At 41.7% G+C, this 57,671-nt stretch carries 53 protein-coding genes, 2 pseudogenes, 1 CRISPR repeat array and 1 riboswitch (1 of these 57 running past the window's edge); of the genes and pseudogenes, 48 read left to right on the plus strand and 7 right to left on the minus strand.

The annotated features are described in order from the left end of the window. From ACWPVL_RS09870 to ACWPVL_RS09910, 9 genes are all read left to right on the plus strand, one after another. A partial coding sequence (locus ACWPVL_RS09870) for a hypothetical protein (protein WP_454388628.1) occupies positions 1 to 278 on the plus strand: 278 nt, incomplete at its 5' end. Positions 279 to 514: 236 nt separating this feature from the next. Then, positions 515 to 1,564, plus strand: a complete 1,050-nt coding sequence (locus ACWPVL_RS09875; protein ID WP_454388630.1) for an FtsK/SpoIIIE domain-containing protein — start codon at positions 515 to 517, stop codon at positions 1,562 to 1,564. Between the two features lie 136 nt (positions 1,565 to 1,700). Continuing rightward, entirely contained in the window at positions 1,701 to 2,552 is an 852-nt protein-coding gene (locus ACWPVL_RS09880) for a rolling circle replication-associated protein (RefSeq protein ID WP_125381688.1), read from the plus strand. A gap of 53 nt (positions 2,553 to 2,605) precedes the next feature. Next, a complete protein-coding gene (locus ACWPVL_RS09885) occupies positions 2,606 to 2,842 on the plus strand; it encodes a DUF3173 family protein (protein ID WP_125382010.1) in 237 nt (78 codons plus the stop codon). A gap of 13 nt (positions 2,843 to 2,855) precedes the next feature. After that, positions 2,856 to 4,037 (plus strand): tyrosine-type recombinase/integrase, encoded by a 1,182-nt coding sequence (locus ACWPVL_RS09890; RefSeq protein WP_125381691.1) that lies wholly within the window; start codon positions 2,856 to 2,858, stop codon positions 4,035 to 4,037. A 385-nt stretch (positions 4,038 to 4,422) separates the two neighbouring features. Next, positions 4,423 to 5,151 carry a CRISPR-associated endoribonuclease Cas6 gene (gene cas6 / locus ACWPVL_RS09895; protein ID WP_454388633.1) on the plus strand — a complete coding sequence of 243 codons (729 nt, stop codon included), beginning with the start codon at positions 4,423 to 4,425 and terminating at the stop codon, positions 5,149 to 5,151. A gap of 338 nt (positions 5,152 to 5,489) precedes the next feature. Next, positions 5,490 to 5,993: a CRISPR-associated endonuclease Cas1 gene (gene cas1 / locus ACWPVL_RS09900; protein ID WP_454389014.1), complete on the plus strand. Its 504-nt coding sequence runs from the start codon at positions 5,490 to 5,492 to the stop codon at positions 5,991 to 5,993. 164 nt (positions 5,994 to 6,157) lie between these two features. Then, positions 6,158 to 7,302: a CRISPR direct-repeat array (repeat unit 29 nt; unit sequence GTTATACCTTACCTATAAGGAATTGAGAC). A gap of 472 nt (positions 7,303 to 7,774) precedes the next feature. Next, positions 7,775 to 9,511, plus strand: a complete 1,737-nt coding sequence (locus tag ACWPVL_RS09905; RefSeq protein ID WP_125388461.1) for an ABC transporter ATP-binding protein — start codon at positions 7,775 to 7,777, stop codon at positions 9,509 to 9,511. Between the two features lie 9 nt (positions 9,512 to 9,520). Continuing rightward, positions 9,521 to 11,293: an ABC transporter ATP-binding protein gene (locus ACWPVL_RS09910; RefSeq protein WP_454388635.1), complete on the plus strand. Its 1,773-nt coding sequence runs from the start codon at positions 9,521 to 9,523 to the stop codon at positions 11,291 to 11,293. 91 nt (positions 11,294 to 11,384) lie between these two features. Here the strand turns inward: ACWPVL_RS09910 and ACWPVL_RS09915 are convergent, their stop codons facing one another. Together ACWPVL_RS09915 and ACWPVL_RS09920 are read right to left on the minus strand one after the other, a co-directional pair. Continuing rightward, positions 11,385 to 12,068, minus strand: coding sequence for a B3/B4 domain-containing protein (locus ACWPVL_RS09915; RefSeq protein ID WP_454388637.1), 684 nt, complete (start codon positions 12,066 to 12,068; stop codon positions 11,385 to 11,387). Positions 12,069 to 12,123: 55 nt separating this feature from the next. Further along, complete coding sequence (locus ACWPVL_RS09920; protein ID WP_454388639.1) at positions 12,124 to 13,137, minus strand: YdcF family protein; 1,014 nt, start codon at positions 13,135 to 13,137, stop codon at positions 12,124 to 12,126. Between the two features lie 230 nt (positions 13,138 to 13,367). Here ACWPVL_RS09920 and brnQ point away from each other — a divergent pair, with 230 nt between their 5' ends. The 13 genes from brnQ to ACWPVL_RS09985 all read left to right on the plus strand — a co-directional run bounded on the left by brnQ (position 13,368) and on the right by ACWPVL_RS09985 (position 27,493). Beyond that, complete coding sequence (brnQ, locus tag ACWPVL_RS09925) at positions 13,368 to 14,699, plus strand: branched-chain amino acid transport system II carrier protein (RefSeq protein WP_454388641.1); 1,332 nt, start codon at positions 13,368 to 13,370, stop codon at positions 14,697 to 14,699. 235 nt (positions 14,700 to 14,934) lie between these two features. Next, positions 14,935 to 17,550, plus strand: coding sequence for an SSURE domain-containing protein (locus ACWPVL_RS09930; protein ID WP_454388643.1), 2,616 nt, complete (start codon positions 14,935 to 14,937; stop codon positions 17,548 to 17,550). Between the two features lie 80 nt (positions 17,551 to 17,630). Continuing rightward, positions 17,631 to 18,329, plus strand: a complete 699-nt coding sequence (locus ACWPVL_RS09935) for a response regulator transcription factor (RefSeq protein WP_125371751.1) — start codon at positions 17,631 to 17,633, stop codon at positions 18,327 to 18,329. Then, on the plus strand, positions 18,326 to 19,360 hold the full coding sequence (locus ACWPVL_RS09940) for a sensor histidine kinase (RefSeq protein ID WP_454388645.1): 1,035 nt from the start codon (positions 18,326 to 18,328) through the stop codon (positions 19,358 to 19,360). Before ACWPVL_RS09935 ends, ACWPVL_RS09940 begins: the two co-directional genes overlap by 4 nt. Before the next feature lie 143 nt (positions 19,361 to 19,503). After that, positions 19,504 to 20,214 carry a thiol-disulfide oxidoreductase-associated membrane protein CcdA2 gene (gene ccdA2 / locus ACWPVL_RS09945; RefSeq protein ID WP_454388647.1) on the plus strand — a complete coding sequence of 237 codons (711 nt, stop codon included), beginning with the start codon at positions 19,504 to 19,506 and terminating at the stop codon, positions 20,212 to 20,214. Positions 20,215 to 20,241: 27 nt separating this feature from the next. Continuing rightward, positions 20,242 to 20,565 (plus strand): hypothetical protein, encoded by a 324-nt coding sequence (locus ACWPVL_RS09950; RefSeq protein ID WP_454388649.1) that lies wholly within the window; start codon positions 20,242 to 20,244, stop codon positions 20,563 to 20,565. Between the two features lie 68 nt (positions 20,566 to 20,633). Further along, the gene (locus ACWPVL_RS09955; protein WP_125379769.1) at positions 20,634 to 21,197 is read left to right on the plus strand and encodes a TlpA family protein disulfide reductase; all 564 of its coding nucleotides are present in this window, start codon (positions 20,634 to 20,636) and stop codon (positions 21,195 to 21,197) included. A gap of 15 nt (positions 21,198 to 21,212) precedes the next feature. Then, positions 21,213 to 22,331, plus strand: a complete 1,119-nt coding sequence (msrB, locus tag ACWPVL_RS09960) for a peptide-methionine (R)-S-oxide reductase MsrB (RefSeq protein ID WP_454388652.1) — start codon at positions 21,213 to 21,215, stop codon at positions 22,329 to 22,331. Between the two features lie 59 nt (positions 22,332 to 22,390). Next, on the plus strand, positions 22,391 to 23,125 hold the full coding sequence (locus ACWPVL_RS09965; RefSeq protein ID WP_454388654.1) for a response regulator transcription factor: 735 nt from the start codon (positions 22,391 to 22,393) through the stop codon (positions 23,123 to 23,125). Beyond that, positions 23,122 to 24,825: a cache domain-containing sensor histidine kinase gene (locus ACWPVL_RS09970; RefSeq protein ID WP_454388656.1), complete on the plus strand. Its 1,704-nt coding sequence runs from the start codon at positions 23,122 to 23,124 to the stop codon at positions 24,823 to 24,825. Before ACWPVL_RS09965 ends, ACWPVL_RS09970 begins: the two co-directional genes overlap by 4 nt. Before the next feature lie 187 nt (positions 24,826 to 25,012). Beyond that, the gene (gene ccdA2, locus ACWPVL_RS09975) at positions 25,013 to 25,720 is read left to right on the plus strand and encodes a thiol-disulfide oxidoreductase-associated membrane protein CcdA2 (RefSeq protein ID WP_454388658.1); all 708 of its coding nucleotides are present in this window, start codon (positions 25,013 to 25,015) and stop codon (positions 25,718 to 25,720) included. A 12-nt stretch (positions 25,721 to 25,732) separates the two neighbouring features. Next, positions 25,733 to 26,284 (plus strand): thiol-disulfide oxidoreductase-associated lipoprotein SdbB, encoded by a 552-nt coding sequence (gene sdbB, locus ACWPVL_RS09980; protein WP_061910285.1) that lies wholly within the window; start codon positions 25,733 to 25,735, stop codon positions 26,282 to 26,284. A 180-nt stretch (positions 26,285 to 26,464) separates the two neighbouring features. Then, positions 26,465 to 27,493, plus strand: coding sequence for a DUF2971 domain-containing protein (locus ACWPVL_RS09985; RefSeq protein WP_454388660.1), 1,029 nt, complete (start codon positions 26,465 to 26,467; stop codon positions 27,491 to 27,493). 119 nt (positions 27,494 to 27,612) lie between these two features. Here the strand turns inward: ACWPVL_RS09985 and ACWPVL_RS09990 are convergent. From ACWPVL_RS09990 to ACWPVL_RS10005, 4 genes and pseudogenes are all read right to left on the minus strand, one after another. Then, positions 27,613 to 28,556, minus strand: a pseudogene (locus ACWPVL_RS09990) (IS30 family transposase). A 266-nt stretch (positions 28,557 to 28,822) separates the two neighbouring features. After that, positions 28,823 to 30,046 carry an NAD(P)H-dependent oxidoreductase gene (locus ACWPVL_RS09995; protein ID WP_454388662.1) on the minus strand — a complete coding sequence of 408 codons (1,224 nt, stop codon included), beginning with the start codon at positions 30,044 to 30,046 and terminating at the stop codon, positions 28,823 to 28,825. A 22-nt stretch (positions 30,047 to 30,068) separates the two neighbouring features. After that, positions 30,069 to 30,677 (minus strand): NADPH-dependent FMN reductase, encoded by a 609-nt coding sequence (locus tag ACWPVL_RS10000; protein WP_015604723.1) that lies wholly within the window; start codon positions 30,675 to 30,677, stop codon positions 30,069 to 30,071. A gap of 19 nt (positions 30,678 to 30,696) precedes the next feature. Continuing rightward, the gene (locus ACWPVL_RS10005) at positions 30,697 to 31,626 is read right to left on the minus strand and encodes an FAD:protein FMN transferase (RefSeq protein WP_454389016.1); all 930 of its coding nucleotides are present in this window, start codon (positions 31,624 to 31,626) and stop codon (positions 30,697 to 30,699) included. Positions 31,627 to 31,868: 242 nt separating this feature from the next. Here ACWPVL_RS10005 and nox point away from each other — a divergent pair, with 242 nt between their 5' ends. The 12 genes from nox to ACWPVL_RS10065 all read left to right on the plus strand — a co-directional run bounded on the left by nox (position 31,869) and on the right by ACWPVL_RS10065 (position 45,585). Continuing rightward, on the plus strand, positions 31,869 to 33,248 hold the full coding sequence (gene nox, locus ACWPVL_RS10010; protein ID WP_045496881.1) for a H2O-forming NADH oxidase: 1,380 nt from the start codon (positions 31,869 to 31,871) through the stop codon (positions 33,246 to 33,248). A gap of 234 nt (positions 33,249 to 33,482) precedes the next feature. Continuing rightward, entirely contained in the window at positions 33,483 to 34,301 is an 819-nt protein-coding gene (locus ACWPVL_RS10015; protein ID WP_454388665.1) for a PrsW family intramembrane metalloprotease, read from the plus strand. A 183-nt stretch (positions 34,302 to 34,484) separates the two neighbouring features. Beyond that, positions 34,485 to 36,038 carry a chloride channel protein gene (locus ACWPVL_RS10020; protein ID WP_454389018.1) on the plus strand — a complete coding sequence of 518 codons (1,554 nt, stop codon included), beginning with the start codon at positions 34,485 to 34,487 and terminating at the stop codon, positions 36,036 to 36,038. Positions 36,039 to 36,164: 126 nt separating this feature from the next. Then, positions 36,165 to 37,037 (plus strand): iron uptake system protein EfeO, encoded by an 873-nt coding sequence (efeO, locus tag ACWPVL_RS10025; RefSeq protein ID WP_454388667.1) that lies wholly within the window; start codon positions 36,165 to 36,167, stop codon positions 37,035 to 37,037. A gap of 4 nt (positions 37,038 to 37,041) precedes the next feature. Further along, complete coding sequence (gene efeB, locus ACWPVL_RS10030) at positions 37,042 to 38,250, plus strand: iron uptake transporter deferrochelatase/peroxidase subunit (RefSeq protein ID WP_454388669.1); 1,209 nt, start codon at positions 37,042 to 37,044, stop codon at positions 38,248 to 38,250. Next, on the plus strand, positions 38,228 to 39,925 hold the full coding sequence (locus tag ACWPVL_RS10035; protein ID WP_454388671.1) for an FTR1 family iron permease: 1,698 nt from the start codon (positions 38,228 to 38,230) through the stop codon (positions 39,923 to 39,925). The genes efeB and ACWPVL_RS10035 overlap by 23 nt, the downstream gene beginning before the upstream one ends. Next, positions 39,918 to 40,625, plus strand: coding sequence for a twin-arginine translocase subunit TatC (tatC, locus tag ACWPVL_RS10040; protein WP_454388673.1), 708 nt, complete (start codon positions 39,918 to 39,920; stop codon positions 40,623 to 40,625). The genes ACWPVL_RS10035 and tatC overlap by 8 nt, the downstream gene beginning before the upstream one ends. Then, on the plus strand, positions 40,625 to 40,810 hold the full coding sequence (locus ACWPVL_RS10045) for a twin-arginine translocase TatA/TatE family subunit (RefSeq protein ID WP_045496898.1): 186 nt from the start codon (positions 40,625 to 40,627) through the stop codon (positions 40,808 to 40,810). The genes tatC and ACWPVL_RS10045 overlap by 1 nt, the downstream gene beginning before the upstream one ends. A gap of 170 nt (positions 40,811 to 40,980) precedes the next feature. Next, positions 40,981 to 41,964, plus strand: coding sequence for a GMP reductase (gene guaC / locus ACWPVL_RS10050; protein WP_037586165.1), 984 nt, complete (start codon positions 40,981 to 40,983; stop codon positions 41,962 to 41,964). Further along, positions 41,959 to 42,056, plus strand: a riboswitch (purine riboswitch). Its footprint overlaps the gene before it by 6 nt. A gap of 101 nt (positions 42,057 to 42,157) precedes the next feature. Continuing rightward, the gene (locus tag ACWPVL_RS10055; protein WP_454389020.1) at positions 42,158 to 42,739 is read left to right on the plus strand and encodes a xanthine phosphoribosyltransferase; all 582 of its coding nucleotides are present in this window, start codon (positions 42,158 to 42,160) and stop codon (positions 42,737 to 42,739) included. Position 42,740: 1 nt separating this feature from the next. Further along, on the plus strand, positions 42,741 to 44,006 hold the full coding sequence (locus ACWPVL_RS10060; RefSeq protein ID WP_454388676.1) for a nucleobase:cation symporter-2 family protein: 1,266 nt from the start codon (positions 42,741 to 42,743) through the stop codon (positions 44,004 to 44,006). A 238-nt stretch (positions 44,007 to 44,244) separates the two neighbouring features. Then, positions 44,245 to 45,585, plus strand: coding sequence for an MATE family efflux transporter (locus tag ACWPVL_RS10065; protein WP_045496913.1), 1,341 nt, complete (start codon positions 44,245 to 44,247; stop codon positions 45,583 to 45,585). Positions 45,586 to 45,638: 53 nt separating this feature from the next. Here ACWPVL_RS10065 and ACWPVL_RS10070 read toward each other — a convergent pair. After that, positions 45,639 to 45,827: pseudogene (locus ACWPVL_RS10070) on the minus strand (4-oxalocrotonate tautomerase); the annotation flags it as partial. Between the two features lie 161 nt (positions 45,828 to 45,988). On the opposite strand from ACWPVL_RS10070, the gene ACWPVL_RS10075 reads away from it, so the two are divergent. The 14 genes from ACWPVL_RS10075 to ACWPVL_RS10140 form a co-directional block, all read left to right on the plus strand. Beyond that, positions 45,989 to 46,561, plus strand: a complete 573-nt coding sequence (locus tag ACWPVL_RS10075; protein ID WP_062123192.1) for a thymidine kinase — start codon at positions 45,989 to 45,991, stop codon at positions 46,559 to 46,561. A gap of 35 nt (positions 46,562 to 46,596) precedes the next feature. Continuing rightward, positions 46,597 to 47,676 carry a peptide chain release factor 1 gene (gene prfA, locus ACWPVL_RS10080; protein ID WP_454388678.1) on the plus strand — a complete coding sequence of 360 codons (1,080 nt, stop codon included), beginning with the start codon at positions 46,597 to 46,599 and terminating at the stop codon, positions 47,674 to 47,676. Continuing rightward, on the plus strand, positions 47,676 to 48,506 hold the full coding sequence (gene prmC, locus ACWPVL_RS10085; protein WP_454388680.1) for a peptide chain release factor N(5)-glutamine methyltransferase: 831 nt from the start codon (positions 47,676 to 47,678) through the stop codon (positions 48,504 to 48,506). The genes prfA and prmC overlap by 1 nt, the downstream gene beginning before the upstream one ends. Beyond that, the gene (locus ACWPVL_RS10090; RefSeq protein ID WP_454388682.1) at positions 48,499 to 49,089 is read left to right on the plus strand and encodes an L-threonylcarbamoyladenylate synthase; all 591 of its coding nucleotides are present in this window, start codon (positions 48,499 to 48,501) and stop codon (positions 49,087 to 49,089) included. Before prmC ends, ACWPVL_RS10090 begins: the two co-directional genes overlap by 8 nt. A 46-nt stretch (positions 49,090 to 49,135) precedes the next feature. Beyond that, positions 49,136 to 50,398: a serine hydroxymethyltransferase gene (gene glyA, locus ACWPVL_RS10095; RefSeq protein WP_454388684.1), complete on the plus strand. Its 1,263-nt coding sequence runs from the start codon at positions 49,136 to 49,138 to the stop codon at positions 50,396 to 50,398. Between the two features lies 1 nt (position 50,399). Beyond that, positions 50,400 to 51,374, plus strand: coding sequence for a nucleoid-associated protein (locus ACWPVL_RS10100; RefSeq protein WP_454388686.1), 975 nt, complete (start codon positions 50,400 to 50,402; stop codon positions 51,372 to 51,374). Beyond that, the gene (locus ACWPVL_RS10105; protein WP_125371729.1) at positions 51,374 to 51,976 is read left to right on the plus strand and encodes a lysozyme family protein; all 603 of its coding nucleotides are present in this window, start codon (positions 51,374 to 51,376) and stop codon (positions 51,974 to 51,976) included. The genes ACWPVL_RS10100 and ACWPVL_RS10105 overlap by 1 nt, the downstream gene beginning before the upstream one ends. A gap of 221 nt (positions 51,977 to 52,197) precedes the next feature. Then, positions 52,198 to 52,695, plus strand: a complete 498-nt coding sequence (locus ACWPVL_RS10110) for a GAF domain-containing protein (RefSeq protein WP_454388689.1) — start codon at positions 52,198 to 52,200, stop codon at positions 52,693 to 52,695. Next, positions 52,695 to 54,359 carry a DNA polymerase III subunit gamma/tau gene (gene dnaX, locus ACWPVL_RS10115; protein WP_454388691.1) on the plus strand — a complete coding sequence of 555 codons (1,665 nt, stop codon included), beginning with the start codon at positions 52,695 to 52,697 and terminating at the stop codon, positions 54,357 to 54,359. The genes ACWPVL_RS10110 and dnaX overlap by 1 nt, the downstream gene beginning before the upstream one ends. Positions 54,360 to 54,397: 38 nt before the next feature. After that, positions 54,398 to 54,589: a DUF3272 family protein gene (locus ACWPVL_RS10120; protein WP_015604746.1), complete on the plus strand. Its 192-nt coding sequence runs from the start codon at positions 54,398 to 54,400 to the stop codon at positions 54,587 to 54,589. Positions 54,590 to 54,799: 210 nt separating this feature from the next. Continuing rightward, positions 54,800 to 56,083: a 3-phosphoshikimate 1-carboxyvinyltransferase gene (gene aroA, locus ACWPVL_RS10125; protein ID WP_454388693.1), complete on the plus strand. Its 1,284-nt coding sequence runs from the start codon at positions 54,800 to 54,802 to the stop codon at positions 56,081 to 56,083. Continuing rightward, positions 56,076 to 56,552, plus strand: a complete 477-nt coding sequence (locus tag ACWPVL_RS10130) for a shikimate kinase (RefSeq protein WP_454388695.1) — start codon at positions 56,076 to 56,078, stop codon at positions 56,550 to 56,552. The genes aroA and ACWPVL_RS10130 overlap by 8 nt, the downstream gene beginning before the upstream one ends. Continuing rightward, a complete protein-coding gene (gene pheA / locus ACWPVL_RS10135; RefSeq protein ID WP_454388697.1) occupies positions 56,549 to 57,397 on the plus strand; it encodes a prephenate dehydratase in 849 nt (282 codons plus the stop codon). Before ACWPVL_RS10130 ends, pheA begins: the two co-directional genes overlap by 4 nt. Next, positions 57,394 to 57,671, plus strand: partial view of an LCP family protein gene (locus ACWPVL_RS10140; protein WP_454388699.1) — the start only. The gene runs 1,060 nt beyond the window's last position; only the first 278 of its 1,338 coding nucleotides appear in the window; the start codon lies at positions 57,394 to 57,396; the stop codon falls past the right edge of the window. Before pheA ends, ACWPVL_RS10140 begins: the two co-directional genes overlap by 4 nt.

Consider the following 57,671-nt stretch of genomic DNA (forward strand, 5'->3'; position numbering starts at 1 on the left):
TCTTAAATGCAAAAGAAATTGAAGGTGGAGCTGTAAAAGTAACACTGTTAATTTTAGAAGATAAAACAGATTATAAAAATTCTAATAATAATCTAGGAGAGCAAATTGTTATAACTGTAGCAAACAAATCTATAGCCTATTTTGAAAATTTTGAATCGTTGCGTACTGAATGTAAGATAGTACATGTTGTCAAAGCGACAGTTTTTGGAGAATATCAAAATCAACTATCAATTCACGCTGATGTAATAGCTGCAAATGCTGAAGGAGGTAAGAAATGAGAAGGGTAAGCGCAAGCTGGAACTACCCCTTTTGGGCAAGTTTTTCATTTATGATTTGTTCATCTATCATATTATTTCTAATTTATAAGTATATTAACCCTATTTTAATTACGTTTTTCGGAAATACTTATAATCTCTATTTCTACAGTATCGTAGTAATCTTGAGCTTACTTCACATTTTCGGTTTATATAGACATAAAGTCTATATAAACCGAAAAAAGTTAAAGGAATTCATTTTGAAAAATCATTTATATGAAACAGAAAAAACATTCAATGGTAAAGAAGTGATAACAGATTCTCTAGAACTAGATTGGATAGATAAAAAAGACTGCATAGTAATAAGAGCTTATAAAAATGGTGATTCAATAGACAGTTTAGTCACTGAAATCGGCGAGAGTCTTCAAGCATTTTTTAAATTGAAACTAATTAGAACAAAGGACGAAGCTTTTCAGACTGATTATGTCTTTGAACTTAGCTCTGATAACCGTCTAATTTTTTCAAACTCACAGAGACAGGAATACATTAATGATACGGTAGTCCAATTGACAGAAAAAATCAGGTATGATATTTCAAAAGTAAGTCATGGATTGACTGTTGGTTCAACTGGTTCTGGTAAGACTATGTTTATTAATTCAAAAATCTTAGCTTATGCTAAGATGAAAGCTGACATATTTATTTGTGACCCTAAAAATGCTGATTTAAGTTTGATTCAATATGTTGAAGGGTTTCCCAATTCTCATATTGGTATATCACATGCTCAAATTTGTAAAATATTGCGATTAGTGAATGAACAAATGGAGCAGAGATATGAACAATATTTTTCAGATAAAACTGCCTTTGGAAAAAAATTTGTTGATTTTGATTTACCCCCAATTGTCATATTTTTTGATGAAGTAACAGCATTTATGAAAACCGCTGATAAAAAGGTACTTACAGAAGCTAAGGAATATCTATACGCTCTCATTATGAAAGGACGTCAAGCAGGTTGTTTTATTGAGTTAAGTATGCAAAGGGCAGATGCTGAAATTTTAGATGGGGCAATCCGAGACCAATTAGGGTGCCGTGTAGCGCTTGGGAAGATGTCAAAAGATGGCTATAGAATGATTTTTGATACTGCTGATTTTAATTACTATGATTCAGTCAGTGTTGGTAGTGGCTACATTTCAATTACAGGTCAAACAACTGAGCCTATCTATTTTGAAACACCTTTTTTTGATGATGATTTTGATTTTATAGCCGAGCTAGAAGACTATTATACGGGTAACATCTTTGAAAGCGAAGAATAGAGATGCTTGGCTCGGAGAGCTAAAGCAAACGGAGTGTTCGTCTTTCTTCGCTTGATAAGATGTGCGCAAGCAGAAGCTTGCTTCTGCTTGCTATTAACTTGATAAGCGTCAAACATTAGAGAAAGATAAGGATTGTATGACTGAAATAAGCAATGCAAAAATTGTAAAATCTTATATCTATGGAGATACAGTTGAAATTACTACCGCAAATGGTCAACAAAAACAAAAAATAAAAGTTATCAGTGGCCGGCGCTATGTAAATCTTGAAACTGGAGAGATTCATGACATGCAGACTTCAAATAGTACACGGTCTGATAATTTGAAATCTGTTCAACAAACGATGAAGAAATTAAGAAGACTGGTGGCTCATAATTTTAAAGGAGGTATGAACCAACTTTGGGTGACACTGACTTATGGAAAGCATGTTACTGAAGCAGAAAAGGTTTATAAAGACTTTAAAGCTTTCATTAGGCGAGTTCGTAAAAAGTATGGTCGCATTGATTATATTGCAGTAATTGAACCACAAGCAAGTGGGCGATGGCATTTACATGTATTGATGAAGAATGATTCAATTTTGATGATTCCGAATGCTATTCTTGCAGACTTGTGGGGAAGAGGTTTTACTAATACGAAGAGATTGAAAAGTGCGGATAAGATTGGAAATTATCTAATATCATACTTATCAAATCTTCAACTGGGAAATGATGATTCAAATAGCAAGGCAATTGTTAAAGGTGCAAGATTATACATGTATCCTAAAGGGATTAGAATCTATCGAACTAGTAGAGGAATAGAGAAACCCTTAGAAATAACAGCAACCAAAGGAGAATTGCTGAAAGCTTTTAAAATTTATAGGCCACCCAATTTTTCTAAGACAACAACACATGAAACACCCTATGGAATAAAAGAATATACTACAGAGTTTTACGACAAAGTAAAAAGCTTGTCAGATACTTTTAGCGGAGCAACCGACAAGCCAAATGAATAACAAAAGATATGGAATACCTTTTGGTAATTCCATTATATCATAGAAAGGTTAAGATTATGAAGACAGTTAATCATAAGGATATTATGGAACTTGGTTTTCCAAAACACACAGCAAGGGATATTATAAGAAAGGCTAAGGCGATAGCAGTAGCAAAATTTGAAAATGCTAGAAATTCTTCAGATAATTTGGTAGAATTAAGAAAATCGCCCTTTGATAATTCAAGACTTGACCTTGCTCCGACTTATATCGTAGAAGATTTGCTAGGTTTTCAGTTACCTTTTGATAAATAGAAAGGAACTGAAAATGGCAAGTAAAAAATATCGTGGTGTATCTCGTGATAAACAAGGAAGAATTTACTATCAAACAGAGTTTAAAGCTAACGACTTAACTGGCAAGCGACAACGCAAGAAAAGCTATAAAGACCAGTTTGGAAATCCGTTTAAGAGTGAAAAGCAAGCTTATGATGAATTGTGTCGAGTAAGAGCAGAATTTCAAATGTCTCAAAATAGAAACGGAGATTATATGACCTTTGCTGATTATATGGAAGAAATTTATCTTCCTTATTACAGGCAAACAGTCCAATCGGTGACTTACAAAACGGCTCTAACTCATCATAAAATGTTTATTGAAGTTTTCGGACAAAAGAGGTTATCAGCTATAACCGTTAGGGATTGTGAGCAATTCAGAGTACATTTGATTGATACATACTCCCCCAATTATGCTAAAGGTGTGTGGATTCGCTTTAAGCAATGTTTGGGTTATGCTGAACGCCTGCAAATCATTGAAGAATTTCCGTGTAAGATGTTAGATAATCCTAAAGGTTCAAGACCAGATACAAAATTTTGGACATTGGACGACTTTAGAAAAGTTATTGCAACCTTTGACTTAACAGATTACGAAGAACTGCATAGATTTACAGCGATTTGGCTTTACTTCTTCACGGGTCTTCGAGTATCTGAGGGGCTAAGTTTGATATGGTCTGATATTGATTTTGATAGAAAATTGCTCCATGTTCAGAGTACACTAGAGTATGAAGGTGAAGGTGTTTATACTCGTAAAAATCAAACGAAGACAGAAGCGGGTTTCAGGTGGATTGAGCTTGATGATGAAACAGTTGAAGTGTTACAACGGTGGAGAAAGGTGCAAGTAGAAAATGGTGATAACAGTTATATTCTTGCACGATTTGGCAAGCCGTTAAGCAAATGCACACTAAGTCGTATTCTAAAAAGACAAGCGAAAAAGGCAGGAGTTGAAGTAATTACTGGAAAAGGATTGCGACACTCCCACGATAGTTTTTTGATAAATGTATTAGGGAAAGATGTTCTTTATGTGTCGCAACGCTCTGGACGAGTTGATAAGGCGACAACACTTAACACCTATTCCCATTTGTATGATAGTCAAAAAGCGACTGGTGGAAGAGAGATAACTCAAGCCCTTTATAAATTTGGGGTATCGTCAAATCCCACCAAGACCCCACTAAACTAACTAAGGATAAGAAAAAACTGATTATATCAGCGTTTATAGGCATTGTGTAACTGTTACTCTTAAATAATCAATACCAGATTGTTTAAGGCTGAAAGCCTAGTATTAAAGCCTTTTCGTTGAGTTAAGGTGATTCAAAAAATGGGATGTTTCTTTTGAAACTTCCCCAAAGACACCCCCACAAAATATTGTGGGGGTGTTTTGTATTTTTAGGGATAAAGTTTTTACATCAAGATTGAAGAGACTTTATTGAATTAGGGGACTTGGAAGGAATGTTCTATTTTACTAAAGCTGATAAACTTTAATGTTACGATTTGACAGCGTTTACAAATTGATGTAATATCAATACTATAGGACAAACATATATTAATTTAAGGAGAAAACTAGGATGCAATTATTGATTGAACTGCAAAAAATAGATCAGTTTATCTTGCCGGTGAACTATAATTACCTCCTTCAATCGATGATTTATAGTTTATTGAAAAATAAGGAAGACTTGTCTGCGCAACTTCATGAGAGGGGCTATCAGTTAGAGGATAAATATTTTAAACTTTTTACATTTTCATTGTTGCAAGGTCAATATAAAATGCAAGGAAAACGAATAGAGTTTATTGATAAGGTGCGTTTTGAAATTAGAACGATTGATCAATCCATTTTATTCACTATTGCAGAGTCCTTGTCAAATCTAGATGAATTGCGAATTGGTCGAAACCTTGTAAAAATTTTAAATGTGAAAATTGGAGAGAAGAAATTGACGGGTACTTCTTATAAGATTCGGATGATTTCTCCCTTGGTGGTTCGTTCTACAGATGCTGACACTAAAAAAACATTGTATTACAATCCGTTTGATACGGAGTTTCATAGCAAAATCATGGAGAATTTTGCGAGGAAATATCAAGCTTATTATCATAAAGTACCGACAGGTAGATTTGATATAGAGCCGATAAATTTTTCTTTAAAAAATAAAGTTGTTACCAAATACAAAGACTATCTCATAACGGGTTGGAAAGGAGAATTTGAGATAAGAGGAGATGCGGAGGTGTTGGATTTTCTCTATCAAGTTGGGCTTGGTGAGAAGAATTCGATGGGATTCGGAATGTTTGTGATTGAAGAATAGGAGGATAAAATGGATATGGAATTTAGGAATTGTAAGTTAGAGCTTGGATTAAAATGTCATGCACCAATTATTCATTTTTAACTTGAAGAACGAATCTTGCTTGCTCGTTCAGTGAAAGCAAGGTTTATTGGGTATTGGATGAAGAGAATTTCAAGTCTGAAAAACGTTTGAAAACTTACACAATGGACTTTATCGCCCAGAATCCTCGCCTTGTTTCTAAGACTAATGAGCCCTAGAAAAATATGATAGACGGATCATTTAGATAGAAGATAATTGTTACTTGTATTTTGCTGAAGAGGGGAAAGTAGAGTAGCCACAATCCCGACAAGGCTTACCCTATCTTCAATGAGATTCTGAATCAAAGTGGTTTTTCTTTTGTTAAGCGAACCAAGCGGCCACCTCGAGATCCACTAAATGCTTTGATTAGCTTTTGCAATACGATTTTGTATAGTCGTGTTCTGCGCCTGATCTGGCAGGCTAGACTGGATCCTAAAATCGGAGTGCTCCATGCTTCAAATAATCGTCCTTACAGTTTGCATCTGGATTTTGCGGATTATATGAAGCCGGTTATCGTGGATCGAGTGATTTTGAGTTTGATCAATAAACATCAAATCAATGCCACAGATCATTTTGAAGAAAGGGAAGATGGCTCGATTTATCTGAATCGGGAAGGGAAATATATCGTCTTGCGAAGTTTTGAGGACAAGCTACAGACGAGGCTAGTCATGGGAGGCTCGACCTATACCTATGCCCAGCTCATCCAGCACGACATCCGGCAGTTTAAGAGAATCTTGCAGCAGGATGGGAACTTAAAACGCTTTAAACCCTACAAATACTATTAAAAAGTCGGTCGATCTTTTCGATTTTTTGCCTCCTTTTTAAAAGCTGTCAACCAAGCGGTTTATAAGCGTTAGGACAAAAAAGATCGACCGACTTTTTTCATTGAAATCTTGAAAAAAGCCCTATTTTTTGATACAATCAATCTAGAAACAGCGAAAATGCTGTTGTTATACCTTACCTATAAGGAATTGAGACAAAGTTTTTCTTCTGAATTGAGAATAATATAGTTAGATAATTTATTTATAGTTATACCTTACCTATAAGGAATTGAGACGTTTGGATCTTCACTATAAAGATTCAAGCCGCGTTTAAGTGTAAACACGTTATACCTTACCTATAAGGAATTGAGACTTATCGATAGCGGTGACCATTTTGAGATCGCATTTGAGGGGTACGATTTGTTATACCTTACCTATAAGGAATTGAGACCTGCATGCGGTTAAGCATGTAGTAGATATTATCAGAAAGATAGCTGCAAGTTATACCTTACCTATAAGGAATTGAGACTTTTAGGGTTTTATTTTAAGAGGGTATCTGTTTCCAATTATGGTTATACCTTACCTATAAGGAATTGAGACGAATAGTAGTAGAAACCAAAACGATCCCAAATTTAGCAATTGGTTATACCTTACCTATAAGGAATTGAGACTCTTCGGCGGATTCGCCGCGCAAGGCTTTTGCGAGTCTTGCTTCGTTATACCTTACCTATAAGGAATTGAGACATTTATGAAAAAAAGTTGTCAAAAACTGCTCCATCTGGCTCATATCATTATCAGTTATACCTTACCTATAAGGAATTGAGACCATTTTTGCCTGCTAGAATAGTTCGATTATCTTCTTGTTATACCTTACCTATAAGGAATTGAGACCTTTTTTTGAGACACCTTCTCTGTTTTAGTGTCGGTTGCTTTTGCGTTATACCTTACCTATAAGGAATTGAGACCTTTCTCCAATAATCATAGTAATTAAATGGAATTGTTTGCCGGTTATACCTTACCTATAAGGAATTGAGACTCATTCGAAATGAGCAATTCTTTCTTTGCTGGATTAAAATCAATGGGTTATACCTTACCTATAAGGAATTGAGACGAGCTTCGGCTTGCGCCTGGGCCTCAGCTGCAGCTTTTGCTACAGCGTTATACCTTACCTATAAGGAATTGAGACTTATCACGTTCGATGTGTCTCATCGTCGTGGACCTGCTACATAAAACGTTATACCTTACCTATAAGGAATTGAGACCAACATAGTAACGAGTCCGTTTGAAACCTGCAAATGGTTCAGTTATACCTTACCTATAAGGAATTGAGACTTACAACGACGTACACGGAATGTAATGTTGTGTCCGAGAAGAGTTCCATTTTCATCTTTCACTTCAGACACTTGTTATACCTTACCTATAAGGAATTGAGACATATTTACTTTTCAGGGTTGCTATTTGGCTAAACTCTAGTTATACCTTATCTATAAGGAATTGAGACTCTTCAGGAATACCAACTTCGATACCATATCGAGTATAGGTTTCGTTAGTTATACCTTACCTATAAGGAATTGCTTATGTGCCTTTGTCTGTCTCTAAGGCGCCAAAAAAGCGAGCAAATTCTTGTCTGCTGGGAAGCATGAGAATTTGTTCGCCTTTTGTTTGGTAGGATTATTTGAAATTTTCGTCATGATTTGCTATACTGGTAGCAGTTAAAGATTGTAGCGGAGCTCTTGCCCGCTGCATGGATAATCAAGAAAAGTACTCTTCAGTGCTTTTTTATTGTTATAGAAAATGGAGGGATTATGCTTTACATTTGGTCTTATTTGAAACGCTACCCCAAGTGGTTGGTGCTGGATTTTGTGTCGGCCATCTTTTTTGTAGTGGTCAATCTAGGGCTGCCAACGGTTTTGGCGCGCATGATTGACGAAGGGATTAACCAAGGCGATCAGGAACGCCTGTATTTCTGGGGCTTTATCATGCTGCTGGTTATTATCCTTGGGATTTTGGGGCGGATCGTCCTTTCCTATGCCGCTGGGAAACTAACGACCAGCATGGTGCGGGATATGCGGAATGATCTCTATGACAAGCTGCAGGAGTATTCCCATCATGAGTACGAGCAGATTGGCGTTTCTTCGCTAGTGACGCGGATTACCAGTGATGCCTTTGTCCTTATGCAGTTTGCGGAGCAAACGCTCAAGATGGGAGCTATCACGCCTATCATGATGCTGTCGTCCATCCTCATGATTTTCCTGACCAGTCCGTCCATGGCTTGGATTGTGGCGATTTCAGTGCCTTTTTTGGCAATCGTAGTCTGGTATGTGGCGGTCAAGACGCGTCCCCTGTCTGAAAAGCAGCAGAAGACGCTGGACAAGATCAACCAGTATGCTCGGGAAAATCTGACCGGTCTGCGGGTCATTCGAGCCTTTGCCCGTGAGGAATTTCAGGAAGAGCGCTTCGCTAATGAAAATGAAATCTATGCGGAGAATTCCAACCGTCTCTTTAAGCTGACAGGTTTGACGGAGCCCCTTTTTGTGCAGATTATCATTGCCATGATTGTGGCTATTGTCTGGTTTGCTCTTAAGCCACTGGGCAGCGGCGAGCTGAAAATCGGAGATTTGGTTGCCTTTATCGAGTACAGTTTCCATGCCCTTCTGTCCTTCCTGCTCCTGTCCAGTCTCTTTACCATGTATCCACGGACGGCGGTTTCTAGCGAGCGGCTGAAGGAAGTCATGGATATGCCTATTTCCATCGATCCAAATGAGAATGGGATCACGGAAACTGCGACTCGTGGCTATCTGGAATTTGACAATGTAACCTTTGCCTATCCAGGTGAGACGGAAAATCCTGTCCTGCATAATATTTCCTTCAAGGCCAAGCCGGGGGAAACGATCGCCTTTATCGGCTCAACAGGCTCTGGGAAGTCTTCCTTGGTTCAGTTGATTCCGCGTTTCTATGATGTGACCTTGGGCAAGATTTTGGTGGATGGTGTGGATGTCCGCGCCTATAACCTCAAGGCCCTCCGTCAGAAGATTGGCTTTATCCCGCAGAAAGCTCTGCTATTTACCGGGACGATCGCTGAAAATATCCGCTATGGTAAGGAAGATGCTAGCTCTGAAGAGCTCAATCAAGCAGCAGATGTGGCTCAAGCTCGCGATTTTATCGAGAGCAGAGAAGAGCGCTTCGAGACGCATTTGGCTGAAGGCGGCAGCAATCTATCCGGTGGTCAAAAGCAGCGTCTATCCATTGCGCGTGCGGTTGTTAAGGAGCCAGATATTTATATCTTTGATGATTCCTTCTCAGCTCTGGACTACAAGACAGATGCGACTTTGCGCCGCCGACTCAAGGAAGTGACGCAGGATGCAACGGTTCTCATTGTGGCTCAGCGGGTTGGAACCATTATGGATGCGGATCAAATCATTGTCTTAGACAAGGGTGAGATCGTGGGTCGAGGCCGACATGAGGAGCTGATGGAAAATAATGCCATCTATCGCGAAATTGCCAATTCCCAGCTCAATAGCCAATCACTAACAGAAGAATAGGAGGAAGAGATGAAAGAAAATAGTTTTGTCCGTTTATGGAGCTATCTAAAAGTCTATAAAGCCGCCGTGCTTCTTGCAGTCTTCCTCAAGATTGTCAGTGTGGTCATGAGTGTCCTAGAGCCTTTTGTCCTAGGGCTTGCCATCACAGAGCTGACACAAAATCTGCTGGATATGGCCAAGGGAGTACCCGGTGCAGCCATCAATAGCAGCTACGTGGCTTGGATTATGCTGCTTTACTTTATTCGTGCCCTCATTTATGAGATTGGCGCTTATTTCTCTAACTATTTCATGACCAGTGCTGTGCAGAGTACCGTTCGAGATATGCGTAATGAACTCAGTCGTAAAATCAATCGAATTCCTGTTTCCTACTTTGACAAGCACCAGTTCGGTGATTTGATTGGTCGCTTCACCAGTGATGTGGAGACCGTCTCAAATGCACTTCAACAAAGTTTTTTGCAGGTGGTCAATGCCGTCATGACCCTTATTTTGGTCATTGGGATGGTTCTTTATCTGAATATCCAGCTGGCCTTGATCGTTATCGTCAGCATTCCTCTGACTTATTTTGGAGCTAGATTCATCCTCAAAAAATCCCAGCCCTACTTTAAGCAGCAGGCGGATGTTTTGGGTGCTATGAATGGCTTCATACAGGAAAATCTGTCTGGTTTCAATGTTCTCAAGCTTTATGGTCGGGAAGAGACTTCGGCTGAGGATTTTCGAGCTATTACTCAAAATTTGCAGGAAGTCGGATTTAAAGCCAGCTTTATTTCGGGGCTCATGATGCCTGTTCTTAATGGGATTTCGGATTTAACCTATCTTATCGTGGCTCTGGTGGGCGGTTTGCAGGTTATTGCTGGTCAGCTGACCATCGGGAATATGCAGGCCTTTGTCCAGTACGTCTGGCAGGTCAATCAGCCTATCCAAAATCTTACCCAGTTGGCGGGTCAACTCCAGAGTGCCAAGTCTTCGCTGGATCGGATTTTTCAGATTTTGGATGAGCCAGATGAAGTCATGGATAATACTGTCCAGCTAGACAAGGACTTGACTGGCCAAGTCAGCTTCAAAGATGTAGACTTCCAATATGTGGCAGACAAGCCGCTGATTCGCAACTTTAATCTGGAAGTCCAGCCGGGTGAAATGGTGGCTATTGTCGGGCCGACTGGAGCTGGTAAGACGACCCTGATCAACCTGCTCATGCGTTTCTACGATGTGACCAAGGGCTCTATCAGCGTGGATGGCCACGATATTCGCCAGCTATCCCGCCAAGAATATCGTAAGCAATTTGGTATGGTTCTGCAGGACGCTTGGCTTTATGAAGGGACTATCAAGGAAAATCTTCGCTTTGGTAACCTTGATGCTACCGATGAGGAGATTGTGGAAGCAGCCAAATCAGCCAACGTGGACCACTTTATCCGTACCTTGCCGGGTGGCTATAATATGGAAATGAATCAGGAATCTAGCAATATTTCGCTGGGTCAAAAACAACTTCTGACGATCGCACGGGCGCTCTTGGCCGATCCTAAGATTCTAATTTTGGACGAGGCGACATCCTCAGTGGACACTCGTTTGGAGCTGTTGATTCAGAAGGCCATGAAAACTCTTATGCAGGGGCGGACGAGCTTTGTCATTGCGCATCGTTTGTCTACTATCCAAGAAGCAGACAAGATTTTGGTGCTCAAGGATGGACAAATTATCGAGCAGGGCAATCATGAGTCGCTGTTGGCCGACAAGGGCTTCTATCATGACTTATATATGAGTCAATTTTCAGATAAGAAAGAAGACTAGACATATAAAAAGAGGAAACTCAGCTGAGTTTCCTTTTTGATTTATAATTTGATGGAGTTTTACTTCAAAAACTTGTCGGGTGAAAAGGTGCTTAAAGATCGTCTACTTGAATGACATGGGTTTCGAATTCGAGATTTGGCATGGCTGCTGTTAAATCCTGTTGAATGCGTTCAAGGGCTTCTAGTCGCATTTGAACGGACGTATGGGCATTTCCTTGGATAATGAAAATGGCATTTTGGGTGCTATCATCAAATTTATAAAGGTCACTGTCACGAACATCAAGCCAAGCAAGGATGCCTTTTTCATCTCGATAGACATAGTCGGTCGGAGCCACGTGCTTTTCCTTGGATAAGATAGGGAGGAAAATATCATCCTTCTGACTGACAGTAAATTCAATCTCATCACTGATTTTATCGAGGTCATGCCCACCGATAGCCAGAAGAGAATGCAAGGATTCCACATTATAAATATCAATAACGCTGTTAATCCTTGGAATGGAGCCGCGGTGTTGGATATTGCGGATCAGAGCTGGTACTGTTGGCGGGTTCTTTTTAACACTGCGCCCAACTTTCTGCAGCAGATCACAGTAGCCTTGGATAGTCGGATGGTCAGTGATTTCTGCTAGATTGCAATTCAAGGCCCAGTTTTCTGCTTCTTTCTGTTTCTGGAGAAAGTCTTCTGATAAAGGTGCTTGGGGATAGACGTTTCTAGCAATGGCAAGGACGACGCTTGTGATGCCCAGTTCTGCTAAACTTTTATCAATGGTAAATTTCATCTTAGACGGACCTCCATTTTGTTCTTACCATCATTATACCTTTTTCTAGGGCTTTTTACAATGAAAAATATGTGTGGAATAAGGAGAAAAAGAAGGGAAGCAGTAGAATTCCGATGATAAACGCATGCCATTTCCAGTAGATACGGATCAAACCAGCAGTTTCTCGGATCCATGCAGAAGGAAGAAAATAGAAGGCCGTGCGAGAACCAATACTGCGGCCTTTGAGACCAACTTGTTTCATATAGATGCCAGCACGTAGCGCATGGAAAGAATTTGTGACTAGGAGAACTCGATCTTGCTCCAGTCCTTGTGCGAGCATGAGCTCTTTACTGAATATGAGATTTTCAAGCGTCGTGCGAGATTTATTTTCGAGGAAAATACTGTCAGCTGGGACTCCTTTTTCCATCAAATAACCTGCCATAGCCTCTGCTTCGGAAATCCACTCGTCGTCTCCCTGACCGCCAGAGACAATGATGACTGGCTTCCGATTAAATTTCTCATAGATGGCTATCCCTTTATCCAAGCGCTGAGCCAGCAGGGGAGGCACTTTGTCTCCAAACAATCCTGCACCGAGGATAATAATAGTCTGAGGCTCTTTCTTGACTGGAAAAATATTTAAAAAGAATGCGTAGATGATATAGGAAAGATAGAGAAAGGTTCCGTAAAAGAGCAGTAAATCAGCGAGGGAAATCAAAATTGCAAGAAATGATCGAGGAGCGAGAAAATGCAGTAAAGCAAGTCCTACGATAGCTAGGCCGTAGAGAAGGGATAGGAGATTGGCTAATCTAAGCCCCTCTAGCTGCAACATTTGTCGACCATTAAAAATCAAATAGGCAGTAGAAGCGAAAATACTAATAGGAATTGCTAAAAGTAGGATATAAAAGCTAATCATAGCTGGTGTATAACCAATAAATCGCTCAAGACTAACAATCGTAAGCCCAGCTAAAACAATTCCCATCATCATAAGAGTGAAGGTCAGGAGATAAGCATTGAATAAACTTCTAGGTTCCCGATAGACTAAAAGAGTAAAGATAGCAGCAGGGATGAGCCAGACTAGATGAAGTAACATATTAAAACCTCGCAATTGAACTTATAACTAGTATAGCATAAGTCTATCTAATAAAGAAGGAATTGCATATATGATATAAATCGAAAACAAACAAAGATAATTCGTAATAAATCGTATTGTGTTTCGTGAATTTCTTAAGGTTGAGAAAAGGCGGTTTTTATTTCAAAATCCTTGCAATGAGTGGTGTTTATCGGTATAATGGAAAAATCTTAAAAAGACTGGAGATGACGATGATAAAAAAAGGATCCTTGACCGGTTTGCTTTTATTTGGAATGTTTTTCGGAGCCGGTAACCTGATTTTTCCACCTCAATTGGGTTTGGAATCTGGTCAAAATTTCTGGCCAGCTATTGGAGGCTTTGTCCTATCGGGCGTCGGTATTGCTATTCTAACCTTGATTATAGGTACTTTAAATCCCAAGGGTTATATTGATGAAATCTCGAAAAAGATTGCCCCTTGGTTTGCGGTAGTTTACTTGGTAGCCCTTTATCTTGCAATTGGTCCCTTTTTTGCCATTCCTCGGACGGCGACCACTGCATTTTCTGTCGGGATTGAGCCCATGTTGCCTGCAGGTTCTCATGCCATTTGGCTTTTTGGGTTTACGCTGGTTTATTTTGCCTTTGCCTATCTGATTGCACTTAATCCATCGAAAATCCTTGATAGTATTGGTCGCTATTTAACGCCAATCTTTGCCTTATTGATTGTAGTTTTAGTTGTATTAGGCGCTGCCAAATATGGTTCCACTGCCCCTCAAGGAGCAACAGCGGAATATGCTGCTTCAGCTTTCGGCGCAGGCTTCCTTCAAGGCTACAATACTCTGGATGCCTTGGCTTCAGTTGCTTTTAGTGTGGTTGCCGTGACAACCCTCAATCAGCTCGGTTTCAAGAATAAAAAGGAATATATTTCTACTATTTGGGTCGTGGGTATTCTTGTGGCACTTGGCTTTAGCGTTCTTTATATTGGCCTTGCCTTTCTTGGAAATCACTTCCCACTTAATCTAGCGAATTTGCCGAAAGGTGCAAACGTAGGGGCTTCTGTTTTGTCTTCTTCAACTCAAGCCATCTTTGGTCCGATGGCTCAGATTTTCCTAGCGATTATGGTAACGGTGACTTGTTTTACAACTACAGCTGGACTTATCGTCTCAACTGGCGAATTTTTCCACAATACCTTCCCGAAAGTATCTTATAAGGTTTATGCGACTATTTTTACGCTAGTTGGTTTTGCTATTGCAAATCTTGGTTTGAATGCTATTATTCAGTATTCAGTTCCAGCTCTGGAAATTCTTTATCCTATTACCATTACGATTGTGATGATTGTCATGGTCAATCGCTTTTTACCACTTTCTAAACCAGGGATGCAGTTGACCATCGCAGTGGTGACGCTGATTGCTTTTGCTAGCATTTTGGGACGACAATTCAAGCTAACTGCCATTCTCAATCTGGTTAATGCTCTAGCATTTGCTCAAGCTTCTCTGCCTTGGTTGCTGCCGGCTCTGGTTGGCATCTTGCTTTCTCTCCTTTTGCCAAACAAGCAAAAAAGTGAAGCATTTGAATTTGAAGCATAAGAAGAAAATTCACCACAGTGTGGTGGATTTTTTTGACTCATTGTCAATTGTAGTAGGTGATTTAAGTTTAAGACTGGAAATGTTTGGTGAAGAAACTCAAGTTGTTTCTTATGAATAATAAGACAATATAAGGATTTTATAAGATAGATTTAAGAGAAATTTTAACTATTTCTTATCTCCATTTAATCTTAGGAGATTATACTAGATTCATCAAAAAAATCTAAAGGAGAATCTTATGAAATTCAACCTAAATCAAAAGTATGCTCGCTGGTCAATCCGTCGTTTAAGCGTAGGTGTGGCTTCCGTCGTAGTTGCCAGTGGTTTCTTTTTGCTAGTTGGTCAACCAAACACTGTACACGCAGATGTTCTCACTTCAACCCCTGCTCAAGTTCTTCAAACAGATTCATCATCACTAGAAAAGAATGGGTTGCCAGAGACAGTTCTGAAAGAAGCTGTAGATTTAGCTCTTCCTGCAAATCAGGCGACTCCAACTCCAAAGGAAGTGGTCGATGAGACTAATTCTACAGACAAGTCTAGCCTAGCTCCTAAGGAAGAAGTTGCAAAACCAAAAGAAGAAGAGGCTATGTCGGAAGTTAACGAACCAAAAGAAGAAAAGGTTATGTCGGAAGTTAACAAACCAAAAGAAGAAGAAGCTAAGCCAGTAGCAACTCCTGATGTAGTTTCAAACCAAGCTCGTGAAGCGGCTATTTCTCAATCAGTAACGACTCCAGATGAAGTTAAAAAAGGAGTTGAAGAAAATACTAAGGACTCAGTAGACGTTCCAGCCAGCTATTTAGAAAAAGCGAATGTTCCCGGTCCATTCTTGGCTGGTGTTAATCAAGTCATTCCGTATGAAGCTTTCGGTGGAGACGGTATGTTGACGCGTCTCTTACTCAAATCTTCTGACCAGGCTCCTTGGTCAGACAATGGAACAGCTAACAATCCAGCCCTCTTGCCACTTGAAGGCTTAGCGAAAGGTCAATACTTCTACGAAGTGGATTTGAACGGCAATACTACAGGTAAAGACGGCCAAGCCCTTCTTGACCAACTTCGTGCTAACGGAACTTACACTTACCAAGCTACTGTCAAGGTCTATGGTGCCAAAGATGGCAAAGCAGATTTAACCAATCTCGCAGCTACAAAAAATGTAACTGTTAGTTTAAATGGCCTTGTTTCAAAAGAAGCAGTCAAAGATTCAGTCACTAAAAATATTAAAGACCATATTGATGTCCCAGCTAGCTACTTAGAAAAAGCGAACGTTCCTGGTCCATTCTTGGCCGGTGTTAATCAAGTTATTCCGTATGAAGCTTTCGGTGGAGATGGTATGTTGACGCGTCTCTTACTCAAATCTTCTGACCAGGCTCCTTGGTCAGACAATGGAACAGCTAACAATCCAGCCCTCTTGCCACTTGAAGGCTTAGCGAAAGGTCAATACTTCTACGAAGTGGATTTGAACGGCAACACGACAAGTAAAGACGGCCAAGCCCTTCTCGACCAACTTCGAGCTAATGGCACTCGCAGTTACCAAGCTACTGTCAAGGTCTATGGTGCCAAAGATGGCAAAGCAGATTTAAGCAATCTTGTTGCGACAAAAAATGTGACGGTTGACATGAATGGCCTTATTTCAAAAGAAGCAGTCAAAGACTCAGTCACTAAAAATATCAAAGACCATATTGATGTCCCAGCTAGCTACTTAGAAAAGGCAAACGTTCCTGGTCCATTCTTGGCGGGTGTCAACCAAGTCATTCCGTATGAAGCTTTCGGTGGAGATGGTATGTTGACGCGTCTCTTGCTCAAATCTTCTGACAAGGCACCTTGGTCAGACAATGGAACAGCTAAAAATCCAGCCCTCTTGCCACTTGAAGGCTTGGCGAAAGGTCAATACTTCTACGAAGTGGATTTGAACGGCAATACTACAGGTAAAGATGGACAATCCCTTCTCGACCAACTTCGTGCTAATGGAACTCACAGTTACCAAGCTACTGTCAAGGTCTATGGTGCCAAAGATGGCAAAGCAGATTTAAGCAATCTTGTTGCGACAAAAAATGTGACGGTTGACATGAATGGTCTTATTTCAAAAGAAGCAGTCAAAGATTCAGTCACTAAAAATATTAAAGACCATATCGACGTTCCAGCCAGCTACCTAGAAAAAGCAAATGTTCCTGGTCCATTCTTGGCTGGTGTCAATCAAGTCATTCCGTATGAAGCTTTCGGTGGAGATGGTATGTTGACGCGTTTCTTGCTCAAATCTTCTGACAAGGCACCTTGGTCAGACAATGGAACAGCTAAAAATCCAGCTCTCTTGCCACTTGAAGGCTTAGCGAAGGGTCAATACTTCTACGAAGTGGATTTGAACGGCAATACTACAGGTAAAGACGGCCAAGCCCTTCTTGACCAGCTTCGTGCTAATGGAACATATGCTTACCAAGCTACTGTCAAAGTCTATGGTGCTAAAGATGGAAAAGCAGATTTAACCAATCTTATCGCGACTCGTCAAGTAACGATTCAGCTTCGTGGAAAAGAAATGGCTACAATACCATCTCAAGAAGGTCAAATGAATATGAAACCTTCTAAAACACCATCTCAAGAAGGTCAGATGAATAAGAAGCCTTCTGCAACAGATTCTATGAGTACAGCTGAGGGTACGAAGGAAGTAGATCATCGCATGACTGATGTGAAGGGGGAACACCCAACTTCTAAGCCGATGGCAGATACGATGAAAAAAAATGATAAGCCTACGTTACCAAAAACTGGTGAGGCTCAAACAGCTACAGCTACCATTGGTTTCTTAGGACTAGCTTTGGCAGGAATTCTTAGCCTTCTAGGTTTGAAAGAAAAACAAAAAGATTAAGGTTCAAATCATTTAAAAATTACTAAAAATAGTGTTATACTAAAGCCAGTATAACACTGTTTTTATCAGGAGATTGGCAAATGGGAAAGACAATTTTACTCGTTGATGATGAGATGGATATTCTAGATATTCAAAAGCGCTATCTTATGCAGGAAGGCTACCATGTTTTAGTGGCTCGAGATGGCGTGGAGGGGTTAGATCTTTTCAGAAAGAAATCTGTTGACCTGATCATCACGGACATCATGATGCCGAATATGGACGGTTATGACTTTATCAGTGAGGTTCAGTATATAGCACCTGATCAGCCTTTTCTTTTTACAACGGCTAAGACTAGCGATCAAGACAAAATTTACGGTTTGAGCTTAGGAGCAGATGATTTTATAGCCAAACCTTTTAGTCCGCGTGAGCTAGTTCTAAGGGTCAATAATATCTTGCGCCGACTGCATCGTGGAGGCGAGATCGAACAAATTGAGCTCGGTGATTTGGTGATGAATCATGCGGTTCATGAGGCTCGCATCGGAGAGCATTTTTTGGAATTAACAGTGAAATCCTTTGAACTGCTCTGGATTTTAGCTAGTAATCCTGAGAGAGTTTTTTCAAAGACGGAGCTTTACGAAAAGGTGTGGCAGGAAGACTTCGTAGATGATACCAATACCCTTAATGTTCATATACATGCTCTGAGACAGGAATTGACCAAGTATGCCAGTTCAGACACTCCTGCCGTCAAAACTGTCTGGGGTCTGGGGTATAAAATGGAAGGAGCACGAGGTATAAAATGAAATTAAAAAGTTACATTCTGGTGGGGTATCTGATTTCTAGCCTATTAACGATTTTGCTTGTTTTCTGGGCAGTCCAGCGAATGTTGATTGTAAAAAGCGAGATTGATTTCCTAGTTGGAATGACCTTGATTGCTAGTTTCATAGGAGCGGCAGTCAGTCTCTTTCTTTTATCGCCAGTATTTTCTTCCCTTCAGCATCTGAAAAAACAGGCTCAGAATATAGCTGACAAGGATTTTAGTACAGAGATTGACGCCAAGGGCCCTATTGAATTTCAAGAGTTGGGTCAGGCTTTTAACGATATGTCGCATAATTTGCAAGAAACGTTTGAGTCGCTTGATGAAAGTGAACGAGAAAAAGGAATGATGATTGCCCAGCTTTCTCACGATATTAAAACTCCCATTACCTCTATTCAGGCGACTGTGGAGGGGATTTTAGATGGAGTGATCGAAGAAGAGGAGCAGATTCATTACTTGACCACGATTAGCCGTCAGACAGAGCGTTTGAATAAACTGGTGGAAGAGTTGGATGTTTTGACTCTTAATGCCCAGCCTCGAATAGAATCAGATGGAGAAGCTGAAATAGTCTTTCTAGACCAGCTATTGATTGAGGTCATGAGTGAATTTCAACTATTGATTGAGCAAGAGGAGCGAGACATCTACATTCAAGTGTCTCCTGAGTCAGCGAAAATTAAGAGCCATTACGATAAACTTTCTCGTATCTTGGTCAACTTGCTAAATAATGCCTTTAAGTATTCAGACCCTGGAACTAAAATTGAGGTCGTGGCTCAATTAACTGAGCAGATCTTGACAATAAGTGTGAAGGATGAAGGACAGGGTATTGCTCCTGAGGATTTGGATAAGATTTTCAAACGCCTTTATCGTGTAGAAACATCTCGTAATATGAAGACAGGTGGGCATGGTCTGGGCCTTGCTATTGCTCGTGAGTTGGCTCATCAGCTGGGTGGAGAAATAATGGTTGAAAGCCAGTGTGGCCTAGGAAGCACTTTTACATTTACTCTCAACTTAACATAAATCCACAATAAGTGATAAATATTTTTAACTCTTGATTTAGCAAAGATAAAACCAAATTCAAGTTTTTTCAAATCGATCTCCCTATTTTTAGGGGGATTTTTATTTTATACTAGAGTCAGAAAAATGATCGAGAGGTTTTTGAAATGGCAACAAGTTTTTTGTTCTTTATTTCTGTTTTTCTGGCGGGGATTCTTTCCTTTTTCTCCCCTTGTATCTTACCGCTGATGCCGGTTTATGTAGGAATCTTGTTAGATGAAGACCAGCCGAGGACGTTCAAGATTCTAGGACGAGAGCTTTCTTGGTATGGTTTGGCTAAGACTCTCTGCTTTATAGCAGGTTTATCTACTGTATTTTTGGTTTTGGGCTACGGAGCTGGCGCTCTAGGGCAAGTCCTCTATGCCCCCTGGTTTCGCTATGTTCTGGGCGGGATTGTCATTCTACTGGGAATCCACCAGATGGGAATCATTAATATCCAGCAGCTACAAAAGCAAAAGAGCATCCAACTTAAAAAGAATAGTAAAAGAAGTGATTTTCTTAACGCATTTCTCTTGGGTATCACCTTTAGCTTTGGTTGGACGCCTTGTGTGGGACCTGTTCTGAGCTCTGTTTTAGCAATTGCAGCTTCTGGAGGCAACGGCGCTCTTCAGGGAGGCTTACTTATGTTGGTTTACACACTAGGATTAGCACTTCCGTTTCTAGCCATGGCTTTGGCTTCTGGCTGGGTATTACAGCGCTTTGCCAAACTCAAACCTTATATGGGAACGCTTAAGAAAATCGGCGGTGCACTCATCATTCTCATGGGAATTTTGCTGATGCTAGGAAATCTAAACGCTTTAGCATCGCTATTTGGATAAATATTATATAATTAAAGGAGAAATATCATGAAAAAAATCGCTACCCTTACAATGGCTACTCTTAGTATCTTTGCCTTGGCCGCATGCTCTAGTCAAAAGTCAAATTCAGACATGAAAAAGATGGATGACAGCAGTATGATGAAGAAAGAGGATATGAAAAAAGACGACATGAAGAAGGAGGATATGAAAGACTCCAGCATGTCTGATGATAAAATGAAAAAGGATGATATGAAGGACTCTTCTATGATGTCCGACAATAAATCCGAAATGAAAAAAGATGACATGAAATCCAGTGATTCAAGTATGAAGGATGAGATGAAAGATTCATCTGAAATGTCATCTGAAAAATAAAGTTATCAATAAGGGTGGAAGTCGTCAGTTTTGTCGGCTTTCTCCTCATTTTGAAAGGAAAGAAAACGATGAAGAAACTATCGATTTTGACTGCCAGTCTGCTTTGTGTCGGCTTATTGGGAGCTTGCTCAAATCAGCAAATGAATTCGGAAGCTTCTAAAAATGATAAAAGTTCCATGACTAGTAAGGCAAATTCTAATCAAGCTACAAAGATGGCCAAGGACTTTAGTCTGCAAGGAGTGGACGGCAAGACCTACAAGCTGTCTGATTTCAAAGGCAAGAAAGTCTATCTAAAGTTTTGGGCTTCTTGGTGCTCTATCTGTCTATCCACTCTTGGAGATACCAATGATTTGGCTAAGGAGCAGTCTGGAAAAGATTATGTTGTCCTGTCGGTAGTGTCTCCGACTTTTAATGGAGAAAAGTCTGCTGATGATTTCAAGGAATGGTACAAGTCTTTGGATTATAAAGACTTCCCAGTTCTCATGGATACCAAGGGAGAATTACTGAAAGAATACGGTATTCGCTCGTATCCATCTGCTCTCTTTATCAATAGTGATGGCTCACTTGCTAAAACTCATGTGGGCTACATGAGTAAGGAAGATATTGAGAAAACACTAAAGGAAATCAAGTAGAAAGGAGCAATGAACATGGAAGGCAAATGGAAGATTCTTCTGGTTTTGTTTGGCTTGCTTGCCTGTTTTGGTCTATTTTTCTTAATCAAGGGCTCCATGTCTATTAACCCATCTCAGGCCAATATTGAGCAAATCAAGAAAGCCTCTATGAGCAAGACAGAAGTGACTAAACAGAAGAAAGAAGATGTCAAGGAAGAGGACAAGCGGGAGATTTATCTGGCTGGCGGCTGTTTTTGGGGAGTAGAAGAGTACTTTTCTCGCGTGCCAGGTGTAATAGATGCAGTATCAGGCTATGCAAATGGTAAGGGCGACACGACCAAGTATGAATTGGTCTCCCAAACTGGCCATGCCGAGACTGTTCACATCACTTACAATGCCAAGAAAATTTCGCTAAAAGAAATTCTGCTGCATTATTTCCGCATTATTGATCCAACTTCTAAAAACAAGCAGGGAAATGATCAGGGTACCCAGTACCGGACAGGTGTTTATTATAAGGACGAAGCAGATTTGAATACCATCAATCAAGTTTTTGATGAAGTTGCTAAGAAATATGATAAGCCTTTGGCTGTTGAAAAAGAGTCTCTGAAAAACTTTATCAAGGCAGAAGATTATCATCAGGATTACTTAAAAAAGAATCCTAATGGATATTGCCATATCGATGTCAATCAAGCTGCTTACCCTGTTATCGAAGCTAATCGCTATCCTAAGCCTAGCGATGAAGAGATTAAGGCCAAGCTCTCGCCAGAAGAATACGCAGTTACACAAAAGAATGACACAGAGCGGGCTTTTTCTAACCGCTATTGGGATAAGTTTGATGCTGGTATCTACGTGGATGTGGTGACAGGCGAGCCTCTCTTTTCATCAAAGGATAAGTTTGATTCAGGCTGCGGTTGGCCGAGTTTCACACGTCCTATCAGTCCGGATGTTGCAACTTACAAAGAAGACAAGAGCTTCAATATGACTCGAACAGAAGTTCGTAGTCGGGTTGGAAATTCCCATCTGGGCCATGTTTTCACAGACGGTCCTAAGGACAAGGGCGGCTTGCGCTATTGTATCAATAGTTTGTCAATCAAGTTCATTCCAAAAGCTGAGATGGAGGAGAAGGGCTACGGTTATCTGTTGGATTATGTTTAAGAGCATTTTGATTAAAAATTTGCTATAATAAATCCAGTAAAAATAAGGAGTTGAATCTTGTGTATTCAATTATGATTGTAGAGGATGAGTATCTGGTAAGACAGGGAATTGCGTCCTTGGTAGACTATGAACAGTTTGGCATGCAAGTCATTGCCCAGGCCGAAAATGGAAGAGAAGCTTGGCAGAAATTTCAGGAAAATCCTGCTGACATCCTGCTAACCGATATCAATATGCCACAGATGAACGGCCTCGAACTGGCCAAGCTAGTCAGAGAGCAGGCTCCTAAGTGTCATATCGTTTTTCTGACGGGCTATGATGATTTTGACTATGCTCGGACGGCCATTAAGCTAGGTGCAGATGACTATCTTCTCAAGCCGTTTTCCAAGGATGATGTTGAGGAGATGTTGGCCAAGGTGCAGACTAAACTTGATCAGGAACGTAAAAAAGCCCAGATTCAAAACTTGGTCGATCAAGGCCAACATTCTGAGTTGGAAGAGGCTATTCACGCGCGTCTAGCTGATTCAGAATTAAGCTTGAAAAGTTTGGCTTTCCAATTGGGATTTAGTCCGTCCTACCTAAGTGTTCTTATCAAAAAAGAATTAGGCTTGCCCTTTCAAGATTATCTGATCCAAGAGCGGATGAAAAAAGCAAAGCTCTTACTCCTGACCACAGATTTGAAGATTTATGAAATAGCAGAGCAGGTTGGTTTTGACGATATGAACTATTTTTCTCAGCGCTTCAAGCAGGTGGTTGGGCTGACACCTCGGCAGTTTAAAAAAGGAGAGGAGAAATGAAACGATATCCGCTTCTTATCCAATTGATTGTCTATATTTTTCTGCTGGTCCTTTTACTCTTGGGGTTTGTTGGAAGCCTCTACTATCAGACTAGCTCGGGGACTATTCGGCAGCTGACAGAGCGGACGACGCGCAATAGTATGGAGCAAAGCGGGCAGTTCATTGCTTCTTATTTGCAAAAATTAAAACAAACCACCTCTACACTGAGCAAGGAAGAAACGATTCGTAAGTTTGCTCAGAATCAAGAAAGCAGCGAAACGTCAGTGCAAGCTTTGATGAAAACCATCATTGAGACTGATCCAGATTTGGTGTCGGCAGTATTGGTTACCAAGGACGGGCGCGTGGTCTCGACAGATTCTCGAATCAGCATGCAGACATCTTCTGATATGATGAATGAAAAATGGTATCAGGAAGCTATCCATACCCGGGCCATGCCTGTCTTGACTCCTGCTCGCAAGGAGTCTCTGTCATCAGAGAAGGAGAAGTGGGTTGTTTCCGTCACTCAGGAAGTAGTGGATGAAGCAGGGCAGAATCTCGGTGTGTTACGTCTGGATATCGGCTATAAGAGTCTCAAAGCCTATCTGGATCGGCTTCAGCTAGGGAAGAAAGGCTTTAGTTTTATTGTCAATAGCCAGCATGAATTTGTTTATCATCCCAAGAAAAGTGTTTATTCATCCAGCCAGGAAATGAAAGCTATGCAGCCCTATATCTCGGTCAAGGATGGTTACGCAGACCAGAAACAGGCTTTTGTCTATCAAATTGATATCGCAGACAGCGACTGGGCTTTAATTGGCGTTGCTTCATTAGAGCAATTGCAGATGCTTCAGTCACAGATGCTTTATTCTTTTATGGGACTGGGCGTTTTAGCACTCCTGATATGCTTGACTGGTATTTGGTTTGTCCTGCGTTTGTGGATTAAGCCTCTGCAGAATTTACAAGCAGTTATTCTAAAGATTGGCGCAGGCGAATCAAACCTTCGGGCGGAAGCAAAGGGGTCTCCAGAGTTGGTTGACTTGGCTCAGCAGCTCAATAAAATGCTGGATCAAATCGAACGACTAATGGAAGCTGTCAAGACAGAAGAACAAAATGTCCGCCGCTATGAGCTCCGAGCTCTCTCTGCTCAAATCAATCCCCATTTCCTTTATAATACCTTGGATACGATTGTCTGGATGGCTGAGTTTAATGACAGCAAGAGTGTTGTTGAGGTAACAAAGTCACTCGCCCAATATTTTCGCTTGGCACTTAATCAAGGACACGAACAGATTTCTCTTAGAGATGAGATTGATCACGTTCGCCAGTATCTCTTTATCCAGAAGCAGCGCTATGGTGACAAGCTCCAATATGAGATTGAAGAGGATGAATCTATAGCTGATTATAAACTGCCCAAGCTGGTACTTCAGCCTTTGGTTGAAAATGCCATCTACCATGGCATCAAAGAAATTGACCGACAGGGCATGATTCGGGTGACGTCGAAAGCAGAAGAGGGGCAACTGATATTGTCTATCTATGATAACGGCCGCGGCTTTGATCTCCAAAATTCAGTGGACAAGACTCTCCCTCGCTTAGGTGGTGTCGGTCTAAAAAATGTCGATCAACGTTTGAGGTTGCAGTTCGGAGACGACTATCATATGGAAATCCAGTCCGAACCAGATACATTCACCCAGATTAGTCTTTATTTGCCACTAGATTCAGATGCTTAAGTTCGCTATCCTTCAATATTCAAGCCGGAAACTTTCCGGCTTTTTTGCTGTTTAGGAACGAAATAGGCCTTTTACATATGGCTTCTCCGATAAATTATACAAGAATGAGGATAGTGTAGCAAAATGTGGAAAATTTTAAATCGTTTGTTATAATAATATTGACAAACACATCTTAAAGGAGGTTGGGATGGAGTCTGGTTTATTTTTTGTTTCGGTCTTTTTGGCTGGAGTTCTCTCGTTTTTCTCACCCTGTATCTTTCCCTTGTTGCCAGTCTACATAGGGATATTGCTGGATGAAGAAGAGCCTAGAGAAGTCAAGTTTTTAGGCAGAAAGATCGCTTGGACTGGTCTGATCAAGACCCTTTGTTTCATTGCTGGAATTTCCTTGGTTTTCTTTCTATTAGGCTTCGGTGCAGGATTCCTAGGTGGAGTGATTTACGATGAGAAATTCCGTTATCTGATGGGGATCATCATCATTTTGCTAGGAATTCACCAAATGGAGCTGATTAATATCAGGCAGTTACAATTCCAGAAAAATGTGGAATTTAAGAAAGACAGTCGTCGGAATGATTTTCTGTCAGCCTTTTTGCTTGGCGTTAGTTTCAGCTTTGGTTGGACACCTTGTATCGGACCTGTTCTTAGTTCGGTTCTGGCTCTAGCTGCCTCTGGAGGAAATGGAGCAGTTCAAGGAGCGCTTCTAACACTGGTGTATACGTTGGGAATGGCCTTGCCGTTTCTCATCTTAGCTCTAGCTTCTGGCTTCGTTATGCGCTACTTTGCGAAAATCAAACCCTATATGGGACTGATGAAAAAAATCGGAGGAGCCTTAATCATTTTTATGGGAATCCTTCTCATGCTCGGGCAGTTAAATGCTTTATCAGGAATTTTTGGATAAAAGGAGAAAAAGATGAAAAAAATTCTTTCGCTAGTTGTTGCTTCGATAGCTTTTCTGATACTATCAGCTTGTTCATCTGATGAAAAGGGGATGGATAGTCAAAGCCAGTCCAGTACAAGTGTCCAATCGCTGGTTGCAGTTGGCCAGGAGGCACCGGACTTCACTCTTCAGTCAATGGATGGAAAAACTGTCAAGCTTTCTGATTACCGTGGAAAAAAAGTCTATCTGAAGTTCTGGGCTTCTTGGTGCGGACCTTGTAAGCGAAGCATGCCAGAATTGGTTGAGTTAGCTGGTAAAAAAGACCGTGATTTTGAAATATTGTCTATTGTAGCACCGGGTCTCCAAGGAGAGAAGTCTGTTGAGGACTTCCCAAAATGGTATCAAGAACAAGGATATAAGGATGTGCCCGTTCTATTTGACACGTCTGGTGCAATCTTCCAAGCCTATCAGGTTCGCAGTATTCCAACAGAAATCCTCATTGATAGCCAAGGAAAAATTGGGAAGATTCAATTTGGAGCAATCAGCAACGAAGAAGCAGAAAAGGCCTTCAAGGAGATGAAATAAAGTAAAAAAGATGTTGAATAGGGTAGATTGTAATGCTGTTACGATATAATAAACTTGGAGATAGTTAAAGATTTTTGAAATTGACTAGCTTTCTATGAATGGATGAAAAAGGTGAGAGAGCTTTGAGAGCTAAGAAAAACATATGTCATTACTTTTAGTTTTATCGAGGAGGTAAATTTATTGAAAATCATCTTAAAAGAGGATATTGAGTTGTATCGGTTTTTGATTGCCAAAGCAACATTTTTACAGACCCATGAAGAGTATAGTTTGTTGGAGTCAGAACCAGATAGTAATTGTTTTATTGTAGCCAATAGCGCGACAGAAGAGAAGATGTTTGTGTCACTGTTTAAACGACCGACTATAAAAGAAATAGACCATGGCTACAGGAAAGTCATGTTTATACAAACCGCGAATACGAAAATTCCAGAAGGGTTCGAAGTGGAAAAAGCTGATAAAAACTTCAATGACAGTTTGGCAGAAAATATCCGATTAGGATTTTTAGCGCCCGAAAAGTTAATTGAGAAGATTCCAAAGATGTTTAAGGAAGATATTGAGACATACTTTAAAAAGGCGGAGACAGCTATTTTAGAACAAAGAGGAGTCTTTGTAAAATACTACGGCAAAACTATTGAGAATAGCCCATATAAGGTAGTGGAAGGAAATGTATCGTTTAGCCATCCAAAGCATTTCAATGACCCCTTCGACTGTAATTGCTACTACAAGGATGGAAATTCAATGATGGATTTATTCCGAGTTTTCTGCCTTACACATGCTGCCGATAATATTTTAATGTGGTCTTATTATTCTGATAGTCATGCTGGTTATGCACTCGAGTATTCGTACGCCAGTCTTCTGGATAAACTACGAACTTTAAAGATGGATGGTCTTTGTGTGTATGGTGCAGTGGAATATATCGACAAGCGGCCAAACACGAGAAGTAGTAGCAACCAGTTTTCTTATTCTAATTTGAGTTTTTATATTAAGGCAACCTTTGCGAAATTCAAGGAGTGGAGCCACGAGAGAGAATATCGCTTTGTGTGTATTTTAGATGAAAACGCGCAATATGGCCATGAAGACTGGGTGGTTGTACCGAAAGTGGACATTTTGCAAGGTTATGCAGGATGTAACAATGAAAAGATAATAATGAAGACGCAGTACCCCATCAAAAAAATGGTAAAAGATATTTTTAAGTATCAGTTAAAGCCTTAAAAATAGAGATAGTTCCTTATTCTTTTTAAAAATCAAAAGAAGACTTGGTGAACGGCACCCCAAAAGTTAGATTTTTGCTGTCTAATTTTTGGGGTGTTTTACTATCTTGAATTGTCAAATTAAGCTAGACTTTTCAAGTAACTCAGAAAAACTTGGTAGGGTGATTGATAATTCAATGATTTCCTAGGAATTATATTTCTTTTATCAGCTATAGCTGATAAATAATTTTGAGAAATATTAGTAAAATCCATTTGTTTCGGTAATCCATTTCGTCTTAATAAGCTATTAGAATGTTCATTGAGACCTCGTTGACCAGGACATCCTGGATCCGCAAAGAAAATATCAATGTCATGTGCATTCGAAATAGATTTCCAATTAGAAAATTCTTTCCCACAATCAAACGTTATCGACTTAAAGAGATGACTGGGAACTTGAGACAACCATTGATTGATGGAGGCCTCAATATCACTTGCTTTGTGTCCATTGTTTTTCAGTGTGATGATGGCTTTTGAGAGGCGTTCTACTAAGGTAATGACTGCACTTTTGTGTTTTTCTCCCACAATTGTATCCCCTTCTAGATGACCGAATTCCGTCTTAAAATTAGGATAACTGTCTGCTCTCTCACGTAAATCTCTGCGCAACGCTTGTTTTCCTCGTTTTTCGCTATAACCATTTGGTTTTCTTTTGCCTTTCCAAGGGAGATCCTCTTTCTTTAGAATACCACGGTCTGCTAGTCAATAGAGAGTTCTCATAGAACAAGAAACCCTATCTGGATAAGTTCCTTTAATGACATCAAGGCTCCAATTTTGTTCTAAATGAGTTTGGATAAATCTTTTTCTGATTGCGTAAGACTGGTTTTATTCCTGCCACAGCGTTTCTTATTGATTTTATATCGGTTATAGTAATCATAAACAGAGTGCCCCTCTTTCAGATAGTTGATGACATTGTAGATTGTCTGTTTTGATCTGCCAAGTGAAGTCACAATATCTGAAACTTTTATGTTTTCTTGATAGTAAGCCTCTATCATTACAAGCTCGTTTGTGGTAAGATGAGTATAGGTCATTTATGTTAGTTCCTTTCAGACAAATGTGGTGTTTATCTGAGCCTAACATAGATGGCTTTTTCTGTCTAGCTTAATTTTACAAATTGGGTTCTTTAAAAGACCTTGAGGAAGCTATTATAGACTACATGCTTACTACAACAATAAACAAATTACAGTCAAACTAAAAGGACTTAGCCCTGTATAATACAGAACTAAATCCTTTCAATGATTATTTGTCCAACTTTTTGGGGTCAGTATAATTTTCCATTCTTTTTATTTTGTTTTGATTAGGCGCTAGCACCAGAAGTAGCATCGGCATTTCCACCGCCGTGGCCACCCGTATCTGAAGCGCCAGAAGAAGCATCAGCGGCTGCAGGTGCAAATGGTCCGCTTCCTCCGACCAAGCGTTGGCCAGTTGCTTGCAAATACCAGTCAAGCCAAGGTTGGAAGTTGAAGACGATTTCGTTGATACCAGCGTAAGAGCCATCAGGATAGTACATCGCTTGATAGTTGTGGGTGTTGATAACACCTGCTGGTGAACCTGGAACGATTGTACGAACGTATTCTTGATCACCATTACGAAGAACACCAACTACCCATTCTACGTTCTTCATGCGGGCAGCAGGAAGAGAGTTATGTAGAGTTGAGAGACGGCCACCTGATTGAGATGGGACACGTTTGGCAAACATAGTGTCTGGATCTTGATGAACGTTGTTATAGTAAAGGAACTGGTTATTATCATCGGCATAAGTCAACTCGAACGGCATAGCTTTTAAGAACATGTCGATTTGGTTAACTGTCAAGATACCATGGTCAAGTTTGACATAAGTATCGCCAGAAACAGCACCAACAGCTTTTGCTGCTTTTTCTACCCATTCTGGATCATCAGGGTCAACTTCCGTGATGGTTGTTGCGATTGGTTTACCACAATCCAAGTCTTCTGGTTCAATTGGTTTTGGTTTTTTCAATTTTGAGACTACCTCAACATATTTAACAAAGTTATCTAAGCAAGATTCAAGGAATTTAACAGTTCCTTCGTTTGTGATGTTGCCTGCATTGTCAAAAGCTTCTTTTGCTTTACCAAGAAGGAATTCATTTCCTGGTAAAGTATAAGCATTGACACCTGGAGCATCCAAAATCTTACGCAAATGCACTTGGGCACGAGAGGTTCCTTGGTCATAGTAGGAAGCTCCCACAATCATGACAGGCTTGCTTTCAAATGGGTGAACCTCATAAGAGAGCCATTCAAGGACACTTTTGAGAGCTGCTGTAATGGTGTGGTTGTGCTCAGGAGTAGCAATGATGACACCATCAGCGCGCGTGATGCGGTTGTACAAAAGGCGTAGTTGGAAGGATTCGTCCCATTTTTCATCTTGATTAAAGAGTGGAACTTCATCAATTTCCAAAACTTCTAATTCAAATTTCAGTTTGAATTGTTTTCTGATATATTCTAGTAATTTACGGTTGTATGATTGGTCTGCATTTGAGCCGACAAGTCCAACAAATTTCATGTGATTCTTTCCCTTCTAGTTCTTACAAATTTTCCCAGTCAAAGTTTTCTGCTTCTTGTTGAAGAAGTGCTTGGGCGCTTGATAATTTTTCTGTAATTTTAACAAACAGACGAAAGTCGTCAAAAAGAGCGTCTAATTTTTGAATGGTTTCTAGGTCAATCAAGTCTCCGTTTTTATCAAAGGCTTGAAGTGAGTGAGAAAGTAAGAATTCAGAACTCGGCATAACAGAAGCCTTGAGCTCTGGAGAATCCAAAATTTGACGGAGTTGCAGTTGGGCACGAGACGATCCTAGTGTTCCATAAGAAGCCCCTGTAATCATCACTGGTTTTCTAAGCAAAGGGTAGATACCGTAAGACAACCAAGCCAAGGCGCTCATGAGAGCAGCTGGGATGGAGTGGTCATATTCAGGTGTTCCGATGATGACACCATCCGCTGCTTCAATTTTCGCAGCGATTTCTTTAACGATTTCTGGCACTTGCATATCAGCCGGTTTGTTGAAAATAGGAATATCCTTGATTTCAATCAACTCGATTTCTGCTTTATCAGCGAAATGCTTTTGCATGTATTGAAGGAGTTGGCGGTTGGTTGATTTCTTTGAATTTGTACCAACTAGACCGATGAATTTTAACATAGTAGGTTCCTTTCTTGATTTAGGATAAGATTTCTGGGCTGAGACCAGATGAATAAAAAATTTGAAGATTTTCTGTAATAACGAAGGCTTCGATTCCATGTTCTTGCTCGACTTTTTCTAAGATAGAAGTAGGGCTTTCCCCAAATAGACGGGTTGTCCATATTTCACCATCGACTGATTTTGATGAAACAATCGTGAGACTAGCTAGCTGATTGTCGATCGGATAACCTGTGGTGCGGTCAAAAATATGATGATAGACCCTGCCGTTAACTTGCAGTTTTCTTTCATATATTCCTGAGGTCACGACAGACTGATCCTGAACGGACAGAAGAGCTAGGTTGTTTCCCCGTGGTAGACTTGGATTTTGAATGCCAATCCACCAGCAACGATTATTTTTTTCATTTTGACCAATGGTTAAGATATTTCCACCAAGATTGATGAGGGCAGAGGTGACACCTTGTCCTCTTAGAAAAGCAGCGATTTTATCTGCGATATAGCCTTTGGCAAGGGCGCCTAAGTCGATTTTCATGCCTTCCATTGTCAAAAAAACACTGGAGGCAGCTGCATCTAACTCGATACACTCAGGGTCAGTGAGTGCCAGCGCTTGCTTGATTTCTTTGGGACTGGGAACTTTCGCATCCGCAAAGCCTATCCGCCAAGTTTGAACCAAGGGACCTAAGGTAATATTGAGATGACTGTCTGGAGCGAGACTATGCTTTTTTCCCAACTCAATCAGCTCAAACAGATCAGGATGGACGCAAACGGCATGTTTACCAGCAGCGTGATTGATTTGCATGAGCTCAGAGCTGTCATCATTTGCACTAAAACGCTTTTCGTACAATCTAAGAAGTGAAAACACTTGATCCAGAAGACTGTCAGCATCTTCATGGAGAATCGAAATAGTAATAGTTGATCCCATTAAATGGATGGACCTAGACTTAAGATCCACTTTTATCACAACCTTCCCTATTAAATTTCTTAATCGTCTCTATTAGTATACCAGAAAGATACCGTTTTCACAATTGTAAATATATACTATTTTCAGAAAAATTGAAATTTTTTGCTTAAATTTATGGAGAAATCGAATTTATTTGCCATATTTTTAAAAATTCTGAGCATATATCTTGTAAACGCTAACAGAAACATGATATACTAGTATGGTAAATTAAATTTTAAAGGTGGAATTATTCTATGAGTAAAATTGTTGTAGTTGGTGCTAACCATGCGGGTACTGCATGTATCAACACTATGTTGGATAACTTTGGTCATGAAAATGAAGTCGTTGTATTTGACCAAAACTCAAATATTTCATTCCTAGGTTGTGGAATGGCGCTTTGGATCGGTGAGCAAATCGACGGTGCTGAAGGCTTGTTCTACTCTGATAAAGAAAAATTGGAAGCAAAAGGTGCTAAAGTTTACATGAACTCACCTGTTCTTTCAATCGACTATGACAACAAGGTTGTTACAGCAGAAGTTGAAGGAAAAGAGCACAAAGAATCTTATGACAAATTGATCTTTGCGACTGGATCTACTCCAATCTTGCCTCCAATCGAAGGTGTTGAAATTGTCAAAGGTAACCGCGAATTCAAGACAACTCTTGAAAATGTTCAATTTGTTAAGTTGTACCAAAATGCTGAAGAAGTTATCAACAAACTTGCTGATAAGAGCAAGCACCTTGAGCGCATCGCTGTTGTTGGTGGTGGTTACATCGGTGTTGAGCTTGCTGAAGCCTTTGAACGTCTTGGAAAAGAAGTTGTACTTGTTGACATCGTAGATACTGTTTTGAACGGCTACTACGACAAAGACTTCACTCAAATGATGGCGAAGAACTTGGAAGACCACAACATCCGCTTGGCTCTTGGCCAAACTGTAAAAGCAATTCAAGGTGATGGAAAAGTTGAGCGCTTGGTAACTGACAAAGAAACATTTGATGTGGACATGGTTGTTCTTGCAGTTGGTTTCCGTCCAAACACAGCTCTTGCTGATGGTAAGATCGAACTCTTCCGCAACGGTGCCTTCCTTGTAGACAAGAAACAAGAAACATCAATTCCAGGTGTTTACGCAGTAGGTGACTGTGCGACTGTTTATGACAACGCTCGTAAAGACACTAGCTACATCGCACTTGCTTCAAACGCTGTTCGTACTGGTATCGTTGGTGCTTACAACGCTTGTGGTCATGAACTCGAAGGAATCGGTGTGCAAGGATCAAATGGTATCTCTATCTACGGCCTTCATATGGTTTCAACTGGTTTGACTCTTGAAAAAGCAAAAGCAGCTGGCTACAATGCTACTGAAACAGGCTTTAACGACCTTCAAAAACCAGAATTCATGAAACATGACAACCACGAAGTTGCAATCAAGATTGTCTTTGATAAAGACAGCCGTGAAATCCTTGGTGCGCAAATGGTATCTCACGACTCATCAATCGGTATGGGAATCCACATGTTCTCACTTGCTATCCAAGAGCATGTGACAATTGACAAGTTGGCTTTGACAGACCTCTTCTTCTTGCCACACTTCAATAAACCATACAACTACATCACAATGGCTGCACTTACAGCTGAAAAATAAGACATGAAAGTCCCGATGAGGGACTTTTTTGTTGCTTGTTTTACCGAGTTGAGTTGCCAATACAATTTGGAAACAGATGAATAGCTGAAATATAAGAATATAGAATAAAAAAATATATTATAGCAATATCAACCAGAATACTAATTAAGAATCATTCTAATGAGTCTTAAAATTAGTTCTATTTTAGATTTTTTTGTTATACTAAGATGAAAATAAAATTTTAGAAAGTTATTTATGAAGAAAAATATTGTTCTTTTCATTTTTCTCCTTCTAAGCGCAATTGGCTTGGAATACGAGACACAAGCCTATACTACTGGCAGTATGTCAGGTACTGGTTATGGAATTGTCGGACTGTCAGCCCTTTTGGCCCTGATTTATATCATTCCAGCTCTACTTTTGATTCGCAGCTTGGGTAAAAAATGGCAGACGCCTGCACTTAGCCTTTGGATTGCTCTGCTAGGTGGGCTATTCATTTCTGGTTGGACATCTGGATTAGCTAATACTTATATCCACGAGTGGGTCAGCACGAGCTTTCCAAATACAGTGATTAGTTATCTGGAGAATGCCCTCGCAGCTCCACTGGTTGAAGAGCCGCTTAAGCTTTTTGCGGTTGCTTTTGCTGTCTATCTAGTGCCAGTCAAAAAACTTAAAGGTTTTTTACTATTGGGAATTACAGCTGGCATAGGTTTCCAGATTAGTGAGGACTTTTCTTACATCCTTTCCGACCTCCCTGAAGGATTTTCCTTCACTATCTCTGGTATTTTAGGCCGTATCACAGGCGGGGTAGCTTCTCACTGGCTTTACACTGCTTTGACCACTATCGGATTAGCTCTGATGTTCCGATTTGCTAAGACTCAAAAGAGCTATTTTAAAGCTGGTCTATTTTACTTCTTATCAGCTTTTGTTCTCCACTTCTTCTGGAACTCTCCATTGACTTCTATTGAAACGGATATCCCAGTCATCGTTCCTGTCATGACTGCTGTGCCTGTCTTCATTTTCTACCAAGCTTATCGAACAGCACACAAGATTGATCAGGAAGATTTGTCAATCTAAACACGAAACGACCTTCAAGGTCGTTTTTTTGATGCTCAAACTGCATTTTTGGAATTCTTTTAAATCTGATAAAGTTGATGTTAAAAGATTTATATCCAAAAGCAAAATGTTCATGGCTATCGCCTTGTTTCTGTCCTATATTTTGTGCTAAAATGTTGCTATAAGGACTTTGGGAGAGAAATGATGATTAAACAAAAAGAACAAATTTCTGATACGAAAAAAGAATTTAATTTTATATCCAGCTCTATTATTTCCCAAGTGTTCAGGGGGATTCTGGTAGGCATTTTTGCTGGACTAGTAGTGGGAGCATTTCGTTTTTTGATTGAGAAAAGTTTTCACCTGATTCAGGCGGCTTATGTGAGGGGTAGAAGTGAGTGGTTTTGGCTAGTAGGCTTGCTTTTCTTCTATGCTTTTATTGTCTTTATAAATGCTAGATTGGTAGCTACAGAAAAGGATATAAAGGGTTCAGGGATTCCACAAGTTGAGGCCGAGTTGAAAGGCTTGATGTCACTTTCTTGGTGGAGCATTCTCTGGAAAAAATTCTTAGTTGGTATTTTAGCGATTTCCAGTGGCTTGATGCTGGGACGTGAGGGACCGAGTATTCAGCTAGGAGCGATGAGTGGCAAAGGCATCTCTAAGTGGCTGAACTTGAGTCCGGTAGAGGAACGGACCTTGATTGCCAGTGGTGCAGCTGCGGGCTTGGCTGCGGCTTTTAATGCGCCAATTGCAGGTTTGCTTTTTGTTGTTGAGGAAGTGTACCATCATTTTTCCCGCTTCTTTTGGGTTTCAACCTTGGCTGCTAGTTTGGTGGCAAATTTCATTTCGCTGTCTATATTTGGCCTGACCCCCGTTTTGGATATGCCGGATAATATTCCTTTCATGGGGCTGAATCAGTACTGGATCTATATCTTGATGGGCCTGTTTTTAGGATTGGCTGGCTTTGTCTATGAAAAAGCAGTCCTTAATATTCATCTGGTCTATGAAGCTCTAGGCAAATTTTGTAGAATACCAAAAGCTTACTATCCGATTTTTTCATTTGTCTTAATCGTTCCGATTGGCTATTTTCTGCCTCATTTGCTGGGCGGTGGGAACCAGCTGATTTTGTCTTTGACGAGTGCACATTACACAGTTGGAACCTTGATTCTCTTTTTCTTACTCCGTTTTGTATGGAGCATGATTAGTTATGGCAGCGGCCTTCCTGGTGGTATTTTCCTGCCCATTCTGGCTTTAGGTTCTTTACTAGGCGCAGCAATTGGAGCCCTTTGTGTGGAGGCTGGCTTTATCACGCAGGAACAATTTCCAATTTTTATCATCTTGGGAATGAGTGGGTATTTTGGTGCTATTTCCAAAGCTCCGCTAACGGCTATGATTCTCGTGACGGAGATGGTGGGAGATATTCGAAATCTTATGCCACTGGGCTTGGTTACTCTAATGGCTTATATTGCTATGGATCTGCTGAAGGGAGCGCCTGTCTATGAAGCCATGCTTGAAAAAATGCTGCCAGATCGGATTGAAGATGACGGAGAGACAACCTTGATTGAAATTCCTGTTTCAGAAAAGATCGCAGGTCGGCAGGTGCATGAGTTGGAGCTACCGCATGGCGTTTTAATCACGATGAATATCCATAAGGGCAAGACTCAGACGGTCAACGGAGCCAGTCGTCTCTACCTAGGAGATACGATTTATGTAGTCGTTAAGAAGTCAGAAATTGGCAAAATTAAGGATATCTTGCTTTGAAATGCTCATTTTTTACTCAGAAAGGAAAGTTTTATTATAATTATCTGACAATTTATTGAAATATGAGAAATAAATTGTTATAATTTATATGAATTCGCCCCTTTTAGGGAAAATAAAGGAGTCAAGATGAAAAAACTTGGAATTGTCTTATTGTCAACAGCTATTTTACTGACTGGCTGTGCTGCTAATCAAAAATCGAATACAAGTGCCAGCAGTTCGGAAGCTAAAACAAGTCTATCGTCCTCTGACCAGAAAGCTTTGGATAAGGCAACAACAGAGTATAAGGCTTTTGTGCAGAAAGAAATCGACCAATTACTGACGGATACGGAGAAATTCAGAGATACGCTCAAAGAAGGCAAGCTTGATGAAGCCAAGAAAATGTATCCGCTAATTCGCATGAGCTACGAGCGTTCAGAGCCGATTGCCGAAAGCTTCGGAGAGTCTGATGTGAAGATTGACTTCCGCTTAGCTGACTATGTGGATGAAAATAAGACTGAAGAAGGCTGGTCAGGCTTCCACCGGATTGAAAAAATTCTGTGGGAAAGTAATACAACGACTGGTACGGAGAAATATGCAGACCAGTTGGTCAATGACATCAAAGAATTAAAGGCTAAAATCGCGACTGTTGAGGTCACACCAGACATCATGCTGACTGGTGCAGTTGACCTCCTTAACGAAGTGGCGACCAGCAAGATTACTGGTGAGGAAGAAATCTTTTCACATACGGATTTGTATGATTTCCGTGCCAATATTCAAGGGGCAGAAAAGATTTTCGAACTCTTTAAACCTTTGATTGAGAAGAAAGATGAAAAACTGGTAAAAAGTATAGAAACTGAGTTCAAGAATGTTAATAGTTTGCTAGACAAGCACATGACTGATTCTAAGAATTATAAACTTTATACCGAATTGAGCAAGGAAGATACTAAAGAGCTAGGAGAAGCTGTCACAAAACTGGGCGAGCCTCTCTCGCAAATGGGTATCATCCTAGATGGGAAGTAAGAAGATGACCAAGGACGAAAAATGGTTTAATAAAAAAATGGATCGTCGGGAATTTCTTAAAAAAGCAGGGATTGGAGGCGCAGGCTTAGCACTTGGTGTCTCCAGTGCATCTGCTTTTTTCGCTAATCAAGCGAAGGAAGACAAAAAATTGGCTGACGGTGATGAAGAAATCAGTTTTTACGGTGAGCATCAAGCTGGCATCACAACAGCCATGCAAAAGAATATCTATTTTGTCATCCTGGACTTACATACGACGGATAAAGAGACCATTATCCAGATGTTCAAGGACTGGACCGCTTACAGTGAAAAGTTGGTCAATGGAAATTTAGTCAAAAAAGATGGTTCTAATGCCCTCTTGCCACCTACGGATACTGGAGAAACGGTCGGACTCAACCCTTACCGACTGACCTTAACCTTTGGCGTCTCTGCTTCTTTTCTGAAAAAAATGGGCTTGGAGGATAAAAAGCCCAAGGAATTTCGCGACTTGCCTCCTTTCCCTAAGGAACAACTAAAAGAGAAATATACTGGTGGGGATATTGTCATTCAAGCTTGCGCAGATGACGAGCAGGTAGCTTTTCATGCCGTTCGCAATCTGGTTCGTAAAGCGCGAAATGCTGTCACCATGAAATGGAGTCAGGCTGGTTTTGCTGCTATTGGCGATCGTATGTCTACTCCCCGCAATCTATTTGGTTTTAAAGACGGCACGGCCAATGTCACCAAGGAGAAAGATTTTGACAAGGTGGTTTGGTGTAATAGCAAGGACTGGATGAAGGGGGGCTCTTACATGGCTGTCCGTCGGATCCAGATGTTTCTTGAGACTTGGGATCGGACCAATTTGCAAGAGCAAGAAAATACCTTTGGTCGTTATAAGGAGAGCGGAGCGCCCTTTGGCAAGAAGAATGAATTTGACGAGGTAGACTTGGACTTGCTTCCAGTTGATGCACATGTGCGACTGGCTAAAGAAGTCGACAAGCCTCTCTATCGTCGTTCCTATTCTTATTCAGATGGTATTGATGAAACAACGGGTCAATTTGATACAGGCCTCCTTTTTATCTCTTTCCAAAAGGATCCTGACAGCTTTATCAAGGTGCAGACCAATCTTGGAGCACAGGATAAGATGAATGAATATATCACCCATGTGGGCAGTGGCTTGTTTGCTTGCTTCGGCGGTGTCAAAAAAGGAGAATATCTTGGTCAGAAATTATTTGAATAAGATCCTGTTTTTACTTTTGGCGCTCGTACTCCTAGCTCAGCCTGTATCGGCTGAGGATTCTTATAGCAGTCTCTTTATCAAGATTACGGATGCCAGCACAGCCGTTCAAAAGGGCGACCAAGCTAGTGCCAAAGAGTTGCTGGAGGAAATCCAGACTGAATTTGCGGCTTTAAGCAACCATGACTCAGCTGCAGGGAAAGAAGTCAGCAAGGCCTTGACTATCTCAGGCGATGTGACAGAGGATAAGCTGACCAAGGTTTCAGCTGCTCTTTTAGCTTTTGAAAAGGAGCAGAATCCCGTTGATCTTGAGGCGGAAAAAACCAAGCTAGTCAATAAACTAGAATCAAAATTTCAAGCTCTTCAGGCAGCGATTAAGAGCAAGGATCTTGAAAAGATTCGTGAAGCCTATAAAAAAATGAATTCGACTTGGACCGCCAATGAAGGAGTGGTGCGGGATCATAGTACGGCTCATTATGGTAAGGTGGAAACTGCTATTTCATTTTTACGGAGTGCTATTGAGACGGAGCCAACGGATTTTGAAGCTATTCAAACTTCCTATGATGACTTGAGAGCAGCGATTGATAGCTTTGTCAAGGGAGAAGAAGCGTCTGCTAGCAGTGAGAATCTTACACTGGCAGACGGTATTGGCCTTCTGAAAAAAGCTCTGCTTGCTTTCCAAAAAGGAGACGAGAAGCAGGGCAAGGCTGCCATGAAGAAATTTATCATGATTTGGCCAAGCGTTGAAGGAGATGTCAGCACTAAAAATCCTTCCCTCTATACCAAAGTAGAGAGCCAGTCGCCTGTCATCATGGTGAAGGGTAAGGATAAGGAGTATCAAGACCAGCTCGCGTCCTTGATTAGTGGGCTAGAACAGATTGACACCAGTGGATCTTATACTTTCTTTGATGCCATGCTGATTTTGCTGCGCGAGGGCGTTGAGGCACTCTTGATCGTGATGGCACTTGTCACGACACTCAAGGCCTCCAAGATGAAAAAAGGTCTTAAATGGGTCTATACTGGTGCTGGCTTGGGCGTACTAGCCAGTGCGGCCATAGCTATTTTGTTGCAAACTCTTTTTCCAGCCGTCGCCTCTGGCTCCAATCGTGAAATCATTGAGGGGGCAGTGGGGATTTTTGCAGTCGTCATGATGATTTTGGTCGGCATTTGGCTCCACAGTAAGTCCTCTGTCAAGAAGTGGAATGACTTCATGGAAAGTCAGATGCAGGCAGTGACAGCTAGTGGTAGTTTTATTTCCATGTTTGCCCTGAGCTTTCTCGCTGTTTTCCGTGAGGGAGCGGAGACCATCTTGTTCTACGCAGGAATTTTACCGCGCATTACTGCTCTAGATTTCTTTTTAGGATTGGGACTTGCTATTTTGGTTTTAGTTTTGCTCGCAATTCTAATGACCAAGGCCAGCAGTCTCATTCGGCCTCATCGGATTTTCTTTGGTCTGACTTGGCTGATTTATGCATTGGCCTTTAAGATGTTAGGTGTCAGCATTCATGCCCTGCAATTAACAGCTATTTTTCCTAGTCACTTGCTGTCTCATCTTCCAACCATTGATTGGCTGGGAATTTATCCGAGCCTAGAAGTGGTTCTAAGTCAAGCCATTTTTCTTGTCGTTGTCCTTTATGTGACCTTTAAAAATCGGCAAAAGGAGCGATCAGATGCTTAGTAAGGAACAGACCATTGTTGAGCACTTGGCGGAATTTAGATGGCGTTTCATAGCTGTCTTAATCTGGTTCGGTTTGATTTTTCTGCTCAGTCTACTTTTTGCAGCGGATATTTACAAATGGCTGACCGCTTCCTTTGAGCAGAAGCTGATTGTATTGGGACCAGACGACATCCTTTGGATTTATATTAGCTTGGCTAGTCTTGTGGCTTTCTCATTGACCCTGCCTTTTATGGTCTATCAGCTTTGGGAATTTATCCGACCTGCTCTGAGAAATAGTGAGGCAAAGGCGATTTTTGCTTATATACCAGCTACATTTTTCAGCTTTGTCCTGGGCTTGGCCTTTGGTTTTTACTTTGTCAGCCCTGCTATTTTGCAAGTTTTGCTTTCTTTAGGTGACGGTTTATTTGCCGTCCAGATGACAGCGCAGAACTATCTGTCCTTTCTATTTCACACGACCATTCCGATTGCTTGCTTGTTTGAATTGCCTGTCATTGTGGCCTTTCTCACATCAATCGGTTTGCTCAAACCGCAATTTTTGATAAAATATAGACGCTATGCCTATTTCGTTTTATTGGTATTAGCAGTAATCTTGACGCCGGCTGATTTCATCAGTGACTTGTCAATGACAGTGCCACTGATTTTGCTGTATGAAGTCAGTATCCTATTGAGTAAAATGATTGAGAAAAGGAGAACATCGTAATGGGAATTTTAAAAGACATCGGACTACCGGGGCTTATCGTTATCGTCCTAGGTGCCTTACTGATTTTTGGACCAAAACGTCTGCCAGAGCTAGGGCAGTCTATTGGAAAAATGTTTTCAGAGTTTAAAAAGGCAGTCGATGGAGGAGCAGAAGACTCCAACTCAGAAAAAGATAAGAAAGATTAAAACACGGTCGACCGTGTTTTTCTTAATTTCCGAACATTATCAATAATATATTTGAAATATTTTACAAAACCTGTACCTTGTGATATACTTTTTCTGGAAACGTCTGGATAGATGTAGCGATGCTGAAGAGCATAGGTAGGTCATTTTTAAGTATTGATAAGGAGTTTTCCATGCTCAATGATTTTCAGGTTTTTGACTATGAAGATATTCAACTAATTCCAGCGAAATGTATTGTGAAAAGTCGCTCAGAGGCTGATACCAGTGTGAAATTTGGTAAACATACGTTTCGGATGCCAGTCGTTCCGTCCAATATGCAGACGATTATTGACGAATCTGTCGCTGAAGAGCTTGCTCGAGGAGGCTATTTTTACATTATGCACCGTTTCGATGAGGAAGGGCGCAAACCATTCGTTAAACGAATGCATGAGCAAGGCCTGATTGCATCGATCTCCGTCGGTGTAAAAGACTATGAATATGACTTCGTTAGCAGTCTCAAAGATGATGCACCTGAATACATTACCATTGATATCGCACACGGGCACTCAGACAGTGTGATTCAAATGATCCAACACATCAAGAAAGAATTACCAGAGACCTTTGTTATTGCTGGAAATGTCGGAACTCCAGAAGCTGTGCGGGAGCTGGAAAATGCTGGCGCAGATGCGACTAAAGTCGGCATTGGCCCAGGCAAGGTTTGCATTACCAAAGTCAAGACAGGTTTTGGTACAGGCGGCTGGCAGTTGTCTGCTCTTCGTTGGTGCTCAAAGGTTGCCCGCAAGCCTATTATTGCGGACGGAGGGATTCGGACGCATGGTGATATTGCCAAATCGATCCGCTTCGGAGCCAGCATGGTCATGATTGGTTCGCTCTTTGCTGGTCACATTGAAAGCCCAGGAGAAACCATCGAGGTAGACGGCGATAAATTTAAAGAATACTATGGTTCTGCATCCGAGTATCAAAAAGGTGCTTATAAAAATGTCGAAGGCAAGAAGATTTTGCTGCCGGCTAAGGGCCATTTGCAAGACACATTAACTGAAATGGAGCAGGATTTGCAGAGTTCCATTTCCTATGCTGGTGGTCGTGACTTGCATAGCCTGACTCGTGTGGACTATGTCATTGTTAAAAATTCCATCTGGAATGGCGATGCTCATTAATGAAATAGAATAACTTATTTATCTTGCTAATGATTGGGGCAAGGTCTCTACAAGATGCCAAACATCTAACAATAAGTGAGTCTAATGACTTTCTGGTACTTTTAGTGTCAGGCTATTTGTCATGGAAAGAAAGGACTTGCTTATCGTGGCAGGTCCTTTCATCGTTGAAGAAAGATATTTTAAAAGGGAAGATATGAAAGTATTAGAAGAAAGAATTTTGAGGGATGGCAACGTTTTGGGAGAAAATATTCTCAAAGTTGACTCTTTCCTGACTCATCAGGTTGATTTTTCGCTTATGAAAGAAATCGGACAAGTGTTTGCCGAGCATTTCAGGAATGCAGGCATTACAAAAGTTGTGACGATTGAGGCTTCGGGAATTGTACCAGCTGTCTATACGGCGGAAGCCTTGGGTGTTCCAATGATTTTTGCTAAAAAGTCTAAGAACATCACCATGACTGAAGGGATTTTAACGGCGGAAGTATATTCCTTTACCAAGCAGGTCACTTCGACGGTCTCCATCGTTAGTAAGTTTTTGGAGTCAAGTGACAAGGTCCTGGTCGTTGATGATTTCTTGGCAAATGGTCAGGCAGCCAAGGGCTTGATTAAAATCATTGAAGAAGCTGGCGCTGAGGTGGTAGCCATTGGAATCGTGATTGAGAAATCTTTCCAAGACGGTCGAAGCTTGCTAGAAGCTCAAGGCCAAACAGTTCTTTCCTTGGCTCGAATTGACCGATTTGAAAATGGAAAAGTTGTATTTAGAGAGGCAGATCTATAAGATGAACTATAATGAAGAAAAACATTCACAGGCAGCCATTTTAGGTTTGCAGCATTTGTTGGCTATGTATTCGGGCTCCATTCTGGTACCGATTATGATTGCTGGGGCTTTAGGATACTCGGCTGAGCAGTTGACCTATCTGATTTCCACCGATATTTTTATGTGTGGTATTGCCACTCTTTTGCAGCTTCAATTAAATAAATATTTTGGTATCGGCCTGCCAGTCGTGCTGGGCGTGGCCTTCCAGTCCGTTGCTCCCTTGATTATCATTGGGCAGAGTCACGGTAGTGGTGCCATGTTTGGTGCCTTGATTGCATCAGGGATTTATGTGATTCTGATCGCTGGGATTTTCTCAAAAATCGCTAATCTATTTCCATCAGTTGTGACTGGTTCGGTCATTACGACCATTGGGTTGACCTTGATTCCAGTTGCCATTGGCAATATGGGAAATAATGTAGACAAGCCGACCGCCCAAAGTCTGATTCTAGCAGCTGTGACGGTGCTGATTATTCTTTTGATTAACATTTTTACCAAAGGTTTTATCAAATCCATCTCTATTTTGATTGGATTGATTGTCGGTACGGGCATCGCTGGAGCCATGGGCTTGGTAGATTTAACGCCCGTCGCACAGGCTCCGCTGGTCCATGTGCCAACCCCTTTCTATTTCGGAGCACCAAAGTTTGAATTTTCTTCTATCGTAATGATGTGTATCATCGCAACGGTTTCCTTAGTAGAGTCAACGGGTGTATACTTAGCGCTTTCTGACATTACCAAAGATAAAATTGACAGCACCCGCTTACGAAATGGTTATCGAGCAGAAGGACTTGCGGTCCTGCTGGGTGGTGTCTTCAATACCTTCCCTTATACAGGGTTTTCACAAAATGTTGGCTTGGTCAAATTATCCGGTATCAAAACGCGGTTGCCGATTTATTATGCGGCTGGTTTCCTGATTCTCCTCGGCCTTTTGCCAAAATTCGGAGCCTTGGCACAAATTATCCCAAGTCCAGTTCTTGGTGGTGCCATGCTAGTTATGTTTGGTTTTGTGTCCGTTCAGGGGATGCAAATCTTGGCGCGTGTTGACTTTGAGCACAGTGAGCATAATTTCCTCATTGCAGCGATTTCTATTTCAGCAGGTGTCGGACTCAATGGTAGCAGCCTTTTCAACAGCTTACCGACCAGCCTTCAGATGTTCTTCTCAAACGGAATTGTCATGGCTAGTCTGATTGCCATTGTCCTAAACGCGATCTTAAATCGCAAAAATAAATAAGAAAGAGAGTGGGACAGAAATCGGTAATTCGTTAAAATTCGATTTCGTCGTCCCACCTCCGCACAGTTGAGTAGGGCTGTAAAAGCTGATGAAATCAGCGTAGTAGAGCCCACTCAACCACTGCATCTTGCTCGACAATCCAAAGACAATTGAGAGGCTAGGACTTTTGTCCCAGCCTCTTTTGACTATTCAGTTGGCTTGTAGTATAGTTAAAGAAGATTAAAAAAAGGACTTCAACATGTATCAGACTTATCATTTGAAACAACGCCTAAGCTTGTTTGTCTCAATTTTTCTTCCCATCCTGATTTATCAGCTGGCAAATTTCTCGGCTTCCTTTGTTGACACGACCATGACGGGCCAATACGATACCTTGCATCTGGCAGGTGTCTCTATGGCGACCAGTCTGTGGGGCTCATTTTTCTCCTTTCTGACGGGGATTGTGTCTGCCTTGGTTCCGATCATTGGTCATCATTTGGGACAGGGGAAAGATGAAAAAATAGCCTCTGATTTTTATCAGTTTATCTATCTTTCTTTGGCTTTATCGCTGATTTTATTTGCGCTGGTATTTTTAGGTGCCCCTTTGGTTTTGCAGCGTTTGGGCTTAGACCCCCTGGTAAAAGATGTGGCCCAGCGTTATCTTTGGTACTTGTCCATCGGTATCATTCCCTTCTTGCTCTTTAGTGTTATTCGCTCTCTCTTGGACGCTTTGGGGTTAACTCGGCTTTCTATGTATTTGATGCTTTTGCTCCTACCTTTGAATGCTAGCTTTAATTATGTTTTGATTTATGGGGCTTTTGGCTTTCCAGAGATGGGCGGGGCTGGTGCGGGACTAGGCACTTCTTTAGCTTATTGGGTTTTATTAGTCATATCACTATTATTGGCCATCAAACATCCTAAAGTCCGCCAATACCAACTCTGGAAAATTCGTCCCTTGAGCACAACTGGTTTGGCTGAAGGTTTTCGCTTAGGCTTGCCAATAGGAGGGACAGTCTTTGCCGAAGTTGTCATCTTTTCAATCGTCGGACTGGTGATGTCAAAATTTTCATCTTTGATTATCGCTAGCCATCAGTCCGCTATGAACTTTTCTACTCTCATGTATGCTTTCCCTATGAGTATCTCTACAGCTATGGCCATTATCGTCTCTTATGAGTTGGGAGCTGAAAGACTTGACGATGTGAAGAAATATTGTACTTTGGGGAGAATTGTGGCATCCATTTTCGCGGTCTTTACCTTGATTTTTCTCTATATTTTCCGAGACAAGGTTGCCAGTCTCTATGGCTCAGATCCAGATTTCATACGTCTGACCTCAATCTTTCTTACTTTTAGCCTCTTTTTCCAATTGGCTGATACAATTGCCGCTCCTTTGCAGGGAATTTTGCGAGGCTACAAGGATACGAAAGCTCCATTTTACTTAGGCTTGCTAGCTTACTGGGGCGTTTCTTTGCCTCTGGGCTTGTTTTTAGATCAGGCTACGGACTTGGGACCTTATGGTTATTGGATTGGACTGATTGCGAGTTTGGTCGTGAGTGCAATCCTTTACCAACTGCGATTGAATTATATCCAAAAGAAGCGACGCTGAGCGTTTTCATCATAAAATTAAAAGGCTGAGTTATTATCTCAGCCTTTTTGATTTTATTTTGTTCGCATTTCACCTTGAGGGAAGTAAGTGCCTTCTGGCATGTCGTTGATGATGACATGGACAGCAGACTGAGGTGCGCCAGTATTTCTGACAACGGCTTCGGTGACTTCCTTAGCCAAAGCTTTCTTTTGTTCCAAGCTGCGGCCTTCAAATAAATCAATTCTGACAAATGGCATATGATTTCTCCTTTTCTTTTGCTAATCTTATTTTATCACAAATTAGGTTTTAAAGAATAGTGAATTATGGTAAAATAATAGGAAGTATGGTTGGTCTTTCCAGCAGAGTTTATGGACAGTGCTGAAAGTCCTAGAAAGACAATACTTAGAGAGAATGTAAGAATAAAATGGCTCAGTTATATTATAAATATGGCACAATGAATTCGGGCAAGACCATTGAAATTTTGAAAGTGGCCCACAACTACGAAGAGCAGGGCAAAAGCGTGGTAATCATGACCTCGGCTGTCGATACACGAGATGGCTTTGGCGTTGTTTCCAGCCGTATCGGCATGAAGCGATCTGCTATGGCAATCGAGGATCAAACGGATATTTTTGGCTATATTCAAAGTCTGCCTGAAAAGCCGTACTGCGTTTTGATTGATGAGGCTCAGTTTTTGAAACGTCACCATGTCTATGATTTGGCTAGAGTAGTGGATGAGCTGGATGTTCCAGTCATGGCTTTTGGTCTGAAAAATGATTTTCGCAATGAACTCTTTGAAGGCTCCAAGCATCTCTTGCTCCTGGCTGATAAGATTGACGAAATCAAAACCATTTGCCAATATTGTTCAAAAAAAGCAACTATGGTTTTGCGGACGGATAATGGGAAACCTGTCTATGATGGCGAACAGATCAAAATTGGTGGCCATGAGACCTATATTTCTGTTTGCCGCAAGCATTATTTCAATCCCCCCATTAAGTAGAATGAATTAGAAAATCAAGGAGATAGATTACAAAGATGAATATTTATGACCAGTTACAGGCAGTGGAAGACCGCTATGAAGAGCTCGGAGAATTACTCAGTGACCCAGATGTGGTCTCAGACACCAAGCGTTTCATGGAGCTTTCAAAAGAAGAGGCTTCTACTCGTGATACGGTAACAGCCTACCGCGAATACAAGCAAGTCCTTCAAAACATCGTTGATGCTGAAGAGATGATTAAAGAGTCTGGCGGAGATGCTGATTTGGAAGAAATGGCCAAGCAAGAACTCAAAGATGCCAAGGCTGATAAAGAAGCATACGAAGAAAAGCTGAAAATTCTCCTATTACCTAAGGATCCAAACGACGACAAGAACATCATCCTTGAAATCCGTGGAGCAGCTGGTGGAGATGAAGCGGCGCTTTTTGCTGGAGATTTGCTGACGATGTATCAGAAGTATGCGGAAGCCCAAGGCTGGCGTTTTGAAGTCATGGAAGCCTCAATGAACGGTGTCGGTGGTTTCAAAGAAGTAGTGGCCATGGTTTCAGGGCAATCTGTTTACTCTAAACTCAAGTATGAATCAGGTGCTCACCGCGTGCAACGGGTCCCTGTGACAGAAAGTCAAGGCCGTGTTCATACCTCAACAGCAACTGTCTTGGTTATGCCAGAAATCGAAGAAGTAGAATACGATATTGATCCAAAAGACCTTCGTGTCGACATCTACCACGCATCTGGTGCTGGTGGACAGAACGTCAACAAGGTTGCGACTGCCGTTCGTATCGTTCACTTGCCAACCAATATCAAGGTTGAAATGCAGGAAGAACGGACCCAGCAGAAAAACCGTGAGAAGGCGATGAAGATCATCCGTGCGCGTGTGGCTGACCACTTTGCGCAGATTGCTCAGGATGAACAAGACGCTGAGCGTAAATCTACTATCGGTACTGGTGACCGTTCAGAACGAATTCGTACTTATAACTTCCCACAAAACCGTGTCACAGACCACCGTATTGGCTTGACTCTCCAAAAACTAGATACCATCTTGTCTGGTAAATTGGATGAAGTTGTAGATGCCTTGGTACTCTATGATCAAACGCAAAAACTAGAAGAGCTGAATAAATAATGATGCTGGCTCAATATTTAGCGGAGCTAGAGCAGGAGCTGGTAGCAGCGGGAGAAGAAGCGGAAAGCCTGTCTTTCGTTTATCGGGCACTCAATGACCTCTCTTTTACCGACTTTGTTCTCAAGCTTCAGACAGCAGTTAGCCAGGAAGAACGTGAGCAGCTAAAAGCAATTCAAGAGCAACTGCTTGCTCATAAGCCGGCCCAGTATATCATTGGGAGTAGTGACTTTCACGGCTTGACTCTCAAAGTGGACGAGCGAGTTCTGATTCCAAGGCCTGAGACGGAGGAGCTGGTGGAACTGATTTTGTCAGAAAATCTCGAAAGTTCTCTGTCTGTCTTGGATATCGGAACGGGTAGTGGGGCCATCGCTCTGGCACTGGCAAGCAGTCGCCCAGACTGGCAGATTACTGCTTCTGATCTCTCTGGCGATGCTCTTGCCTTGGCGGCGGAAAACGCTCAGTCCTGCGGCCTCAATCCTACTTTTGTCCAATCCGATTGCATGGAAGCGATTAGCGGGACATTTGACATCATCGTGTCCAACCCACCCTATATTTCAGAAGCAGATAAGGATGAAGTTGGACTTAACGTTCTGACCTCAGAGCCTCACATGGCCCTCTTTGCTGAGGAGGATGGCTATGCCGTCTATCGGAAAATAGCCGAGCAGGCAGGAGACTATCTGACAGAAAAAGGAAAAATTTATCTGGAAATTGGCTACAAGCAAGGAGCCGGCGTCAAGGAATTATTTAAAAAATCCTTCTTGCAAAAACGAATCCGAGTCCTGCAGGATCAGTTTGGCAAGGATAGAATGGTGGCAGTGGACAATGGATAAGATAGAAAAGACTCTAGCAGCAGGCGGAGCAGTTGTCCTGCCCACCGAAACTGTTTATGGCCTCTTTACCCAAGCCTTGAACGAAGAGGCGGTTGAGCGAGTCTATGAATTAAAAAGAAGACCTCGTGACAAGGCTCTCAATCTCAATGTGGCTAGCCTGGAAGAAGTTTACCGTTTTTCTAAGAACCAGCCCAGTTATCTGGATCAACTCTATCAAGCCTTTCTGCCTGGGCCGCTGACTATTATCCTCCAGGCTAATGATCGTGTGCCATCTTGGATTAACTCTGGTATGGAAACTGTGGGCTTTCGGATTCCTAAGCACCCTGTTACCCTGGACTTGATTCGCAAGTATGGACCCTTGATTGGTCCATCCGCCAACCTTTCTGGGAAAGCCAGTGGAACTTCTTTCCAACAGATCATGCTGGATTTCCAAGAGCAAGTCTCGGGAGTAGAAGATGATGCTTCCTTGACAGGTCAGGATTCAACCATTCTGGACTTGTCTGGAGAAAAGGCACGTATTTTGCGCCAAGGAGCCATTACCCGCGAGGACATTCTCGCCCAAGTAAATGATATAACATTTTAACTATTAGGAGCCTAGCGCCCTATTTTCTCAAAAAAGGAGACACTTTATGATTTTTGACCAAGAAGACTACAAAACATTTGACAAAGAACTCTGGGATGCCATTGCCAATGAGGAAGAGCGTCAGCAACATAATATCGAGCTGATCGCTTCAGAAAATGTCGTTTCTAAAGCTGTTATGGCGGCTCAAGGTTCTATTTTGACCAATAAATACGCTGAAGGCTACCCAGGTCGCCGTTATTATGGTGGAACAGACGTAGTGGATGTTGTGGAGAGCTTGGCTATTGAGCGCGCCAAGGAAATCTTTGGTGCCAAATTTGCCAATGTGCAACCTCACTCAGGCAGTCAGGCCAATTGTGCAGCTTATATGGCTTTGATTGAGCCAGGCGACACAGTGATGGGCATGGATTTGTCTGCGGGCGGCCACTTGACTCACGGTGCGTCAGTCAGCTTCTCTGGTCAGACCTACAATTTCGTATCCTATAGCGTTGATCCCGAAACAGAATTACTGGACTTTGATGCCATCCTCAAACAAGCCAAGGAAGTACAGCCTAAGCTGATTGTGGCGGGTGCTTCAGCTTACTCTCATATCATTGACTTTTCGAAATTCCGTGAAATCGCGGATGCAGTAGGTGCTAAGCTGATGGTCGATATGGCTCATATTGCTGGTTTGGTTGCTGCAGGTCTCCATCCAAGCCCTGTGCCTTATGCGGATATCACAACCACAACAACCCACAAGACCTTGCGCGGACCTCGTGGTGGCTTGATTTTGACAAATGATGAAGATTTGGCTAAGAAAATCAACTCAGCCATTTTCCCAGGTATTCAGGGTGGGCCATTAGAGCATGTCATCGCAGCCAAAGCAGTTGCATTTAAAGAAGTGCTTGACCCAGCTTTCAAGGTTTATGCCCAACAGATTTTGGACAATGCCCAAGCCATGGCGCAAGTCTTCCGTCAGCATGATAAGTTCCGTGTGATTTCTGACGGTACTGAAAATCATCTTTTCTTGGTTGATGTCACTAAGGTTGTAGAAAATGGGAAAGTCGCTCAAAATCTCTTAGATGAGGTCAATATCACTCTTAATAAAAACTCCATCCCTTACGAGACTTTGTCACCATTTAAAACCAGCGGCATTCGTATCGGTACAGCAGCTATTGTAGCTCGAGGTTTTGGTGTCACAGAAAGTATCAAGGTGGCTGAGCTTATTATCAAGGCTCTGGAAAACGCTGAAAACGAAGCGGTGCTGAACCAAGTGCGAGCGGAAGTTCGCGAACTGACGGATGCTTTTCCGCTCTATGAAGGTTTGAACTAAGATGGACATTTACGTAAAAAAGGCCATCATTCATCAATTCAGTCCAGCTGATACCGAACTGCTGCTGGCGGATAAGTTTCTCAACATTACTCCCAAGATTGAAGAATACTTGCGTAAGAAAATCGAGCGAGTTTATTCTGATGAGGCGAAAACAGGTGTTTTCGATCCCGAAAATGTCTTTTTAGCCCAGCTTTCAGACGACTTACTGGAAACATCCGTGACAGTGGCTAAGCTTTGGCAGGAAGAGTTTTCGGTCAGTGAAAACCAGAAAACCAACGATCTGCTTTTCGTTCAGTTTGACAAGGAAGGCGTGGAGCATTTTGCTTTTCTGCGGATTGCGCTGCGGGAAACCCTGACCCACTTGGGTGGTGAGACGGACAATCCAATCAAGCTGACGCAGAACAATCTGCCTGGCTTTGGTACAGGTGCGGACGAGGCTTTGGTCATCAATCTCCAGTCTCGCAAGTACCATCTGATTGAAAAGCGCATCAAGTACAATGGTGCCTTTCTCAACTATTTTTCGGATAATCTCTTGCAGGTCAGTCCCAAGATTTCACCCAAAAAATCTATCAAAGCTCTGGAAAAAACAGCTCAAAAGATTGCTGAAAGCTTTAACACAGACGACTTTCAGTTCCAGTCTAAGGTCAAATCCAGCATTTTCAAAAATCTGGAAGAAAATGATGAATTATCTCCTGAAAAGCTGGCAGACGAGCTGTTTGACAGCAATCTGACAGCCCGACTTACCTTTATTGACCAAGTTAAGGAAACTGTGCCAGAGCCAATCAAGTTTGATGAGATTGACAGCAGTCGCCAGAAAAAGAAGTTCGAAAATCAAAAATTATCCCTCTCTAATGGAATAGAGCTAATTGTTCCCAATAATGTCTATCAGGATGCTGAATCCGTGGAATTTATCCAGAACGACAACGGGACTTACTCTATTCTCATCAAAAATATCGAGGATATACAAAGTAAATAATGTTTAAATTTATCAGAAGATTGATTTTGCTCATCATTCTGGCTGCCATCGCGATAAAAGGCTATCAAGTCCATCGTGATGTTAAGCAGGTTATGACCTATCAAAGCTTGGTTAGAGAAGTGCTGGACGAGCAGGACACAGCGGCTAATGAAGAGCTAGTCCTAGCCATGATCTACACAGAAACCAAGGGAAGAAACAACGACCTCATGCAGTCTAGTGAGAGTGCAACAGGCGAAATCAATTCGATTACAGACAATAAAGAAAGTGTTCGGCAAGGTATTCAGACTTTATCGGACAATCTAGAGCTGGCCAGCGAGAAAAAGGTGGATGTCTGGACGGCAGTTCAGGCCTACAATTTCGGCCAGGCTTATATCGACTATGTTGCGCAAAATGGCGGCGAGAATACGCTCGAGCTTGCAAAAAAATACTCAAAAGAAGTGGTTGCACCGAGTCTTGGCAATGTGACTGGAAAAACCTATTCATACTATAATATACTTTCTATTTTTTACGGCCCCAAGCTTTATATTAATGGTGGAAATTACTACTATTCGCGTCAGGTACGACTAAATATGTACCTTATCCGCTTTATGGGGTGGCTGTAAACAGATGAGTTGAGCATAGATCGCCTTTCTATAGGAATAAGAGGCTGGGATTGATAATCTCAGCCTCTTATATTTTGAGCAGGAAAGATGAAGCTTAGGACTATCCTTTGTGGCGGTCAGAATAAGAAAATGTTTTTCAACTTGAAGCTCGGACTAGAAAAGAAGCTAAAAAGTTTTTATTTTTTCTTCTGTAGAACGGGCTTTTTGATATAATAGAAAGTATGAATAAAAGGGAAAAAATTTCAAATTATCAACTGTTACTGGCTCAGCTGGAAGCCTTGTTGGAGGGTGAGACCAACGCTTTGGCCAATCTTTCTAATGCTAGCGCCCTGCTCAATCAAGTCTTGCCTCATTCGGTTTTTACTGGTTTCTATCTTTTTGATGGGAATGAGCTAATTTTGGGGCCTTTTCAGGGTGGTGTTTCCTGTGTCCATATTGCGCTAGGTAAGGGTGTTTGTGGGGAATCAGCTGAGAAAAAGCAGACGATTATCGTAGAAGATGTGACCCAGCATTCCAACTATATTTCCTGTGATAGCCGGGCTAAGAGTGAGATTGTGGTGCCCATGGTAAAAGACGGTCGTCTTCTGGGAGTGCTGGATTTGGACTCGGCCTTGACGGATGATTATGATAAGCTAGATCAGGAATATCTGGAAAAGTTTGTCCAGATTTTGCTTGAAAAAACGACCTGGAATTTTGAAATGTTTGGAGAAAAAGCCTAATGTATCAAGCTTTATATCGAAAGTACCGCAGTCAGACCTTTGGTCAGCTGGTGGGTCAGCAGGTAGTAGCGACCACTCTGCGGCAGGCTGTTGAGCAAGGGAAAATCAGCCATGCCTATCTTTTTTCTGGTCCACGTGGAACAGGAAAAACCAGTGTTGCCAAGATTTTTGCCAAGGCTATGAACTGTCCTAATCAAAAGGATGGTGAGCCCTGCAATGACTGCTATATCTGCCAGGCCATCACTGAGGGGAGTCTTGAAGATGTCATTGAGATCGACGCGGCTTCTAATAATGGTGTCGATGAGATTCGTGATATTCGGGACAAGTCTACCTATGCGCCCAGTCTTGCCAAGCACAAGGTCTATATCATTGATGAGGTGCACATGCTCTCGACTGGAGCCTTTAACGCCTTGCTCAAGACCTTGGAAGAGCCAACCGAAAATGTGGTCTTTATCCTAGCGACGACAGAGCTGCATAAGATTCCAGCGACCATTCTTTCTCGTGTTCAGCGATTTGAGTTTAAGTCTATCAAGACGCAGGACATCATTGGTCATATTGAGTGGATTCTGGAGCAGGAAGGCATTGATTTTGAGCAAGAAGGTGTGCAGATTATTGCCCGTCGAGCTGAGGGCGGTATGCGAGATGCCTTGTCTATCCTCGATCAGGCTCTTAGCTTGACCCAAGAAAATCGTTTGACTACTGATATTGCTGAAGAGATCACAGGCTCTATCAGCTTAGGTGCCTTGGATGCCTATGTAGCAGCCTTGATTGCGCATGACGCAGTCACAGCCTTAGACAATCTCAATCTGATTTTTGACAGCGGCAAAAACATGCCTCGTTTTGTGACGGACCTCCTGCAATATTTGCGTGACTTGATTATTGTCAAAACTGGTGGGGAAAATCATCATACTAGTGAGCTCTTTCTGGAAAATATCAAGACACCGCAGGAGACTCTCTTTGCCATGATTGAGATAGCGACCAAGAGTTTAGCAGACATCAAAAATACCCTGCAGCCTAAGATTTATACAGAAATGATGACTATTCGACTGGCTGAGGAAAAAGCAGGCTTGGACCAGATTCCTGACAACTTGGCAGAAGAACTGTCTAATCTCAAGCAGGAAATTCAAGAGCTCAAGCAGCAATTGGCCAATGTCGGCAGTCAGCCAGCTCCAGCAGCTAAGAAATCAGAGGCACGACCTCAGAAGGCTAAGACCTATCGAGTAGATCGCAATAAGGTCAATGCCATTTTGGAAGAGGCAGTGGAAAATCCTGACTTGGCTCGCAGCAATTTGACCAAGCTGCAAAATGCTTGGGGTGAAATTATCGAGAGTTTGGCAGGAGCGGACAAGGCGCTGCTCATCGGTTCGCAGCCAGTTGCAGCTAACGAAAATCATGCTATTTTGGCTTTTGAGTCTCATTTCAACGCTGAGCAGACCATGAAAAGAGAAAATCTCAATACCATGTTTGGAAATCTGCTGAGCAATGCTGCTGGTTTTTCACCAGATATTCTGGCTATTTCCCTAGAGGACTGGACTCAAATTCGGGCAGAATTTTCAGCTAGAAGTCGTAGCAATAAAGCAGAAGCAGTTGAAAAGCAGGAAGAAAGTTTGATACCGGAAGGTTTTGATTTTCTAGCAGAAAAAATCACCGTGCAAGATGATTGAATTTAGATTTTTATGATTTTTCATGCTATAATGGAAGAATGAATAGACGACAATTTATAGTAATGGCGGCTTTTACAGCCCTAGAAACATATTTTTTTAATGAAGCAATCATGTCTGAGCACTATCTGATGGCTATTTTCTGGGCCATTCTGATTGGTCGTAATCTGCAGATTAGCTATGTGATGGGGCGGATTATGGATGAGATTGATAAGCATTTAGGACACAAATAATGGCTAAATCAGAGATTAACTAGAGCAAGAATCTAGTACTCTCGTGGTTTTGATAAGGAATAAAGGGAGGCTGAGAGATGATTGTCGCAGCCTCTTTTATCATGTAGAAAAGTAGAAAGAAGGAAGAAGTCGGAATGAATACAAGAATTTTTTAGAAAATTGCTATTTTTATGATAAAATAGAAGTTAGTAGCAATTGAAAGGGGCATCTATGAAGTTAAGAACAAAGGCAAAAGGTCTGAATGGCCGCATCCGTGTGCCAGGCGACAAATCAATCAGTCACCGTTCGATTATGTTCGGGAGCTTGGCCAAGGGCCTTACAGTGGTTCACGATATTTTGAGAGGTGAGGATGTCCTTTCTACGATGCAGGTCTTTCGCGATTTAGGCGTCAAGATAGAGGATGATGGAAAGACTGTCAAGATCCATGGTGTTGGATTTGATGGACTCAAGGCACCGCACAATAAATTGGATATGGGAAATTCAGGGACCTCTATCCGCTTGATTTCGGGTGTCTTGGCAGGTCAGGATTTTGCAGCAGAGATGTTTGGGGATGATAGTTTGTCCAAACGTCCGATGGATCGGGTAACCCTGCCTCTTAGTCAAATGGGTGTGGATATTTGGGGTCAGACAGAACGAGATTTACCGCCACTACACATTCATGGCCGAAAAGATTTAAAACCGATTCATTACCAGCTGCCAGTAGCTTCCGCTCAAGTCAAATCAGCCCTGATTTTCGCCGCTTTACAGGCTCAAGGCGAGTCGGTCATTATTGAAAAGGAAATTACCCGTAACCATACAGAGGATATGATTGTCCAATTTGGTGGTCAAATTGAGGTCAAGGGCAAGGAAATCCGTGTGCGGGGTGGTCAGACCTTTACTGGGCAAGCAGTGAGAGTGCCTGGTGATATTTCCAGCGCAGCCTTCTGGCTGGTTGCAGGTTTGATTCTGCCCCAGTCCAAAATCGTCCTTGAAAATGTAGGAATCAATGAAACTCGGACAGGGATTCTTGATGTTATCAAGGCAATGGGCGGTAAGATGACCCTTTCTAATATAGATGAGGTGGCCAAATCCGCTACGATTACCGTTGAGACTTCTGAGCTGAAGGGAACGGAGATTGGCGGAGAAATTATTCCGCGCTTGATAGACGAGCTTCCGATCATTGCCCTTTTAGCGACCCAAGCTGAGGGCAGAACGGTAATCCGAGATGCAGAGGAGTTAAAAGTAAAAGAAACCGATCGGATTCAGGTTGTCGCAGATGCCTTAAATAGCATGGGAGCAGCCGTTACCCCTACAGCAGATGGTATGATTATCGATGGAAAAACGCCTCTTCATGGTGCAAGCATCAATACGTTCGGTGACCACCGTATTGGAATGATGGCAGCCATTGCGGCTCTATTAGTTTCGGATGGTCAGGTGGAGCTGGAGCGGGCAGAGGCTATCAATACCAGCTATCCAAGCTTCTTTTCAGACTTGGAGGGCTTGATGAATGGCTAAGATTTTACTTGGCTTCATGGGAGCGGGAAAATCAACGATTGCGAGAGCCTTGTCAGCAGATTTTCTGGATATGGACGAGCTGATTGTCCAAAAGATCGGCATGTCCATCCAAGAGTATTTTGCTCAATATGGTGAACCAGTCTTTCGAAAAATTGAGGCTGAAGTCTTGGCTGAGTGTATCCAGCAGGATGTCGTGCTTTCTACGGGAGGGGGTGTTGTCTTGAGCTCCCAAAATCGTGAATTATTAGCCCGAAATCCCCAAAATATTTATCTGAAGGCTGACTTTGAGACCCTCTTTCGTCGGATTGAGCAAGATCAGGAAAATCAGCGCCCCTTGTATCTGACCAAGAGCAAGGCAGATTTGCAGGAGATTTTTGAACAACGCCAGGCTCTCTATGAGGCGGTCGCGACACAAACAATTGACGTGGTAGGAAAAACGCCACAAGAAATTATTGAGGAAATTCAATGAGAGTAGCTTTTTTAGGACCCAAGGGATCTTTTTCCCACCATGTTGCCCAAGAAGCCTTTCCCAAAGCAGACTTGGTGCCCTACCAAAATATCACAGAAGTGATGAAGGCCTATGAAGGGAAAGAGGTGGATTATTCAGTCGTTCCCGTGGAAAATTCGATTGAAGGAAGTGTCCATGAGACCTTGGATTATCTTTTCCATCAGGCTGAGATCCAAGCGGTAGCAGAGATTGTTCAGCCCATTAAGCAGCAGTTATTGGCGACCAGTTTGGACAAGCCCATTGAGAAAGTCTTTTCCCATCCTCAGGCGCTTGCTCAGGGAAAAGGCTATATTCGCCAGCATTATCCAGAAGCAGCAATTGAAATTACTGCCAGTACAGCTTATGCGGCTCGCTTTGTGGCAGAGCATCCTGACCAACCTTTTGCGGCTATTGCACCGCGGACTGCGGCAGTCGAGTATGGTTTGCAAGTGGTGGCTCAGGATATTCAGGAAATGGAGGAAAATTTCACTCGTTTCTGGATTTTGGGACAAACCACCCCTGCTCTTAAGCTTGTAAAGCAAGAGGAAAAGCAGAGTTTAGCTCTGACCTTACCGGATAATCTGCCCGGTGCATTGTATAAGGCACTATCAACCTTTGCTTGGCGTGGCATTGACCTGACAAAGATTGAAAGCCGCCCTCTTAAAACAGCCCTAGGGGAATATTTCTTTATTATTGATATTGATAATGAACGGAAAGAATTAGTGGATTTCGCTTACCAAGAGCTTACTACACTTGGTATCACATTTAAAATTCTAGGCAGCTATCCCGTTTTTCAAATTCAGGATTATAGATTGGAGCAGAGATGAGAGAAACAGAAAATCTGAGTCGACACGAGCAGTTAAGGCTGGATTATCTCCATACAAACTATTACTATCTTAACGAACATGAAAAAGAGGAGTATCAGTACCTCCGCCAAAAGTCGAAAGGACGGTCAGATGCTGCGCAAAAAACGGCTACCAAGCAGACCGTGCAGGCTTTATCAGAAGATCCGAAGACGGATTCATCCGGTTTGTTACCTAAATACCCGGGTAAAGGTTCTCTTAGCAGAAGCCAAAAGAATTCCCGTAATTCTTTAAAGCA

Source organism: Streptococcus sp. Marseille-Q8145 (genome assembly GCF_965112035.1).

Bases quoted from the DNA above. Each gene is read 5' to 3' on its own strand.
- ACWPVL_RS10015 (WP_454388665.1), top strand. From the start codon at position 33,483: ATGAAGAAAAATATTGTTCTTTTCATTTTTCTCCTTCTAAGCGCAATT.
- ACWPVL_RS09910 (WP_454388635.1), top strand. From the start codon at position 9,521: ATGAAAGAAAATAGTTTTGTCCGTTTATGGAGCTATCTAAAAGTCTAT.
- ACWPVL_RS10130 (WP_454388695.1), top strand. From the start codon at position 56,076: ATGGCTAAGATTTTACTTGGCTTCATGGGAGCGGGAAAATCAACGATT.
- cas6 (WP_454388633.1), top strand. From the start codon at position 4,423: ATGCAATTATTGATTGAACTGCAAAAAATAGATCAGTTTATCTTGCCG.
- ACWPVL_RS10090 (WP_454388682.1), top strand. From the start codon at position 48,499: ATGGATAAGATAGAAAAGACTCTAGCAGCAGGCGGAGCAGTTGTCCTG.
- efeO (WP_454388667.1), top strand. From the start codon at position 36,165: ATGAAAAAACTTGGAATTGTCTTATTGTCAACAGCTATTTTACTGACT.
- ACWPVL_RS09930 (WP_454388643.1), top strand. From the start codon at position 14,935: ATGAAATTCAACCTAAATCAAAAGTATGCTCGCTGGTCAATCCGTCGT.
- efeB (WP_454388669.1), top strand. From the start codon at position 37,042: ATGACCAAGGACGAAAAATGGTTTAATAAAAAAATGGATCGTCGGGAA.
- aroA (WP_454388693.1), top strand. From the start codon at position 54,800: ATGAAGTTAAGAACAAAGGCAAAAGGTCTGAATGGCCGCATCCGTGTG.
- glyA (WP_454388684.1), top strand. From the start codon at position 49,136: ATGATTTTTGACCAAGAAGACTACAAAACATTTGACAAAGAACTCTGG.
- nox (WP_045496881.1), top strand. From the start codon at position 31,869: ATGAGTAAAATTGTTGTAGTTGGTGCTAACCATGCGGGTACTGCATGT.
- msrB (WP_454388652.1), top strand. From the start codon at position 21,213: ATGGAAGGCAAATGGAAGATTCTTCTGGTTTTGTTTGGCTTGCTTGCC.
- ACWPVL_RS09890 (WP_125381691.1), top strand. From the start codon at position 2,856: ATGGCAAGTAAAAAATATCGTGGTGTATCTCGTGATAAACAAGGAAGA.
- ACWPVL_RS10120 (WP_015604746.1), top strand. From the start codon at position 54,398: ATGAATAGACGACAATTTATAGTAATGGCGGCTTTTACAGCCCTAGAA.
- ccdA2 (WP_454388658.1), top strand. From the start codon at position 25,013: ATGGAGTCTGGTTTATTTTTTGTTTCGGTCTTTTTGGCTGGAGTTCTC.
- ACWPVL_RS09970 (WP_454388656.1), top strand. From the start codon at position 23,122: ATGAAACGATATCCGCTTCTTATCCAATTGATTGTCTATATTTTTCTG.
- tatC (WP_454388673.1), top strand. From the start codon at position 39,918: ATGCTTAGTAAGGAACAGACCATTGTTGAGCACTTGGCGGAATTTAGA.
- pheA (WP_454388697.1), top strand. From the start codon at position 56,549: ATGAGAGTAGCTTTTTTAGGACCCAAGGGATCTTTTTCCCACCATGTT.
- ACWPVL_RS10000 (WP_015604723.1), bottom strand. From the start codon at position 30,677: ATGTTAAAATTCATCGGTCTAGTTGGTACAAATTCAAAGAAATCAACC.
- ACWPVL_RS09940 (WP_454388645.1), top strand. From the start codon at position 18,326: ATGAAATTAAAAAGTTACATTCTGGTGGGGTATCTGATTTCTAGCCTA.
- ACWPVL_RS10055 (WP_454389020.1), top strand. From the start codon at position 42,158: ATGAAAGTATTAGAAGAAAGAATTTTGAGGGATGGCAACGTTTTGGGA.
- brnQ (WP_454388641.1), top strand. From the start codon at position 13,368: ATGATAAAAAAAGGATCCTTGACCGGTTTGCTTTTATTTGGAATGTTT.
- ccdA2 (WP_454388647.1), top strand. From the start codon at position 19,504: ATGGCAACAAGTTTTTTGTTCTTTATTTCTGTTTTTCTGGCGGGGATT.
- ACWPVL_RS10045 (WP_045496898.1), top strand. From the start codon at position 40,625: ATGGGAATTTTAAAAGACATCGGACTACCGGGGCTTATCGTTATCGTC.
- ACWPVL_RS10020 (WP_454389018.1), top strand. From the start codon at position 34,485: ATGATTAAACAAAAAGAACAAATTTCTGATACGAAAAAAGAATTTAAT.
- ACWPVL_RS09905 (WP_125388461.1), top strand. From the start codon at position 7,775: ATGCTTTACATTTGGTCTTATTTGAAACGCTACCCCAAGTGGTTGGTG.
- ACWPVL_RS09915 (WP_454388637.1), bottom strand. From the start codon at position 12,068: ATGAAATTTACCATTGATAAAAGTTTAGCAGAACTGGGCATCACAAGC.
- guaC (WP_037586165.1), top strand. From the start codon at position 40,981: ATGCTCAATGATTTTCAGGTTTTTGACTATGAAGATATTCAACTAATT.
- ACWPVL_RS09935 (WP_125371751.1), top strand. From the start codon at position 17,631: ATGGGAAAGACAATTTTACTCGTTGATGATGAGATGGATATTCTAGAT.
- ACWPVL_RS09880 (WP_125381688.1), top strand. From the start codon at position 1,701: ATGACTGAAATAAGCAATGCAAAAATTGTAAAATCTTATATCTATGGA.
- ACWPVL_RS10065 (WP_045496913.1), top strand. From the start codon at position 44,245: ATGTATCAGACTTATCATTTGAAACAACGCCTAAGCTTGTTTGTCTCA.
- ACWPVL_RS10105 (WP_125371729.1), top strand. From the start codon at position 51,374: ATGTTTAAATTTATCAGAAGATTGATTTTGCTCATCATTCTGGCTGCC.
- ACWPVL_RS10075 (WP_062123192.1), top strand. From the start codon at position 45,989: ATGGCTCAGTTATATTATAAATATGGCACAATGAATTCGGGCAAGACC.
- sdbB (WP_061910285.1), top strand. From the start codon at position 25,733: ATGAAAAAAATTCTTTCGCTAGTTGTTGCTTCGATAGCTTTTCTGATA.
- ACWPVL_RS09995 (WP_454388662.1), bottom strand. From the start codon at position 30,046: ATGAAATTTGTTGGACTTGTCGGCTCAAATGCAGACCAATCATACAAC.
- ACWPVL_RS09920 (WP_454388639.1), bottom strand. From the start codon at position 13,137: ATGTTACTTCATCTAGTCTGGCTCATCCCTGCTGCTATCTTTACTCTT.
- ACWPVL_RS09955 (WP_125379769.1), top strand. From the start codon at position 20,634: ATGAAGAAACTATCGATTTTGACTGCCAGTCTGCTTTGTGTCGGCTTA.
- ACWPVL_RS10060 (WP_454388676.1), top strand. From the start codon at position 42,741: ATGAACTATAATGAAGAAAAACATTCACAGGCAGCCATTTTAGGTTTG.
- ACWPVL_RS10110 (WP_454388689.1), top strand. From the start codon at position 52,198: ATGAATAAAAGGGAAAAAATTTCAAATTATCAACTGTTACTGGCTCAG.
- ACWPVL_RS09950 (WP_454388649.1), top strand. From the start codon at position 20,242: ATGAAAAAAATCGCTACCCTTACAATGGCTACTCTTAGTATCTTTGCC.
- ACWPVL_RS10100 (WP_454388686.1), top strand. From the start codon at position 50,400: ATGGACATTTACGTAAAAAAGGCCATCATTCATCAATTCAGTCCAGCT.
- prmC (WP_454388680.1), top strand. From the start codon at position 47,676: ATGATGCTGGCTCAATATTTAGCGGAGCTAGAGCAGGAGCTGGTAGCA.
- prfA (WP_454388678.1), top strand. From the start codon at position 46,597: ATGAATATTTATGACCAGTTACAGGCAGTGGAAGACCGCTATGAAGAG.
- dnaX (WP_454388691.1), top strand. From the start codon at position 52,695: ATGTATCAAGCTTTATATCGAAAGTACCGCAGTCAGACCTTTGGTCAG.